Source organism: Streptomyces sp. NPDC085937 (genome assembly GCF_044540535.1).
In the GTDB taxonomy this organism is placed as follows: Bacteria; Actinomycetota; Actinomycetes; order Streptomycetales; family Streptomycetaceae; genus Streptomyces.
Map to the genome: position 1 here is coordinate 356,378 of NZ_JBITSH010000005.1, position 57,671 is coordinate 414,048.

A 57,671-nucleotide genomic window follows, 5' to 3' on the forward strand; every position below is an offset into this window, starting at 1 on the left:
GCTGAGCCCTCAGGGCTCACCGGCCCGCACTGAGCCCTGAGGCTCCCCGGCCCGGCGGGTCTGACCGAGCCCGAGGCTCCTCCCCCGGCGGGTCTGACCGAGCCCGAGGCTCCTCCCCCGGCGGGTCCGACCTGGCCCGACGCTCCCCCGGCCGGTCCCCGACCGAGCCGGGGGTTTGCTCAGCTGCCGGCCTTCAGCAGGGCCGCCACGATCGGGCCCGCGGTCGAGCCGCCGTGGCCGGCGGCCTGCACCACACCCGCCGCCGCCAGGTCACCGGCGTACGCGGTGAACCAGCCGTTGGGCTTCTTCTGGTTGTCGACCTCCGCCGACCCCGTCTTGGCGCCCCGGTCACCGCCGACCCCGGCCATCGCCTCCGCGGCGGTGCCGGCCGACGCGGTGTAGGACATCAGATCCCGCAGCTGCGCGAGCGTGTCCGCGGACAGCGTGCGCGGAGCCGTCGCCAGCTGCCGCCCGTCGACCTCCGGCGACACCAGGTACGGCTGGTGGAACACCCCCGCCTTGACCGTCGCCGACACCGACGCCATGTTCAGCGGGTTCATCCGCACCCCGCCCTGGCCGATCAGGGACGCGGCCATCGGGGCCTTGGACTGCACCGGCACCGAGCCGTCGAACGTCGGCACCCCGACCTGCCAGTCGTTCTTCCCCAGCCCGAACACGTCCTGCGCCTGCCGGGTCAGGTCGTCGTCCTCCAGCTCCGGGGCCTGGCTGATGAAGGCGGTGTTGCAGGAGCGGGCGAAGCTCGCCTTGAACGTGCCGTCCTTGATCTGGAACTTGTCGTCGTTCTGGAACTTCCAGCCGCCGTAGCTGAAGTACTTGGGGCACGGGTGCTTCTCGTCGGCGGACGCCAGCCCCTTCTCGATCAGCAGCGAGGAGGTGATCACCTTCATGGTGGAACCCGGGGCCAGCGACCCCTGGAAGGCGACGTTGAAGCCGCGCGAGGAGTTCGCCGCCGCGAGTATCTCGCCGGTCGAGGCGCGCAGCACCACCACCGACGCCTTCGGCTTCTTCGCCACCTGCGCCTCGGCGGCGGCCTGGAGGGACGGGTTCAGCGTGGTCCTCACCGTGCCCGGCGTGCCCTCGCTCAGCTCCAGCAGGGTCGTGTCGGACAGCTCCGCCTTCTTCGACTCCTCGCCGCGCACCACGCGCAGCTCGACGCCCGCCTTGCCGCCCGCCTTGTCGCCGTACTTCTCGCGCAGCCCGTCCAGCACGGAGCCGAGGGAGGGGTACTTCGCGGTGGTCAGCTCGCCGCCGTCGCGGTCCAGCGCCTTCACCGGCGGTGTGCCCGCCTCGCCGGTGACCAGCTTGTCGCCCGCCCTCAGCTCCGGGTGCAGCACCGACGGCCGCCAGTCGACGCGCGGCTCGCCGTCCCCGGCCCGGCGCACCACGGTCAGCGTGCTGTCGTACGCCAGCGGCTTCGTCAGCTGCTCGTACGACACCGTGCCCTTGACGGAGAAGGTGACCGTCCCCTCGGCGGGCGCCCCCGGGGTGAGGGTGAGGTCCCGGAGGCGGGCGTCCTTGGCGTACGAGGTGAGCAGCGCCGTGGCGGCCCGCGGGTCGTCGGTCGCGGCGGCGGCCTGGCCGACCTTGCCCGCCTGCCAGGCGGTGAGGAAGTTCCGGGCCGCGGTGGTGACCTCACCGGCCGACAGCGGCCCGGTCTTGACGGTCTCCGCCTGCGTGGACGCCTGCCCCTTGCCGTCCTCCCCGGCCCCGCCGACGAGTGCGTACGCGCCGAGACCGGCACCCCCCGCGACCACGACCATCGCTGCGCCGAGCACGGCCGGCTTCATCCTTCGCCGGTCCGCGGCGCGCCCTCTGTTCCCCACTGCTGTCCGTTCCTCCGTCGCCCGCCCCGGCCCCCCGCGGCCCGCGTGGCTCTCATTCGAGTCAAGGCCCCCTCGGCGCGGGTACGCCGAGGTCGGCCCCCACCTTAAAGTCCCGCCGGCCGGGCGCTGCGCTCAGCCGCCCGCCCGTAGCACGGCTGCGACAATCGGGCCGGCCGCGTCGCCGCCGTGGCCGCCCTGCTGCGCCATGGCGGCCGCCGCGACGTCGTTGCGGAAGCCGGTGAACCAACTGTCCGAGGTGGCCTTCCCGTCGACCTCCGCGGAACCGGTCTTCGCGCCGATGTCCCCGCCCAGACCGGACATCGCCTTCTGGCCGGTGCCCTGGGTGGCGGTGAGCCGCATCATCTCCTTGAGCTGCGCGGCGGTGTCCCCCGACAGGCCCTTGGCCTGCGCCAGCTCCCGGCCGTCGAGGTCGGGCGAGACCAGGTACGGCTGGCGGAAGGTGCCGGTGATGGCGGTGGCCGTCACGGACGCCATGTTCAGCGGGTTCATCTGCACCTGGCCCTGGCCGATGGCGTTCGCCGCGCGGTCCGGGCCACCGGAGGCCGGCACGCTGCCGTCGAAGGAGGCGATGCCGGTCTTCCAGTCGTCCCGGCCGAGACCGAACCGCTCCTGCGCCTCCTGGGTGAGCGAGGCGTCGCTGAGCGGCTTCTCGTCGATCAGCTTGATGAACGCCGTGTTGCAGGAGCGCAGGAAGCTGTTGGCGAGGCTGGCGCCCTCGTTCGGCTCCATACCGGTGAGGTTCTTGAAGGTCTGGCTCTGCCAGGTGGCGGTGTCCGTGCAGGGCGCGGGGCCGTTCATGGAGGTCACGCCGTTGTCGATGAGCATCGCGGCGGTGATGATCTTCATGGTGGAGCCGGGGGCGACCTGCCCCTGGAACGCCGCGTTGAAGCCGTCGTCACGGTGGTTGGCCACCGCCAGCACCTCGCCCGTACTGGGTTTCACGGCCACCACCGAGGACTCGGGGTACGCCTTCACCGCCTTCTCGGCCGCCGCCTGCACCCCGGCGCTGAGCGTGGTGCGCAGCTTGCCCGCCTTGCCCTCGGCGAGGGTGAGCAGCGGGGTGTCCGCCTCCTCGTTCGCGTGCCGGATCGACAGCTCGACGGCGGAGGTGCCGCCCGCCTTGTCGCCGTACTTCTGCCGCAGGATGTCCAGGACGGGGCCGAGGGAGGGGTACTTCTCCTTCGTCAGCACGGTGCCGTCGCGGTCCACCGCCTCGATGGGCGGCTGCGCGGACTCGCCGGTCACGAGCGTGTCGCCCTCCCGCAGGTCCGGGTGCACGACGGACGGCTCCCAGTCGACCAGCGCCCGCCCGGTGGTCTGTCCGCGGACGACCGTCACGCTGCTGGTGTAGCGCAGCGGCTTGGAGGCGCCGTCGAGGGAGACGGTCGCCTTCACGGTGAACGGCACGACGGTGCCGCGCGGGGTGCCGGGCGTGATGTCGACCCGGCCGATCCGCGCCTCCTCGCCGTACGCGGTCAGCAGCGCGCCGGACGCCTGCGCGTTGTTCGTGTACGAGGCGGCCTCGGTCGCCTGCCCCTTCTCCCAGGCGCCGAAGAACGCCTCGGTGGTCTCGCGGACCTCGTCCTTGTCCGGCGGCCCCGACTTCGGCGTGTCCGCCGCACTGGAGCCGCCCCCGCCGCCTCCTCCGCCGATCGCCGAGACGATGTTGTACGCCCCGTACCCGGCTCCGCCGACCATCACGGCGAATATGCCGCCGACGACGGCGACCTTGACCCCCTTGCCCATCGGGCGATCCCTCCCCCGGCCGGACCCCACGCCATCTGAACGTGTTCAAAAGCCCGGCGCGCCCTGAACTCTATGCGCTGGGGATACCCAAAGGGCAGGCTGTTTCCGTTTGTTGTCCGAACGGAGACCGTCCCCGACGGTCGATCCGACCCGCCGCATGTGCTGAACTCACTGCTGTCCGCGCACATTCGACGTCACAGAAAGGGCCGGCACATGACCGCGGTCCTCAGCACGGAATGGGACAGCGTACGGCAGCGAGCCAGGCTGAGCGCTCGGTCGGCCGGGCCCTCCGCCCCGGTGGAACGCCTGCCCGAACTCATGCGGGCCGAGACACTCGGCCGGCTGCGCTGGGAGATCATCCAGGGCGGTGCCCTGTTCCTGACCTATCCCCAACTGCTCGACGGTGCCGCCTTCGCCGCACTTCGGCCCGCAGCACTTCTCGACGAGCTGGCGATCCGGGCGATCGGCGGCGGCGCGGTCCTGCCCGTCCGGGTCAACGCCCGGGACGCGGACCTGGCCGGCCAGCTGATCGCGATGCTCTCGACCGGTTTCCTCTTCTCGTCTCTCCCGATACCCGACGAACAGTGCCTGCTGCTGCAACGGGAGCTGGCCGCCCACGCGGACGCCGAGGCCGCGGCCGCGGCACTCGCCACGGAGGGATGGGCCGGCGCGGCGGAGCGCCTGCTGGCGGCCACCGGTGTCCTCGACACACCGCTGCGGCGCCGCACCGTCGCGCGATGGGGCGAATGGCTGGAAGCCGCGGAACGCGGTCAGCTCGAGGTCAGCCCTCTGACACCGGCCGACTACGCGACGGCGTACGCCCTGTGCCCTCCGCCGGGTCCGCAGGACGTGACCAGCGACGAGGGGCGTGCGGTGCTCACCGCCTGGACGAGCGGGGAACTCGACGTGGACGGCATGCCCAGCCGCAGTCGCCTGCACGGCAGCCTCGCCGCTCTCCGACGCTCCGGGGATCCGTTGGCGCGAGCGGACGCGCGGACATTGCGTGAGGCCTTCGACGAGACGTACTACCGGGCGATCGCAGTGGGCGAGGGCTGTCTGCTCGGGTTGTCCTCACCGCGACGCGGGGTCAGGCGCCGCGACGCCGCACCGCTCGCCGAGCAGACGCCGGTCGTGATGTACCCGACCCGGTTCGAACTGAGACTGGGCTCGATGAGCAGCGGGGAATGGCAGCGCTACACGGACGACGCGGCCGATGCCCTCACCCGCTGGTGGCACCGGCGTGATCTCGAAGCGCTGCAGGAGGTGGGCGACCTGCTCGGAGAGCGAACCAAGGAGCCACCGTCCGGCGGCAGGGACGAGGTGCCGGTGACCCGTCTCCAGCGCTTCGCGCACAGCACCCGGGGGATCACCGTCCAGATGGCCGCCGGAGGCGGTATGAGCTGGGCGACCAGTCTGCTCGGCCAGGACACCGTCGGCGTGCTCGCCGGTGGCGCCGGGGGAGTGCTCGCCCCGGTGGTCGTCGCGGCCGTCACCGCCGGAGTGAACCGCCTGACCGACTTCCGGGGGCGGTATGACGTCGTGGAGATCCCCGGGGTGCTGGGAGGAGGACCCGATGGACGCTGAGGCACCGCGCACACACACCCGTACGGCGTACACCGATGCCGACGGCGGGCGGTGGTGCGAGGTCCATGTCGACACCTACCGCCTGCGCTCCGGCGCCGAGACGGTCCGGCACCGCATCCGCGTCGGCGGCGGCCGTACCGGTGTCGTGGTGGTGGCCCGATGCGGCGACGACGTCCTGCTGGTCCGCCAGTGGCGCCCGGCGATCGGCCGGTGGGCCTGGGAACTTCCACGAGGCTTCGGTGAAACCGACCCCGCCTCGGACGCACTGCGCGAACTGGCCGAGGAGACAGGCCTGACCGGCTCCACGGCGACCGTGCTGACGTACCTGGACGTCGACTCCGGCATGCTGGAGAGCGAGGTCGCCGTCGTCGAGGTCCTGGTGCGGAAGGACGCCCCCCTCCGCCCCGACTGGGCGGGCGACGGCGAGATCGCCCAGGCGCGCTGGTGGAGTCCGCACGACATCGCCACGGCGATCCGCGCGGGAGAGCTACGGGACGGCTTCACACTCGCGGCACTCGGGGCATCCCACGCGACGCGTCACTAGCCGGCGGTATCGGCGTCACGGCTGACGCCGATACCGATACCGATACCGGGACCGGGGCGCCGGCGGGTGTCCGCAGGCGCCCCGGCCCGTCGCTAGACCCACGTGTCCAGCCACATCCGCGACCGCCAGTCCTCGATCGGGATGGGCGTGCCCGTGTAGATCGGCCAGAAGTAGATGAAGTTCCAGATGATCAGGAGGGTCACCACGCCCGCCGCCGTCGCGCCCGCCACGCGGCGGGTGTCGGTCGAGCGGCGCGGGCCGACGACCGCGCCCAGCAGCATCGCCACCGCCAGGCAGAGGAACGGCAGGAAGACGATCGCGTAGAAGTAGAAGATCGTCCGTTCCTGGTACAGGAACCAGGGGGCGTACCCCGCGGCGATGCCGCAGGCGATCGCGCCCGCCCGCCAGTCGCGGCGGAAGAACCAGCGCCACAGCACGTACAGCAGGGCCAGGCAGCCCACCCACCACAGCAGCGGGGTGCCGATGGCCAGCACCTCCTGCGCGCACTTCTCACCCGCGTCCGTCGGGCAGCCGTCCACACCGGGCGCCGGGGACTCGTAGAAGTACGACACCGGCCGGCCGGTGACGATCCAGCTCCACGGGTTGGACTCGTACGTGTGCGGCGAGGACAGGCCGACGTGGAAGTCGTACACCTGGTTCTCGTAGTGCCACAGGCTGCGCCACCAGTCGGGGAACAGCCACGACCAGTCGCTGCGCCGGCCGTCGCGGGTCGCCCAGTCGCGGTAGTAGCCGCCGCTGCCGTCGGACGGCGAGAGGAACCAGCCGATCCAGGACGCGAAGTAGGTGGCCACCGCCACCGGCACCGTCGACAGGAACGCCCAGCCCAGGTCCCGCTTCAGCACCGCCAGCCGGGGCCGGGCGGCGCCCGCGACCCGGCGCGCGCCGACGTCCCACAGCACCGACATCACACAGAACGCGGCCATGATGTACAGGCCGTTCCACTTGGTGCCGATGGCCAGGCCCAGCATCAGGCCGGCCGCGAGACGCCAGGGACGGAAACCGATCCGCACGCTCTCGGCGATCCCCGCGTCGGGGCGCGCCCGCCCGTCCGGCCCCACCGGCAGCGCGGCCGCCAGTTTCGCGCGGGCCTTGTCCCGGTCGATCAGCAGGCAGCCGAACGCCGCCAGCACGAAGAACATCAGCACGCCGTCGAGCAGCGCGGTGCGGCTCATCACGAAGTGCAGCCCGTCCACCGCCATCAGCGCACCCGCGAGACAGCCGAGGAAGGTGGAACGGAACAGCCGCCGCCCGATCCGGCACAGCATCAGCACGGACAGCGTGCCGAGCAGCGCCGTCATGAACCGCCAGCCGAACGGGTCGAAGCCGAAGATCAGCTCGCCCAGTCCGATGACGTACTTGCCGACCGGCGGATGGACGACGTACGCCGCGTCCGTGGGGATCGGGACGTTGCCGCCCGAGTCCAGGACGAGCCGGTTGACCTCCTTGTCCCAGTTGACCTCGAAGCCGCGGTGGACGAGCGCCCACGCGTCCTTGGCGTAGTACGTCTCGTCGAATATCACCGCCTTGGGGTGGCCCAGGTTCCAGAACCGCAGCACGCCCGCCACCAGCGTCACCAGCAGCGGGCCGCCCCACCCCGACCAGCGGACGAGGCGGTCGGCGAGCACCGGCGGCACGCCGAGCGTCTTCCACAGCCGGCCCGACGGCTCGGTGTACGGCGGGACCAGGCGGTCGCGGACGTCGCCTCTGGGGCCGGACGTCCGGTAGCCGAAACGCCGCAGCCGCTGCTGCCACGTCTGCCGTTGCTCGTGCGGCGGCTGCTCCTGCCGGGTGTCCGTGGAGGACGCGGTACTGGTCACCGCGCCATCGTAGGGAACGGCGCTGTGTGAGTCCCGCGCATGGGCGGTATGCCCCGCGTCCGTCGGCTCCTGGGAGGATGGGCGGGTGACCGGAACCCTCGTACTCGCAGGCACCCCCATCGGCGACATCTCCGACGCGCCGCCCCGGCTCGCCGAGGAACTCGCCGGCGCCGACGTCGTCGCCGCCGAGGACACCCGGCGGCTGCGCCGGCTGACCCAGGCGCTCGGCGTCACGCCCAAGGGCCGCGTGGTGTCGTACTTCGAGGGCAACGAGTCCGCGCGGACGCCCGAGCTGGTCGAGGAGCTGGCGGGCGGCGCGCGCGTGCTGCTGGTCACGGACGCGGGCATGCCGTCCGTGTCCGACCCCGGCTACCGGCTGGTCGCCGCGGCCGTCGAACGGGACGTCAAGGTCACCGCGGTGCCGGGACCGTCCGCCGTGCTCACCGCGCTCGCCCTGTCCGGGCTGCCCGTGGACCGCTTCTGCTTCGAGGGGTTCCTGCCCCGCAAGGCCGGCGAGCGGCTGGGACGGCTGCGCGAGGTCGCGGACGAGCGCCGCACCCTCGTCTACTTCGAGGCCCCGCACCGCCTCGACGACACCCTCGCCGCGATGGCCGAGGTGTTCGGCGGCGAGCGCCGGGCCGCCGTCTGCCGTGAGCTGACCAAGACGTACGAGGAGATCAAGCGCGGCCCGCTCGCCGAGCTGGCGGCATGGGCGGCCGAGGGCGTGCGCGGGGAGATCACCGTGGTCGTCGAGGGCGCGCCCGAGAAGGGCCCCGAGGAGATCGACGACGCCGAGCTGGTGCGCCGGGTGCGGGTGCGCGAGGAGGCGGGGGAGCGGCGCAAGGAGGCCATCGCGGCGGTCGCGGCGGAGGCCGGGCTGCCCAAGCGGCAGGTGTTCGACGCGGTCGTCGCGGCCAAGAACGCCGACGGCCGGGGCGCCTCGGAGCGCTGACGCGGGCCGCCCGGGAGGGTGACGCGGAGCGCCCGGGAGGGTGACGCAGGGCGCCCGGGAGCGCTGACGCGGGGCGCGGGGGAGCGCTGGAGCCCGGCGCCTGTGCCGCGCGAACCCGGGCGTTGGCAAAGAGCTCGGGGCATTGTGGCAATCCACGGCCAAATCGGTGCCAATACTGCGTCCGCGCTCGTGTGTTCACGGTCCGCGAGGAGTCCACTGGTCGGTGGGGGCGGACGCGGGTCCGTCCCGTCAGCGGACCGACGGGAGCCGGCATGACCGAGATCTCCGGGCAGGGCGGACTGCGCGCGGGCGCCACCGCCGTGGTCACCGAGGCGTACGCGTTCGCCTGCATGCGCTGCGGGTACGGCTGGGAGCAGTCGTACGAGATAGAGCACCACACCGACGGCGACGGCCGGACCTTCGTGCTGTACGTGGCGGACGGCCGCATCGTGCCCTCCCCGCTGAACCGGCCCACCTGCCACAGCTGCGACGGGCACCTCGTACGGATCCTCCGCCCGGGCCGCGTCGACTCCGCCCGCGACGCCGCCCACCGCGACCGCCGGGTGCCCGCCGCCGGCCCCGTCGAGGCCCCCTGGACCCCGGACACCTCGGAGGGCACCGCGTCGCTTCCGTAGGATCGGAGGCATGCCTGCCAACGACCCCGGCAAGAACGCCGCGCCGCCGCTCCCGGAGCCCCTGCGGGTGCCGGTCGCGGACTCCCACACCCACCTCGACATGCAGTCCGGCACGGTCGAGGAGGCACTCGCCAAGGCCGCGTCGGTGGGGGTGACGACCGTGGTGCAGGTCGGCTGCGACCTCAAGGGGTCCCGGTGGGCGGCGGACACGGCGGCGGCGTACGACGCCGTCCACGCGACGGTCGCCCTGCACCCCAATGAGGCGCCCCGGATCGTGCTCGGCGACCCTGGGGGCACCTCCCAGCCCTCTGTGGCTGGGGGAGGCTGGTCGCGGCAGGGGGCCCGCGAGCCCGGCGGGGACGCGGCGCTGGACGAGGCGCTCGCCGAGATCGACCGGCTGGCCGCGCTGCCGCAGGTCAAGGGCGTCGGCGAGACCGGTCTCGACCACTTCCGCACCGGCGAGGAGGGCAAGGAGGCGCAGGAGCAATCCTTCCGCGCCCACATCGAGATCGCCAAGCGGCACGGCAAGACCCTGGTGATCCACGACCGCGACGCCCACGCCGACGTGCTGCGTGTGCTCAAGGAGGAGGGCGCCCCCGAGCGCACCGTCTTCCACTGCTACTCCGGCGACGCCGAGATGGCGGAGGTCTGCGCCCGCGCCGGCTACTACATGTCCTTCGCCGGCAACGTCACCTTCAAGAACGCGCAGAACCTGCGGGACGCCCTCGCCGTCGCCCCGCCGGAGCTGGTGCTGGTGGAGACCGACGCGCCGTTCCTCACCCCCGTGCCCTACCGCGGCCGGCCCAACGCCCCCTACCTGGTGCCGGTCACGGTGCGTGCCATGGCCGCCGTCCGGGGCGTCGACGAGGACACCCTGGCCACCGCGCTGGCCGCCAACACGGCCCGCGCCTTCGGCTACTGACGGCCCCGCACCTCGCACACGTTCCGTAGTCGTGTCGCTTGGGAGAGTCACCGGCGCTCGGCTAGGTTCTGGGAGCCCCATCGGGACCCCTGGCCAGCCCTGGAGCGTGTCGGCGTGAGCACCACCCTGCGGTTCGAGACGTACGAGAAGACGTGCCCGACGCATGCCGTGTGCGGCGGGATCCACGAGGCGGAGACCGTGCCCGCCCTGCCCCGCCGCGCGCCCGCCCCCGTGCCGCCCCGGCGGTCCGCGCACCGGCGCCCCGGCCGGTACGCCGAGCGGGCCGACGCCGCCCGCCGGCTGCTGCCCAGGGCACTGGTCGTCGCGTTCCTCGCGGGCGGCACCACCGCCTTCGTGGCCGAGGACAAGGCCGTCGAGCTGAACGTCGACGGCCGGCCCCGCACCCTGCACACCTTCGCCGACGACGTCACCGCGCTCCTCGCCGAGGAGGGCGTGCGCACCGGGCCGTACGACGAAATCGTCCCCGCCCCCGGCACCGCACTGGAGGACGGCGACGCGATCGAGGTGCGGCACGCCCGCCCCCTGCTGCTCACCCTCGACGGCACCCGCCAGGAGGTGTGGACGACCGCGGAGACGGTGCGCGAGGCGCTGGAGCGGATCGGCGTGCGGGTGTCCGGCGCCCACCTGTCGGTGCCGCCCGGCCGGCACATCGGACCGGCGGGGCTCGCCCTGGACGTCCGCACCGAACGCGCGGTGACCGTGCTGGCCGACGGGCGGGCCCGCACGGTCCGCACCAACGCCGCGACCGTGCGCGAGGCCGTGACGCAGGCCGGGGTCACCCTGCGCGGCCGGGACACCACCTCCGTCGCCCCCGGGAGCTTCCCGCGGGACGGGCAGACCGTCACCGTGCTGCGCATCACCGACGGCACGGAGGTCCGCGACGAGGCGATCCCGTTCACCGAGGTGCGCGTCGAGGACCCCGCGCTCACCCGGGGCGCCGAGGTCGTCGACCGCCCGGGACGGCCGGGCCTGCGCCGCCTCACCTACGCGCAGCGCACCGTCAACGGGGTCCGGCAGAAGCCGCGGCTGCTGGGCACCGAGGTGGTACGCGAACCGCTGCCGCGGCGGGTACGGGTCGGCACCCGGCCGGTGCCGCTGTCGGTGCGGGGCGCGGACGCGCTGGACTGGGACGCGCTGGCGCGGTGCGAGTCCGGCGGCCGGCCCGGCGCGACCGACCCCTCGGGCACCTACGGCGGGCTGTACCAGTTCGACACCCGGACCTGGCAGGACCTCGGCGGCACCGGCCGCCCCCAGGACGCGCCCGCCGCCGAGCAGACGTACCGCGCCAAGAAGCTGTACGTCCGCAGCGGCGCCGCGGCCTGGCCGCACTGCGGTACCCGGCTGGAGGGCTGACGGCGGCGCGGGGTGGCAGCCGGGTCCTCCCTCGCCGCGGGGTGACGGCCCGGCCCTCCTTCACCGCCGGGGGTGGCGGCCCGGCACCCCCGCACCGCCCGGGCGCCGGCCGGCACCCGGGGTGACCGGGGCGGACCCGTGAGCCCCGTACCCTTGTCCCGTGACCAGCCCCACCCCCGACGCCCTCCTGGGCCCCGCCGACGTCCGCGAACTGGCGGCCGCCCTCGGCGTACGGCCCACCAAGCAGCGCGGCCAGAACTTCGTCATCGACGCCAACACGGTCCGCCGTATCGTGCGCACCGCCGAGGTCCGCCCCGACGACGTGGTCGTCGAGGTCGGCCCCGGGCTCGGCTCGCTCACCCTGGCCCTGCTGGAGGCCGCCGACCGGGTCACCGCCGTCGAGATCGACGACGTGCTGGCCGCCGCGCTGCCCGCCACCGTCGCCGCCCGCATGCCGGAGCGCGCCGACCGGTTCGCGCTGGTCCACTCCGACGCCATGCACGTCGCCGAGCTGCCCGGCCCGGCGCCGACCGCGCTGGTCGCCAACCTGCCGTACAACGTCGCCGTCCCGGTGCTGTTGCACATGCTCGAGACCTTCCCGAGCATCGAGCGCACCCTGGTGATGGTCCAGTCCGAGGTCGCCGACCGGCTCGCCGCCGCCCCCGGCTCGAAGGTGTACGGCGTGCCCTCGGTCAAGGCCAACTGGTACGCCGAGGTGAAGCGGTCCGGGGCCATCGGCCGCACCGTCTTCTGGCCCGCGCCGAACGTCGACAGCGGCCTGGTGTCGCTGGTGCGGCGCGCGGAGCCGCTGAAGACCACCGCCACCCGGCGCGAGGTGTTCGCCGTCGTCGACGCGGCCTTCGCCCAGCGCCGCAAGACGCTGCGCGCCGCGCTCGCCGGATGGGCCGGCTCGGCCGCCGCCGCCGAGACGGCGCTGGTCGCGGCGGGTGTCTCGCCGCAGGCGCGGGGCGAGTCGCTGACCGTCGAGGAGTTCGCCCGCATCGCCGAACACAGGGACGCCGGACACAAGGGGCAGGGCCACCAGTGAGCGTCACCGTCCGCGTCCCCGCCAAGGTCAACGTCCAGCTCGCCGTCGGCGCGGCCCGCCCCGACGGCTTCCACGAGCTGGCCAACGTCTTCCTCGCGGTCGGCCTGTACGACGAGGTGACCGCCACCCGGTCGCCGGACGGGCTGCGGATCACCTGCGACGGACCCGACGCCGCCCAGGTGCCCCTGGACCGCACCAACCTCGCCGCGCGCGCCGCCCTGGCCCTCGCCGAGCGGTACGGCCGCACACCGGACGTCCACCTGCACATCGCCAAGGACATCCCCGTCGCCGGCGGCATGGCCGGTGGCAGCGCGGACGGCGCCGGCGCGCTGCTGGCCTGCGACGCGCTCTGGGGGACCGGCGCCGGACGTGAGGAGCTCCTCGACATCTGCGCCGAGCTGGGCAGCGACGTGCCGTTCAGCCTGGTCGGCGGGGCGGCGCTCGGCACCGGCCGGGGCGAGAAGCTGACGGAGCTGGAGGTCGGCGGCACCTTCCACTGGGTGTTCGCGACGGCCACCCGGGGGCTGTCCACGCCCGCGGTGTTCCGCGAGTTCGACCGGCTGGCCGAGGGGCGGGACATCCCCGGCCCGGTGGCGTCGCGGCCCCTGCTCGACGCCCTTGCCAAGGGTGACCCGGACGCCCTCGCCGCCACCGTCACCAACGACCTCCAGCCGGCGGCCCTCTCCCTCTTCCCGGAGCTGACGGACACCCTCGCGGCCGGCCGGGCGGCGGGAGCGCTCGCCGCCCTGGTCTCCGGCTCGGGCCCGACCACGGCCTTCCTGGCCCGCGACGAGAGGGCGGCCGAGAAGATCGCCGCGGAACTCCGCCCCCTGGCCGCCTGCCGCACCGCCCGCACGGCCCCGGGCCCGGTCCCGGGAGCGACCGTCCTCTGAGCCGCCAGCGGCACGGGCCGACGGCGGTCAGTGCGATTCCGATCAGGTCATCACAAGGGTGACCATCTCCTCGCGTCCCGGGCGCCGCCCGGCAGGGCCTACGCTTGAGAACTGATCGATCCACCGGGCAGGAGAGAAATGGCCGTCAATCTGGTCAATGTCGAGAACGTCAGCAAGGTGTACGGGACGCGTGCGCTGCTGGACGGGATTTCGCTCGGCGTCTCGGAAGGGGACCGGATCGGGGTCGTGGGGCGCAACGGCGACGGCAAGACCACGCTGATCCGCATGCTGGCCCGGCTGGAGGAGGCCGACACCGGACGGGTGACGCACTCCGGCGGGCTGCGGCTCGGCGTGCTCACCCAGCACGACTCGCTCGACCCGGACGCCACCGTGCGGCACGAGGTCATCGGCGACATGGCCGACCACGAGTGGGCCGGCAACGCCAAGGTGCGGGACGTGCTCACCGGGCTGTTCGGCGGGCTCGACCTGCCCGGCTTCCCCAAGGGCCTGGACACCGTCATCGGACCGCTGTCCGGCGGTGAGCGCCGCCGCATCGCCCTCGCCAAGCTGCTCATCGAGGAGCAGGACCTGATCGTCCTCGACGAGCCGACCAACCACCTCGACGTCGAGGGCATCGCCTGGCTCGCCGAGCACCTGCGCAACCGCCGGTCCGCGCTCGTCTGCGTCACCCACGACCGGTGGTTCCTCGACCAGGTCTGCACCCGCATGTGGGACGTGCAGCGCGGCGTCGTCCACGAGTACGAGGGCGGTTACTCCGACTACGTCTTCGCCCGCGCGGAACGCGAGCGCATCGCGGCCACCGAGGAGGCCAAGCGGCAGAACCTGGTCCGCAAGGAGCTGGCCTGGCTGCGGCGCGGCGCCCCCGCCCGCACCTCCAAGCCGCGCTTCCGCGTCGAGGCGGCCAACGAGCTGATCGCGGACGTGCCGCCGCCGCGCGACAGCAGCGAACTGATGAAGTTCGCCTCCTCGCGGCTCGGCAAGACGGTGTTCGACCTGGAGGACGTCACCGTCCAGGCCGGGCCGAAGGTGCTGCTGAAGCACGTGACCTGGCAGCTCGGCCCCGGCGACCGCATCGGCCTGGTCGGGGTGAACGGCGCCGGCAAGACGTCCCTGCTGCGGGCGCTCGCCGAGGCCGCCCGCAGCGAGGGCGAGGTGCAGCCCGCGGCGGGCAGCGTCCGCGTGGGCCGGACGGTCAAGCTGGCCTACCTCTCCCAGGAGGTCGCCGAACTCGACCCCGAGCTGCGGGTGCTGCAGGCCGTGCAGCAGGTGCGCGAGCGGGTCGACCTGGGCAAGGGCCGGGAGATGACCGCCGGTCAGCTCTGCGAGACCTTCGGCTTCAACAAGGAGAAGCAGTGGACGCCGGTCGGCGACCTGTCCGGCGGTGAGCGCCGCCGGCTGCAGCTGCTGCGGCTGCTGATGGACGAGCCCAATGTCCTCTTCCTCGACGAGCCCACCAACGACCTCGACATCGAGACCCTCACCCAGCTCGAGGACCTCCTCGACGGCTGGCCCGGCTCCATGATCGTCATCTCCCACGACCGGTTCTTCGTCGAGCGCACCACCGACCGGGTCTTCGCCCTGCTCGGCGACGGCGCCCTGCGGATGCTGCCGCGCGGCATCGAGGAGTACCTGGAGCGGCGCAGGCGCATGGAGGAGGCCGCCGCGGCCTCGGCGTCCTCCGCGGCCCCGGCCGCGGCGTCCCGGTCCGAGGCGCCCGAGAAGAGCGCCGCCGACCAGCGCGCCGCCAAGAAGGAACTGCAGCGGATCGAGCGCCAGCTGGACAAGGTCTCGGCCAGGGAGGCCACCCTGCACGCCGCCATCGCCGAGAACGCGACGGACTTCGCGAAGGTGGCCGAACTGGACGCCGAACTGCGGGACCTGGCAGGTCAGCGCGACGAACTGGAGCTGCGCTGGCTGGAACTCGCCGAGGACGCCTGACCGGCGCGAGGCCCGCGCCGCGCGCCTGCGTGCGGGGAGCGCACGGCGCGTGAAGAGGGCGTGAAGGCACGTAACGGGCGCATCACAGGCCGGTCCTCCCTTGGGAACAGGGGAGGACGCGGCCCGGTGGCGTGTCGGTACCGGGTGATAGAAAGAGCCGTCTGGTAAGTGACCGACGACGACTCTGGGTCATCACGTACCTCAGGGCGTGGCTAAAAATCAGTGAGCAAGGGGGAACGCGCTGATGACTCAGCCGCCCAACCAGCCGCCTCAGGGCGGCTTCGGACCACCGCAGGATCCGCCGCCGGGCGGTGGCTTCGGGCCGCCGCAGACCCCGCCGCAGGGCGCGCCGTCGACCCCGCCGCCCCCGCAGGGGCCGCCGTCCGGCGCTCCGCAGCCCGGGTACGGCTACCCCCAGCAGCCGCCCGCCGGTTACGGCTACCCGGGGCAGCAGCCCGGCCCGTACGGTCAGCCGCAGCAGCCCGGAGCCTACGGTCAGCCGCAGCAGCCCGGACCGTACGGCCGGCCCGGCTACGGCCACCCGCAGCAGCCGCAGTTCCCCGGCGCTCCCGGCACCCCGCCCGGCGGCGGTCCCCGCAACCCCTTCAAGGGCAAGCCCCTGCTGATCGCCGCCGCGGCGGTCGCGGTGGCGCTCGTCGTCGGCGGCACCGTGTGGGCCGTCTCCGGCGGCGACGACACGAAGGACAAGCCGGTCGCCCAGCCGACCGAGGACCCCAAGCCCGGCAAGTCGGACGCCGCCCCGGTCAACCCCGGCGACGGCAGCGGCGACGGCGGCGAGGACCCCGAGGACCTCAACGAGGGCCGCCAGGCCGGTGAGTCCAAGGTGCTCTGGTACAAGGAGGCGCCCGACGCGCCCGGTTCCGGCGCCGACGCCCCCGGCCTGTGGGTCACGGGGAAGACGGCGGTCAAGGCGGCCTACAAGGACGTCTACGCCTACAACGTGAGCGACGGCAAGCCCGCCTGGGACACCATCAGCTTCCCCCACAAGATCTGCGCGGTCACCCCGCAGAAGACGGCCGACGACAAGGTCGTCGTCGCCTACATGAGCAGCAGCAGCGACAGCGCCAAGTGCAACCGGCTCCAGCTTCTCGACCTCACCACCGGTGAGAAGGGCTGGACACAGGAGGTCGCCGACGGCGCCCTGTTCGACTCCGTGCTGTCCATCGAGATGTCCCTCACCGGCAACACGCTGATGGTCGGCCGCTCGCAGTCCGGCACGGCGTACGACGTGCGGAACGGAAGGAAGCTGTTCGACTCCAAGCGGTACGGCGACGCCCCCTGCTTCCCCGCCGCCTTCGCGGGCGGTGAGCGGCTGATCCAGGTCGCGTCCTGCGGCGCCGGCGGCACCAACGAGCACGACGAGGTCCGTGAACTCGACCCGGCGACCGGCAAGGTCAAGTGGACCTACGCGTACCAGAAGGGCTGGAGGGTCGAGCGGGCGTACTCCGTGAACCCGCTGGTCGTCTACGCCACCAAGGAGGAGGACGGCGACAAGAAGGCCTGGAACATCGCCTCCTTCACCGCGGCCGGCAAGCTGCGCTCGCAGGTCTCCGTCGACGAGAAGTTCGACCCCGGCTGCGGCTGGGCCATCCTCGCGCGCGACCTCCAGGGCTGCGACGGCGTCGTCGCCGACGGCGACACCCTCTACCTGCCGACCGCGGCGACCACCGGGGCCAACGAGATCGTCGCCGTCAGCCTCGCCACCGGCAAGGAACTGTGGCGGCAGTCCTCCCCCGTGGAGGAGTCGATGGTCCCGATGAAGGTCGAGAGCGGCAATCTCATCGCGTACGTCGAGCCGTCCTACGACGCGGGCGGCCGCGTGGTGGCCCTGCCGGTGTCCGGCGCGAACCACCAGCCGGTCGTGCTGATGCAGAACCCGCAGGCCGTCGCCGACATCGAGAACGGCTTCTTCAGCAAGGCGATCGACTGGGTCGACGGCCGCTTCTACCTGTCCACCACCCGGCTGACCGGCAATGAGGACGCTAAGGAGAAGTTGATGCTCGCCTACGGCAAGTGAGACCCGTGGGCACCGCTCACGTCACTTCCCCGCCGCCCGTCGTCCCCTTCCCCGAGGTACCCACGTCATGACCCAGCCGCCACCGCCGCCCAACCAGCCCCCGCAGCAGCCGGGGTTCGGACCGCCGCAGGACCCGTCGGATCCGCCGCAGCAGCCCGCTCAGCCCACGCCGCCCGCCCCGTCCGGGCAGCCGGCTCCGCCCGCGCAGCCTCCGGGGCAGCAGCCGCCCGCCGGGCCGGATCTCAGCAAGTCGCCCCAGCCGGGGTACGGCTACCCGCAGGCCCCGGGCCGGCAGCCGCCCGCCGCGCCGCCGACGCCCCCGCAGGGGGCCGGATACGGCTACCCGCAGCAGCCACAGCCTCCGCAGCCGCAGGCCGGTTACGGCCATCCCGGGCAGCAGCCCGGTCCGTACGGCCAGCCGCAGCAGCCCGGACCCTACGGCCAGCCGCAGCAGCCTGGTCCGTACGGGCAGCCGGGGTACGGGCAGCCCGGGTACGGGCAGCCGGGATACGGGCAGCAGGGGTACGGCTATCCGCAGGCGACCGTGCCGATGCAGGCGCAGGCCGGGCAGCCGGGCGGACGCAAGATCAACAGCACCGTGGCCATCATCGCCGCGGCCGTCGTGGCCATCGCCCTCATCGTGGGCGGCGGCGTCTGGTACGCGTCCTCGTCCGACGACGACAAGCAGACCACCGCCGGCGGCGGCGACGGCAAGGGCGAGGAGAAGGGCAAGGGCGACGGCTCCACCGGCGGCTCCGGCGAGGGCACCGGGGGCACGTCCGGCGAGGCCAAGGAGAAGGCGCCCTCCGACCCCAAGTCCAAGGTCCTGTTCCAGGTGCCCGCGCCGAAGGTGCCCAAGGGCTCCTCCAGCATCCCCATCGCGGGTTCCTGGCTGACCGACACGGTCTACGCCAAGAGCGGGCTCTCCGAGATCACCGGCTACGACCCCGCGACCGGCGGCAAGAAGTGGACGCTGGACCTGCCCGGTCCGGTGTGCGCGTCGACCGGCCGCCTCACCGAGGACAACAAGACGGCCATCGTCCACAAGCCGGCCATGCCCACCAAGACCAACCCCCAGTCCTGCACCCAGGTCGCCCTGATCGACCTGGAGGCAGGCAAGCAGGTGTGGTCCAAGACGGCCAAGTCCGGCACCATGCCGATCAACTTCAACAACGTGACGCTCAGCGGCGGCACCGTGGCGGCCGGCAGCACCAGCGGCGGCGCCGCCTGGAGCATCGCCGACGGCAAGGAACTGTGGGCGCCGAAGACGTCCGACTCCTGCTACGACGCCGGGTACGGCGGCGGTGCGAAGCTGGTCGCGGTCCGCAAGTGCGGTTCGTACGGTGAGGACCGTCAGCTGCACATCCAGACCGTCGACCCCAAGACCGGTGACGTCATCACCGAGTACAAGATGGACGGCGGCATCGAGTACGCGGCCGTCGTGTCCACCGACCCCCTGGTGGTGGCCGCCGACGTCGGTGACTCCGCCGGCGACGGCAGCGGCATCTCCGACTTCTTCTCCGTCGACAACAAGACGGGCAAGCTGCGCGCCCGCCTCTCCGCGCCGGGCGACGAGTTCGCGGCGCGCTGCGACACGATCTACAAGGTCGAGAGCTGCACGGGTGTCACGGTCGGCAACGACCGGCTGTACATCGCGACCGAGGAGCACGACACCGGCGGGGAGTCCCACGGCCAGACCAACGAGGTCGTGGCCTTCGACCTGGCGACCGGCAAGCAGACCGGTCAGCGGGCCGACGCCGGTGAAGACTACGAGATCTACCCGCTGCGGATGGACGGCGGCAACGTGATCGCGTACAAGCGTCCGCCGTACGACAAGGGCGGGCAGGTCGTCAGCATCGACGGTGGCTCCTTCAAGCAGACCGTGCTGATGGAGAACCCGTCGACGGAGGCCGTGCGGGACGTCGAGTCGCGGATGTCGCCGGACTACTCGGAGGTGCTCTACGGGCAGGGGGGTCTGTACATGTCCTCCGTGTTCGCGAGTGACTACGCCAGTCGTGACAAGGAGTACTCGGTGATCGCGTTCGGTACGAGCTGATCGGTTGCCGGTCGGCTTCGGTCGAGTGGTGCCGTTCTGCTTCGGTTGAGCGGTGCCGTCCCGCTTCGGTCGTACCCCTGGTGGGTGCAACGGCCCCGTCCCTGTTCAGGGGCGGGGCCGTTCGCGTACCGCTCATCACGCGCTCTTCGCCACCGAACACGAGAATTTCGGCGTTCCGGGGCGATTCTCGCCGGTAGGGGGAGCGCGACGTCGAACAAGCGTGTAGCTTCCGGGGGCATCCGGGGGCGTGTTGTCTGGGGGGATGATTGTCCGATGGGAGTGCGGCTGATGGTGGTCGACGACCACCGATTGCTCGCCGAGGCGCTGGCCTCGGCGCTGAAGCTGCGAGGGCACAGGGTGCTGGCCGCGGCGGCGCCCGCGGCGGGGGCGGCGGATCTGGTGATCAGCAGGGCGCCGGAGGTGTGTCTGCTGGGGACGGCCGCGCCGGCGGAGGCCGGGACGTTCGATCCCGTGGTGAAGATCAAGCGGGAGCGGCCGCAGGTGGCGGTGGTGGTGCTGGGGCCGGTGCCGTCGCCGCGGGGGATCGCGGCGGCGTTCGCGGCGGGGGCGTCGGGGTACGTCCGGCACGACGAGCGGATCGAGGGGGTCGAGCGGGCGATGCTGAAGGCGCGGGCAGGGGAGGCCGCTGTGGCGCCGGCGTTGTTGCAGGGGGCGTTCGGGGAGTTGCTGAATCCCGCGGCTCAGCCGGATGACGAGGGGGCGCGGTTGTTGCGGATGCTGACGCCTCGGGAGGTCGAGGTGCTGGTGCGGGTCGCGGACGGGGAGGACACGCGGCTGATCGCGGCGGGGATGGGGATCGCGCCGTCGACCGCTCGGACGCATGTGCAGCGGGTGCTGATGAAGTTGGGGGTGGGGTCGCGGTTGGAGGCGGCGGCTCTGGCGGCCCGCACGGGACTCCTGGACCGCGCGTCCCCCCGGGGGGCGGGCGGCTGACGCCTGCGGCGCGGTTCGGTGAGGGCTGGGGTGTGACGAGCACACGGGTGTGCAGGGCCTGCACCCGCGTCGGTGGTGCTTACGGGTACGGGGTGTGCAGCCCCCCCGTGTGAAGGGAGCCGCACACCCCGTGGTGGAAGGGGAACGTCAGCCGGTGGGGGTGTTCTCGTCGGTCGGGGGTGGCGGCGGGGCCGTCGGGCGGAGCCAGAGCCAGAGGAGGAACAGCAGGCCGAGGATCAGCATCCCCAACCCCGTCCACAGGTTGATGTTGACCCCCTGCGCCTTGTCGATGTCCGCATCCGACGCGGTGAACCCGGCGATCATCACGATCACCCCGTACAGCACGAACAACCCACCGATGATCCGCCGGATGTCGAACAACCGGGCGGCCGTCGCGGACTTGGTCTCCAGCTCGGTGATCTCCTTCTGGAGGTCACTCTCGGAGTTGTGCTCGGACATGCTCTCTCAATCCTCCCGCGGTCAGAACGAGAACGGGATGTAGCAGGCGGCAGCCAGAATCACCGCACCCCAGCCCAGCAGCGCCGGCTTGCGGTACCACGCGTCGTCGCCCTCCGCGGGCGGCTCCGCCATGCCGGGCGAGCGGGTGCCGTAGACCAGGCCCTGCAGCTCGGCGGCGGGTTTGGGCGCCGTGAACAGCGACACCGCGACCATGACGACCGCGCCCGCGACGAAGCCCGCGATCGCGGAGACGAAGTTGGCGCCCTGGTCGGAGGGGATGTCGATGATGCCCTGCTCGTAGATGACGAAGTAGTTGATCATCGCGGCGGTGGTGCCGGCGACCAGACCCCAGAAGCCGGACTTCATCGACGCGCGCTTCCAGAACATGCCGATGATGAAGACGACGAACATCGGCACGTTGAAGAAGGAGAACAGCGTCTGGAGGTAGGCCATGATGTTGGAGAAGGAGCTGGCCAGGAACGCCGTGCCGATGGACGCGACCACGCCGATCGCGGTGATCAGGCGGCCGAAGCGCACGTAGTAGGAGTCCTCGCGGTCCGTCACCACGTACTTCGCCCAGATGTCGGAGGTGAAGACGGTGTTGAACGAGGAGACGTTCGCGGCCATGCCCGCCATGAACGCGGCCAGCAGACCGGTCACGGCGATGCCGAGCACGCCGTTGGGCAGCAGCTGCTGCATCAGGAACGGGATGGCGTCGTTGTACTGCAGGTCCGAGCCGCTGGTGCCGATCTTCGGGACCAGCACGGCGGCGACCAGGCCGGGGATCATCACCAGGAAGACGATGAAGATCTTCGGGAACGCGGCGATCAGCGGCGTGCGCTGGGCCGCCGACAGGTTCTTCGCGGACAGCGCGCGCTGCACCTCGGCGAAGTTGGTCGTCCAGTAGCCGAAGGAGAGGACGAAGCCCAGGCCGAGGACGATGGTCAGCCAGTTGGCGCCGAGGGGGTTGTCGCTGCCGATGCCGGTGCCGCCCCAGGCGGTGACGAAGTCGTCGCCGTGCGCCTTGGTGAGGGAGTCGGTGAGGCCGTCCCAGCCGCCGACGCTCTTCAGACCGAGCACGGTGATCGGGATGAGCGCCGCCAGGATGACGAAGAACTGCAGGACCTCGTTGTAGATCGCCGAGGACAGACCGCCCAGGGTGATGTAGCCGAGGACGAAAGCCCCGGCGACGACGATGGCCACCCACTGAGGCCAGCCGAGGAGGGCCTCGACGACGATCGCGAGGGCGTAGAGGTTGACGCCGGCGATCAGGATGGCGGCGGCCGCGAAGAGGATCGAGCTCAGCAGGTGCGCCGCCTTGTCGAAGCGCATCAGCAGGAACTCGGGGACCGAGCGGACCTTGGAGCCGTAGTAGAACGGCATCATCACCAGGCCGAGGAACACCATCGCGGGGATGGCGCCGATCCAGTACCAGTGCGTCGTGTAGACGCCGTACTGCGCGCTGTTCGCGGCCATGCCGAGGATCTCGGTGGCACCGAGGTTGGCGGCGATGAAGGCCAGTCCGGTGACCCAGGCGGGCAGCGAGCGTCCGGAGAGGAAGAAGTCCAGGCTGGTCCTGACCGACCGGCGGGCGGCGAAGCCGATGCCCAGAACGACGACGAAGTAGATCCCGAGGATCGTGTAGTCCAGCCAGTTGGTGGGGAGTCGAAGCTCCGCGGCCAGGTATGTGGGGGTATGCATACGCACTCGCTTCGTTCGCGAACTGATCGATGCGGAATCTACGCTTCCGTGTTCAAGGACTGAACACGTTCCTACACGTTCTTTGTTTGATTGTGATCAGAGCCGATCACTGGTGGGTTGTGATGTGTTATGTTCGATTGTGTTGAGTGACGGGCGGGCGTGGAGGAGTACCCCAGTGAAGAAGACCTCGACCCGGCTGGCCGACGGCCGCGAGCTCATCTACTACGACCTCGGTGACGACACCGTCCGGGACGCGGTCGACCGCCGTCCGCTGGACGCCACCGTCACCACCTCGGAGATCCGGCACGACGCCCTGCTGGGCGACGCCGTCGCCATCGCCTCGCACCGGCAGGGGCGGACGTACCACCCGCCGGCCGACCAGTGCCCGCTGTGCCCGTCGCAGGGCGAGCGGCTGAGCGAGATCCCCGACTCCTCGTACGACGTGGTGGTCTTCGAGAACCGCTTCCCCTCGCTCGCCGGGGACTCCGGCCGCTGCGAGGTCGTCTGCTTCACCTCCGACCACAACGCCTCCTTCGCCGCTCTGAGCGAACGGCAGGCACGGCTGGTGCTGGACGCCTGGACGGACCGGACGTCCGAGCTGTCGCATCTGCCCTCCGTTGAACAGGTGTTCTGCTTCGAGAACCGCGGCGCCGAGATCGGCGTCACGCTCCAGCACCCTCACGGGCAGATCTACGCCTACCCCTTCACCACCCCCCGCACCGCCCTGATGCTCCGCCAGGTGGCCGCGCACAAGGAGGCGACCGGGGGCGAGAACCTGTTCGACGCCGTGGTCGAGCGCGAGCGGGTGGACGAGCGGGTCGTCCTGGAGGGTGAACACTGGGTGGCGTTCGTGCCGTACGCGGCGCACTGGCCGTACGAGGTCCACCTGTATCCCCAGCGCAGGGTGCCCGACCTGCTGGGACTGGACGAGGCGGCGCGCGCGGAGTTCCCCCGGGTGTACCTGGAACTGCTCAGGCGCTTCGACCGGATCTTCGGGGAGAACGAACCGCCGACGCCGTACATCGCCGCCTGGCACCAGGCGCCGTTCGGCCCGCTGGAGGACTTCGAGGGCGTGACGCGCGACGACTTCGCGCTGCACCTCGAGCTTTTCACCATCCGCCGTACGTCCGGCAAGCTGAAGTTCCTCGCGGGCTCCGAGTCCGGCATGAACGTGTTCATCAACGACGTGCCGCCGGAGCGCGCGGCCGAACGACTGCGGGAGGTAGCGAGTTCATGAGCGGGAAGTACCTGGTCACCGGCGGTGCGGGATATGTCGGCAGCGTCGTCGCCCAGCATCTGGTCGAGGCCGGTCACGAGGTCGTCGTGCTCGACAACCTCTCCACCGGCTTCCGTGAGGGCGTCCCCGAGGGCGCCGCGTTCGTCGAGGGCGACATCCGCGATGCCGCCAAATGGTTGGACTCCTCGTACGACGGCGTGCTGCACTTCGCGGCCTTCTCCCAGGTCGGCGAGTCGGTGCAGAAGCCGGAGAAGTACTGGGACAACAACGTCGGCGGCACCATGGCGCTGCTCGGCGCGATGCGCGAGGCGGGCGTGGGCCGCCTGGTGTTCTCCTCCACGGCCGCCACGTACGGCGAGCCGGAGCAGGTGCCGATCCTGGAGACCGCCCCGACCCGGCCCACCAGCCCCTACGGCGCCTCCAAGCTCGCCGTCGACCACATGATCAGCGGTGAGGCGAAGGCCCACGGCCTGGGCGCGGTCTCCCTGCGCTACTTCAACGTGGCCGGAGCCTACGGGCGTTACGGCGAGCGCCACGACCCCGAGTCGCACCTCATCCCCCTGGTGCTCCAGGTCGCCCAGGGCAGGCGCGAGGCGATCTCCGTCTACGGCGACGACTACCCGACACCCGACGGCACCTGTGTACGCGACTACATTCACGTCGCCGACCTGGCCGAGGCCCACCTGCTCGCGCTGAAGGCGGCCACGCCCGGCGAGCACCTGGTCTGCAACCTCGGCAACGGCAACGGCTTCTCGGTCCGCGAGGTGATCGAGACCGTCCGCAACGTCACCGGGCACCCGGTCCCCGAGGTCGTGGCGGAGCGCCGGGGCGGCGACCCCGCGGTCCTGGTGGCGTCCGCCGCCACCGCCCGCGAGAAGCTGGGCTGGAACCCGTCGCGCGCGGACCTCGTGGGGATCGTCGCGGACGCGTGGGAGTTCGCGCAGCAGCGCGCCAAGTAAGAGGCAACGAAGGGGCAGGGGTCACGGGCATGAGCGAGTCCAGCGCGGCCGTCGCGGGAGCCGTCGCCGAACGGTTCGAGGAGCTGTACGGGAGTGCGCCCGACGGGGTGTGGGCGGCACCCGGCCGGGTCAACCTCATCGGCGAGCACACCGACTACAACGACGGCTTCGTCATGCCGTTCGCCCTGCCGCACACCGCGGTGGCGGCGGTGTCCCGGCGCGACGACGGCGTCCTGCGGCTGCACTCCGCCGACATCGACGGGCCGGTCGTCGAACTCACGCCGGACGACCTCGTCCCCGAGTCCGACAAGCGCTGGACCGCCTACCCGGCGGGCGTGGTGTGGGCGCTGCGCGAGGCGGGGCACGCCGTCTCCGGCGCGGACGTCCACCTGGCGTCCACCGTCCCGGCGGGCGCCGGTCTGTCCTCGTCGGCGGCCCTGGAGGTCGTCGTCGCCCTCGCGCTGAACGACCTGTACGACCTGGGGCTGCGCGGCTGGCAGCTCGCCCGCCTCTCGCAGCGCGCGGAGAACGTCTACGTCGGCGCGCCGGTCGGCATCATGGACCAGACGGCGTCCGCCTGCTGCGAGGCCGGCCACGCCCTGTTCCTCGACACCCGGGACCTGTCCCAGCGTCAGATCCCGTTCGACCTGGCCGCCGAGGGCATGCGCCTGCTCGTCGTCGACACCCAGGTCAAGCACAGCCACAGCGAGGGCGAGTACGGCAAGCGCCGCGAGGGCTGCGAGAAGGGCGCCGCGCTGCTCGGCGTCGACGCCCTGCGGGACGTGGCGTACGAGGAGCTGCACGCGGCGCTGGAGCGGCTGGGCGACGAGGAGGAGGTGCGGCGCCTGGTCCGTCACGTGGTGACGGAGGACCACCGCGTCGAGCGGGTCGTCTCCCTCCTGGAGTCCGGCGACACCCGTGCCATCGGCCCCCTCCTGGTCGAGGGCCACGCCTCCCTGCGCGACGACTTCCGCGTCTCCTGCCCGGAACTCGACCTGGTCGTCGACACGGCGGTCTCGGCCGGCGCGCTGGGCGCCCGCATGACGGGCGGCGGCTTCGGCGGCTCGGCGATCGTGCTGGTGGAGGAGGCGGACGCCCCCACCGTCACGAAGGCGGTGGAGGAAGCCTTCGCGGCGGCGGGCCACAGGACCCCCCGCGTCTTCGAGGCGGTGCCGTCGCCGGGAGCCCGCCGGCTGCGGTGACCGCCGCGCTCGTTCGGGGATGCCCTGCCACGGCCGTCGCCGGGCGGGGCGTCCGCCCTCCTCGTCCGGCTAGCGATCCGAGCGCAGTCCCAGCGCGCTGTGCTGCACCAGCTCGGCGGGCGCTTCGGCGGAACCGGGCTCCTGGCGCGTCAACTCGACCAGACGGGCACGGAGATCGGCCGCCGGTTCGCCCAGCACGATGGCGCTGATCACCAGCTCCAGCATCACGCGGTCGTAGTCGTCGTCCGTGCGCCGGTAACGCTTGGGGTCGCCCTCCACCAGGGCGTGAACGATCCGGCGGCCTCCGTCGTCGACCGGTGCGAAGGTGGCCGCGTAGATACCTCTGCCCGTCCAGCTCCGGTGCAGGAAGACGACCTCGCCCTCCGTGAAGACGTTCCACTTCTCGTCCATGCCCCGCGCGGAGTAGCCGCGTCGGATCCGCTCCCAGTCCTCGTCCGACCACACCCGCCGGGGCACCCGCGGCATCGGCCGCGGCACGGACATCGGCCGGATGCGACCGGAGAACGTGGAGCGGGTCACGCGTTGGTCAGCGGGCATGCGGGGATCCTACGGGGCCGTCGTGCGGCAGGGTGAACGGATATGTCTCCAGTGGCTGCGCCGCTCAGGCGAGTTGCTTGGTCAGGGTGTACTCCGTGATGCCCGGTGGGTAGTCGGGGATGACGCAGACCACGTCGTAGCCGTGCTTCTTGTAGAAGTCCGGGGCCTGGAAGTCCCAGGTCTCCACGCGGGACGCGGTGCAGGCACGGTCGCCGGCGGCGAGGCGTTCCGCCTCGGTGAGGACGGCGGAGCCGAGGCCCCGGCCGCGGTGGGCGGCGTCGACCCACAGGTAGGTGACGTGGAGCCAGGTCGTCCAGGTGTGGCCGACCAGGCCGCCGGCGAGTTCGCCGTTCGCGTCCAGGGCCCACACGTGCAAAGGCGACTGACGCTCGGCGGGGGTCCCGCGCAGCGCGCGCAGGATCGGCGAGGCCGCCGTGTTGGTGTCCCGGAGCCGCTTGTGGAGCAGATCGCGTCGGGCCTTGTCGACTTCTGTCTCAAGACGAAACATGCGGCACACCTTAAACGCGCAAGGCCGCAAGTTCTGCAAATCCGCTTCCGCTCCGGTCCCCCGCCCGTACCCTGATGCTCAGCGCCGGTGGGGGCCGGTGTGCGTTCAGGGGGCGAGACAGCCGGGCACGGCGGCCGAGCGCGGGCGCCGGCCGGTCCCGCGTCCGGCGAGGGAAAGCCACGGGGGCCTCGGTGCCGTGTCCGCGCCGGTGTCGTCCACCGGCGACGGGGTAGTCCCCTGCTCTGGGAAGAGCACGGGGAAGGGGGTTACGTGGTTCGCATTCGAGTCCTGGTCGTCGACGACCATCGCATCTTCGCCGAGTCACTGGCCGCGGCGCTGGCCGCGGAGCCCGACGTCGACGTGTCCGCGGCGGGCAGCGGCCCGGCGGCGCTGCGGTGTCTGGAGCGGGCGGCCGCCGAGGGGCGGCGGTTCGACGTGCTGCTCGTCGACGCCGATCTGGGCGTGCCGGCGGCACCGGCCGGCCGTCCGGCCGTGCCCGTGCAGGCCGTCGACGAGGACGGGCTGGTCGACGGCATCTCGCTGGTGACCGGGGTGCGTTCGGCGCAGCCCCAGGTCAGGGTGGTGGTCCTCGCCGAGAAGGACGACCCGGCCCGTGCGGCCCTCGCCCTGCAGGCGGGCGCCTCCGGCTGGGTGGCCAAGGACTGCTCGCTGAGCCGGCTGCTCACCGTCATCCGCGGGGTGCTGCGCGACGAGACGCATCTGCCGCCCGCCCTGCTGACGGGCGTCCTGCGGGAGCTGACCGCCGCCCGCCGCCACCGCACGGAGAGCGAACGGCTGGTGGAGTCGCTCACCCCGCGGGAGCGGGAGGTGCTGCGGTGCATGGTCGCGGGCCTGGGGCGCAAGGCCGTCGCCGAGCGCCTGTACCTGTCGCCGCACACCGTGCGCACCCACATGCAGAACGTCCTCGGGAAGCTGGGCGTGCACTCCACCCTGGCCGCGGTGGCCCTCGCCCGCCGGGCGGGCGTCGGACCGGTGGACCTAACCGGGAATGTTGTCGAACGGGGCGGTCAACTGGCGTAGCAGGGACGCCAGTTCCACACGCTGGGTGCGGGTGAGGCCTTCGAGGATCGCCCGCTCCTGGGCAAGCAGTCCGGCCAGCGCCTGATCGGCGCGGTCCCGGCCCTCCTCGGTCAGCCGCACCAGCACACCGCGCCGGTCACTGGGGTCCGGCAGCCGCTCCACCAGACCCTTCTTGGCGAGGCGGTCGATGCGGTTGGTCATCGTGCCCGAGGTGACGAGCGTCTGCGTGAGCAGCTGCCCCGGGGAGAGCTGGTACGGGGTGCCCGCGCGGCGCAGCGCGGTCAGGACGTCGAACTCCCAGGACTCCAGGCCGTGCTCGGTGAAGGCGAGGCGGCGCGCGCGGTCCAGGTGCCGGGCCAGCCTGCTCACCCGGCTCAGCACCTCGAGCGGTTCCACGTCGAGGTCCGGGCGCTCCCGGCGCCATGCTGCGACCAGCCGATCGACCTCGTCCTCCATAAGGATCAGTGTAGTGGTTGTGTCGATGTGAAGTCTCTTGATGTCGAGTATCTTGACGTCGAGAGGAATGGTGGGTGACGCTGGAGGTGACGCCGATCCGCGATCCGGGAGGTCCCGTGTCCGCAGCCGCCGCCCGTCCCGTCTGGGACCCCGCCCAGTACCTGCGCCACGCCGGGCACCGCACCCGGCCCTTCACCGACCTGCTCGCCCGCGTCCCCCGCCTGCCCGGCACCCCGCCCCGCATCGCCGACCTCGGCTGCGGCGTGGGCAACGTCACCGCCCTGCTCACCGGCCGCTGGCCCACCGCCCGCGTCACCGGCTACGACAACGCCCCCGAGATGCTCGACAAGGCCCGCGTCGACCACGAGGGCCCCACCGACGGGGGCGGCCGGCTCGACTTCGCCCACGCCGACGTCCGCACCTGGACCCCGCGGGAGCCGTACGACCTGATCGTCAGCAACGCCACCCTGCAGTGGATCCCCGGGCACGTGCGGCGGTTCGGCGCGTGGATCGACGGGCTCGTGCCCGGCGGCACCCTCGCCTTCCAGGTGCCCGGCAACTTCGACGCCCCCAGTCACGTCCTGATGCGCGACCTGGCCGCCTCCCCGCGCTGGCGGGACCGCCTGACCGGCGTGCTGCGCCACGAGGACGCCGTCTCCCGCCCCGAGGAATACCTGGCGCACCTGGCCGGCCTCGGCTGCGCGGTCGACGCCTGGGAGACCACGTACGTCCATCTGCTGACAGGGGACGACCCGGTGCTCGACTGGGTCAAGGGCACTGGCCTGCGGCCCGTCCTCACCGCCCTCGCCGACGACCCCGGGGCGCGGGACGCCTTCCTCGACGAGTACCGCGCCGCGCTGCGCGACGCGTACCCGGCCACCGCGCACGGCACCCCGTTCCCGTTCCGCCGCGTCTTCGCCGTCGCCGTCAAGGAGGCCTGACCGTGCTGACCGCCCTGGACCATGTGCAGCTCGCCGCACCGCCCGGCTCCGAGGACCTTCTGCGCGCCTTCTACGCCGGCGCCCTCGGCCTCACCGAGGTGCCGAAACCGCCCGCCCTCGCCGCGCGCGGCGGCTGCTGGTTCGAGACCGGGGACCTACGGCTCCACCTGGGCGTCGAGCGGGACTTCCGCCCCGCCCGCAAGGCCCACCCCGGCCTGCGGGTCACCGGCATCGAGGCGCTCGCCGCCCGGCTGGCCGCCCACGGCGCCCCGGTCACCTGGGACGAGGAGCTCCCCGGCCACCGCCGCTTCTTCAGCGAGGACCCGGTCGGCAACCGCCTGGAGTTCCTGGAGAGCACGCCCGCGGACCAGGGCCCGCGGCAGCGGAGCCTGCCCGCCGGCTAGGCCTTGCGGTGGCCTATCAGGCGGGGCTTCGGCTCCAGGCCGTCCAGACCGTGCCAGGCGAGGTTGACCAGATGGGCCGCCACCTCCGCCTTCTTCGGCTTGCGGACGTCCAGCCACCACTGGCCCGTCAGGGCGACCATCCCCACCAGCGCCTGCGCGTACAGCGGCGCCAGCTTCGGGTCGAAGCCGCGGCTCTTGAACTCGCGGCCCAGGATGTCCTCCACCTGGGTGGCGATGTCCGAGATCAGCGAGGCGAACGACCCCGTCGACTGGGGGATGGGGGAGTCACGGACCAGGATGCGGAACCCGTCCGTGTACTCCTCGATGTAGTCCAGCAGGGCGAACGCGGCCTGCTCGCACAGCTCACGCGGGTGACCGGCCGTCAGCGAGCCGGTCACCATGTCCAGCAGACGCCGCATCTCGCGGTCCACGACCACCGCGTAGAGCCCTTCCTTGCCGCCGAAATGCTCGTAGACCACCGGTTTGGAGACCCCGGCCTTCGCCGCGATCTCCTCCACCGACGTGCCTTCGAACCCCTTCGCCGCGAAGAGGGTGCGGCCGATCTCCAGCAACTGCTGGCGGCGCTCCGCACCGGTCATCCGGGTGCGGCGCGCACGCCGCGGCTTGTCATTGCTGGGGGTGCTGGAGTCGGTCGCCACGGCGACCATCATGCCGCCTCGGCGGGTTCCTTCCCGCGCCGGGCGGCGCCATCCGAGGCGACACGCCGCGAATCGATACGCGAGCGTGACGGCCACCGCACGTCCGACGCCCATCCCAGCTGCTCGAACCAACGGATCAGCCGGGCCGAGGAGTCCACCTGCCAGCGCTCCACCCCGTGCCGCGCGGACGTCGGGTCGGCGTGGTGCAGGTTGTGCCAGGACTCACCGCACGACAGCACCGCGAGCCACCACACGTTGCCCGAACGGTCCCGCGACTTGAAGGGACGCTTGCCGACCGCGTGGCAGATCGAGTTGATCGACCACGTCACGTGGTGCAGCAGGGCCACCCGGACGAGGGAACCCCAGAAGAAGCCGGTGAAGGCGCCCCACCACGACATGGTCGCCAGGCCGCCGATCAGCGCGGGCAGCCCCAGCGACACCAGCGTCCACAGCACGAACTGCCGGGAGATCGCCCGCAGCGTGCGGTCCTTGATCAGATCCGGAGCGTACTTCTCCTGCGGTGTCTGCTCCTCGTCGAACATCCACCCGATGTGCGCCCACCACAGGCCCTTGACCAGCGCCGGGATCGTCTCCCCGTACCGCCACGGCGAATGCGGGTCGCCCTCGGCGTCGGAGAACTTGTGGTGCTTGCGGTGATCGGCCACCCAGCGCACCAGCGGCCCCTCGACCGCCATCGAACCGGCGATCGCCAGCGCGATCTTCAGCGGCCGCTTCGCCTTGAACGAGCCGTGGGTGAAGTGACGGTGGAAGCCGATGGTGATGCCGTGGCATCCCAGGAAGTAGAAGAAGACCAGCAGGCCGAGGTCCAGCCAGCTCACTCCCCATCCCCAGGCCAGCGGCACGGCGGCCACCAGCGCGAGGAAGGGGACGACGATGAAGAGCAGCAGGGTCAGCTGCTCGATGGAGCGTTTCCGCTCCCCGCCCAGCGTGGCGGAGGGCACGTCGTCGTCGGACCGGGACTGCTTCGGGGCTTCGTCGAGCACATCGGAGCGTGAGGTCATGCGTTCCCCTGTGGGGTATGTGGACTGAGGGAAGGTGCCGAACTGCCGGAACCGCCTCTCTTTCCTACGGTCCCGTAACCTACGGCATCGTAAGTATGGCAGTGCGTTGCCCGGCGGCAAGAGCCCGTGGGCCAGCGCGTCCGGCATGACACCTATCCTGGAAGTCGGTCGGACAGCGCGGTCCGCTCTGATTTCTTCCCGGACGTCCGGCCCGCAAGCGGCGCACGCCGCGCGAGACGCTCGTTCGGGTTCCCTCCCAGACGAGCTTCAACACTGCAAGGAGCCGCACCTGTGAGCAGTGCCGACGACCAGACCACCACGACGAGCACCGAGCTGCGTGCCGACATCCGCCGACTGGGCGACCTCCTCGGGGAGACCCTGGTACGGCAGGAGGGCCCGGAGCTCCTCGACCTCGTCGAGAAGGTCCGCCGCCTCACCCGCGAGGACGGCGAGGCCGCCGCCGAGCTGCTGCGCGGCACCGAACTGGAGACGGCGGCCAAGCTGGTCCGCGCCTTCTCCACGTACTTCCACCTGGCCAACGTCACCGAACAGGTCCACCGCGGACGCGAACTGGCGGCCCGTCGCGCCGCCGAGGGCGGTCTGCTCTCCCGCACCGCCGACCGCCTCAAGGACGCCGACCCCGAGCACCTGCGCGAGACCGTCCGCAACCTCAACGTGCGGCCCGTCTTCACCGCCCACCCCACCGAGGCCGCCCGCCGTTCCGTCCTCAACAAGCTCCGCCGGATCGCCGCCCTCCTGGAGACCCCGGTCCTCGCCTCCGACCGGCGCCGCCTGGACACCCGCCTCGCGGAGAACATCGACCTCGTCTGGCAGACCGACGAACTGCGCGTGGTGCGCCCCGAGCCCGCCGACGAGGCCCGCAACGCCATCTACTACCTCGACGAACTCCACGCCGGCGCCGTCGGCGACGTCCTGGAGGACCTCACCGCCGAACTGGAGCGCGTCGGCGTCCATCTCCCGGACGACACCCGCCCGCTGACCTTCGGCACCTGGATCGGCGGCGACCGCGACGGCAACCCCAACGTCACCCCCCAGGTCACCTGGGACGTCCTCATCCTCCAGCACGAACACGGCATCAACGACGCCCTGGAGATGATCGACGAGCTGCGCGGCTTCCTGTCCAACTCCATCCGCTACACCGGCGCGACGGACGAGCTGCTGACCTCCCTGCAGGCCGACCTCGACGCCCTGCCCGAGATCAGCCCCCGCTACAAGCGGCTCAACGCCGAGGAGCCCTACCGGCTCAAGGCCACCTGCATCCGGCAGAAGCTGGAGAACACCAAGCTCCGCCTCGCCAAGGGCACCCCCCACGAGCCCGGCCGCGACTACCTCGGCACCGGTGAACTCCTCACCGACCTGCGGATCATCCAGGCCTCCCTGCGCGAGCACCGCGGCGGCCTCTTCGCCGACGGGCGCCTCGCCCGCACCATCCGCACCCTCGCCGCCTTCGGCCTCCAGCTCGCCACCATGGACGTCCGCGAACACGCCGACGCCCACCACCACGCCCTCGGCCAGCTGTTCGACCGACTGGGCGAGGAGTCCTGGCGCTACGCCGACATGCCCCGCGACTACCGCTCCAGGCTCCTCGCCAAGGAGCTGCGCAGCCGGCGCCCGCTCGCCCCCACCCCGGCGCCCGTCGACGCGGCCGGCGAGAAGACCCTCGGCGTCTTCCGGACCGTCAAGCGCGCCCTGGAGGTCTTCGGACCCGAGGTCGTCGAGTCGTACATCATCTCCATGTGCCAGGGCGCCGACGACGTCTTCGCCGCCGCGGTCCTCGCCCGCGAGGCCGGCCTGATCGACCTGCACGCCGGCTGGGCCAGGATCGGCATCGTGCCGCTGCTGGAGACCACCGACGAGCTCAAGGCCGCCGACACCATCCTCGAGGACATGCTCTCCGACCCGTCCTACCGGCGCCTCGTCGCGCTCAGGGGCGACGTCCAGGAAGTCATGCTCGGCTACTCCGACTCCTCCAAGTTCGGCGGCATCACCACCAGCCAGTGGGAGATCCACCGAGCCCAGCGCCGGCTGCGCGACGTCGCCCACCGCTACGGCGTCCGCCTGCGCCTCTTCCACGGCCGCGGCGGCACCGTCGGCCGCGGCGGCGGCCCCTCGCACGACGCGATCCTCGCCCAGCCCTGGGGCACCCTGGAAGGCGAGATCAAGGTCACCGAGCAGGGCGAGGTCATCTCCGACAAGTACCTCATCCCGTCCCTGGCCCGGGAGAACCTGGAACTCACGGTCGCCGCCACCCTGCAGGCGTCCGCGCTGCACACCTCGCCCCGCCAGTCCGTCGAGGCCCTCGCCCGCTGGGACGCCGCCATGGACGTCGTCTCCGACGCCGCCCACTCCGCGTACCGGGCCTTCGTCGAGGACCCCGACCTGCCGACGTACTTCCTCGCCTCCACCCCGGTCGACCAGCTCGCCGAACTGCACCTCGGCTCGCGGCCCTCCCGCCGCCCCGGCTCCGGCGTCTCGCTCGACGGCCTGCGCGCCATCCCGTGGGTGTTCGGCTGGACCCAGTCCCGGCAGATCGTCCCCGGCTGGTTCGGCGTCGGCTCCGGCCTCAAGGCCCTGCGCGAGGCCGGCCTGACCGCGACGCTGGGAGGAGAGGGCGTGCTCGACGAGATGTACGAGCAGTGGCACTTCTTCCGCAACTTCATCTCCAACGTGGAGATGACCCTCGCCAAGACCGACCTGCGGATCGCCCAGCACTACGTCGACACCCTCGTCCCCGACGAGCTCAAGCACGTCTTCGACACCATCAAGGCCGAGCACGAGCTGACCGTCGCCGAGGTGCTGCGCGTCACCGGCGAGCGGGAACTGCTGGACGCCGACCCCGTCCTCAAGCAGACCTTCACCATCCGCGACGCCTACCTGGACCCGATCTCCTACCTCCAGGTGGCCCTGCTCAAGCGCCAGCGCGACGCGGCCGCCGCGGAGCAGCAGCCCGACCCGCTGCTCTCCCGCGCCCTGCTGCTCACCGTCAACGGCGTCGCCGCCGGCCTGCGCAACACCGGCTGACGGGCCGGCCGCACGAAAGGGCGGTGCCCCTGACCTCGCAGGAGGCCAGGGGCACCGCCCGTTCCACACACCAGCGGCGCCTACAGCGCCACGAACGCCGCCGTCAGCAGCCCCGCGCCCGCCAGCGCCATCAGCCACGCGAGCCGCGTCCGCAGCAGACCGCCCGCCACCACCACCGACGCCAGCAGCAGCGCGCCCCCGAGCGGCACCCACGCGTACAGGACCCCCGCCGGGCCGGACCGTACCGCCTCCCGGCCGCCCGGTTTCAGCACGACCGTGTAGGTGCGGCCCGTCTCCACCGCCACCGAGTCGTCCAGCACCACCTTCGCGCGCGGCTGCGACCCGGGAGACAGCGGCGCGTACGGACCCGAGCAGCCGTCGTCGGCGCACCGCGTCACCTCCACCGTGCCGCGCTCACGCCCCTTGGTCAGCATCACGTGCTGCGCCGTGCCCCACGACGCCCACACACCGGCGATCAGGATCAGCACGGCGACCGTGCCCATCGCCACGAACCGGCCGAAACGCAGCGCGGAGTCACCGCGCGAGGAACGGACAGCGGAAGGCATGGCCGCGATCTTTGGCCATGACCTCGCGGCTGGTCAACCCGCGGGGGCGGCACCGGGCGACATGTCCCGCGAAGTCCCCTCGGCGCATCACGAGTTGTACGCGCTCTGCGCCCGCTCCAGCCCCTCGGTCACCAGACACTCCACCGCGTCCGCCGCCCGGTCCACGAAGTAGTCCAGCTCCTTGCGCTCCGCCGACGAGAAGTCCTTCAGCACGAAGTCCGCCACCGGCATCCGCCCCGGCGGCCGGCCGATCCCGAACCGCACCCGGTGGTACTCCCGCCCGAACGCCCCCGTCAGCGACTTCAGGCCGTTGTGCCCGTTGTCCCCGCCGCCCAGCTTCAGCCGCAGCGTCCCGTAGTCGATGTCGAGCTCGTCATGGACCGCCACCACCCGGTCCACGGGCACCTTGTAGAAGTCACGCAGCGCGTTCACCGGCCCGCCCGACAGGTTCATGTACGACATCGGCTTCACCAGCACCACCCGCCGGCTCCCCGGCCCCGGCGGCCCCACCCGGCCCTCCACGACCTGGGCCTGCGCCTTCGCCGCCCGCTTGAACCGGCCGCCCATCCGCTCCGCCAGCAGGTCCGCCACCATGAACCCCACGTTGTGCCGGTTCATCGCATACCCGGGCCCCGGATTGCCCAGCCCCGCGATCAGCCAGGGACCCGCCGCACCCGCATCCGCCGTCACACCCACGCCCTCCTCCACCCATACGCGTCGGCCGCCGCCCCCGCACGGGAGCAGCGGCCGACGAACGACGACTCTCTACGAGGCTCAGGCCTCGGCGGCGGCCTCGTCGCCCTCGGCACCCTCCGGGGCCTCCTCGGCCTGCGCGGCCAGGACCTGCAGCACCACGGTGTCGTCCTCCACGGACAGGGTCACACCGCTCGGCAGGGTGATGTCCTTGGCGAGGACGGAGGCGCCGGCCGCCAGACCCTCGACCGACACGGTCACGCTCTCCGGGATGTGGGTGGCCTCGGCCTCGACCGGCAGCGCGGACAGGACGTGCTCCAGCAGGTTGCCGCCGGGGGCCAGCTCGCCCTCGGTGTGCACCGGGATCTCGACCTGGACCTTCTCGCCGCGCTGCACCAGCTGCAGGTCGACGTGGACCAGGAAGCCCTTCAGCGGGTCACGCTGCACGGACTTCGGGATCGCCAGCTCGTTGCTCTTGCCGTCGATGTCCAGCGCGATCAGGACGTTCGGCGTACGCAGCGCCAGCAGCAGCTCGTGACCGGGAAGGGTCAGGTGCAGCGGGTCGGAACCGCGGCCGTACAGGACACCCGGAACCTTGTCTTCACGGCGGATACGGCGCGCGGCACCCTTGCCGAACTCGTCGCGCGTCGCGGCGGAGATCTTCACCTCGGACATGCTCACTCCTCGAAGTCAGAAACGGACGTGGTCACCCGGCCACGAACGGCCTGCTACGAAGAGCGCGTCGATAACGGACCGCCGTACGAGCCTCAGAAGAAGCGGTACGGCCTCCCTCGCCGAGCAACTCGAGAAGTCTACTCGGACCAGGAGGCCGTACCCAAAACGATCACCGGCAGCCGAACGGACGCGCGACTGCAGAACCCTTACTGCTCGTCGAACAGGCTGGTCACGGACCCGTCCTGGAACACCTCACGCGCCGCCCGCGCGATCGTCGGAGCGATCGACAGCACCGTGATCTTGTCCAGGCTCTCGCTCAGCTCGCTCGGCGTCGGCAGCGTGTTCGTGAACACGAACTCGCTCACCCGGGAGTTCTTCAGCCGGTCCGCCGCCGGACCCGACAGCACACCGTGCGTCGCCGTCACGATCACGTCCTCCGCGCCGTGCGCGAACAGGGCGTCCGCCGCCGCACAGATCGTGCCACCCGTGTCGATCATGTCGTCCACCAGGACGCAGACGCGGCCCTTCACCTTGCCGACGACCTCGTGCACCGTGACCTGGTTCGCCACGTCCTTGTCCCGGCGCTTGTGCACGATCGCCAGCGGCGCGCCCAGACGGTCGCACCAGCGGTCCGCCACCCGCACCCGGCCGGCGTCCGGGGACACCACCGTCAGCTTCGAGCGGTCCACCTTCGCACCCACGTAGTCCGCGAGCAGAGGCAGCGCGAACAGGTGGTCCACCGGGCCGTCGAAGAAGCCCTGGATCTGGTCCGTGTGCAGATCCACCGTCAGCAGCCGGTCCGCACCCGCGGTCTTCATCAGATCCGCGATCAGCCGCGCCGAGATCGGCTCACGGCCACGGTGCTTCTTGTCCTGGCGGGCGTAGCCGTAGAACGGCACGATCACCGTGATGGAACGGGCCGACGCACGCTTCAACGCGTCGATCATGATCAACTGCTCCATGATCCACTTGTTGATCGGCGCCGTGTGGCTCTGGATCAGGAAACAGTCGGCACCACGGGCCGACTCCTGATACCGCACATAGATCTCGCCGTTCGCGAAGTCGAAGGCCTTCGTCGGGACAACCCCGACACCCAACTGCTGGGCGACCTCCTCGGCAAGCTCGGGGTGGGCGCGGCCGGAGAAGAACATCATCTTCTTCTCGCCGGTCGTCTTGATCCCGGTCACAGCACTGTCTCCTCAGAGGTTTCTCAGCTGGTGGGGGTGCGCATCTGCACCTATCACGGTACGCCGTCCCGGACGGAACGCTCTCCGGTCAGTCCTCGCCGGCCTGCTCCCGCGACGCCGCCTCCGCGGCCTTCGCGGCAGCACTCCCGGGACGCTTGCGCGCCACCCAGCCCTCGATGTTCCGCTGCTGGCCGCGGGCCACCGCCAGCGAACCGGGCGGCACATCCTTCGTGATGACCGAGCCCGCGGCCGTGTAGGCGCCGTCGCCGACCGTGACAGGAGCCACAAACATGTTGTCCGACCCGGTCCGGCAGTGCGACCCGACCGTCGTGTGATGTTTGTCCTGTCCGTCGTAATTGACGAACACACTCGCCGCACCGATGTTCGAGAACTCGCCGATCGTGGCATCGCCCACATACGACAGGTGCGGGATCTTCGTCCCCTCACCGATCGACGCGTTCTTCGTCTCCACGTACGTACCGATCTTGCCCTTGCGCGCCAGCCGCGTCCCCGGACGCAGATACGCGAACGGACCCACCGACGCCTCCGGACCCACCTCGGCACCCATCGACACCGTGTTGTCCACCCGCGCCCCGGCACCCACCCGGGTGTCCGTCAGCCGCGTGTTCGGACCCACCTCGCAGCCCTCCGCCAGATGCGTCGCACCATGCAGCTGCGTCCCCGGATGCACCACGACGTCCTGCTCGAACGTCACCGTCACGTCCACCCACGTCGACGCCGGATCCACCACCGTCACGCCCGACATCATCGCCGCCGTCAGCAGCCGCTCGTTCAGGATCCGCCGCGCCTCCGCCAGCTGCACACGGTTGTTGATCCCCGCGATCTCCCGGTGATCACCCGCCACCGACGCACCCACCCGGTGCCCCGCCTCACGCAGGATCCCCAGCACGTCCGTCAGATACTCCTCGCCCTGGCTGTTGTCCGTCCGCACCTTCTTCAGCGCGTCCGCCAACAGGGCGCCGTCGAACGCGAACACACCCGAGTTGATCTCCCGGATCGCCCGCACCTCGTCGGACGCGTCCTTGTGCTCCACGATCGCGGTCACCGCGCCCGAGCCGTCCCGCACGATGCGCCCGTAGCCCGTCGCGTCCGGCATCTCCGCCGTCAGCACCGTCACCGCGTTGCCGTCCGCCACATGCGTCTCCGACAGCCGGCGCAGCGTCTCACCGGTCAGCAGCGGGGTGTCACCGCACACCACCACCACGGTCCCGTCCACGGAACCGCCCAGCTCCTCCAGACCCATCCGCACGGCGTGCCCCGTGCCGTTCTGCTCCGCCTGCACGGCGGTACGCACCTCGGGGGCGACCTCGGCGAGATGGGCGGTCACCTTCTCGCGGGCGTGACCCACGACCACGACGAGGCTCGCCGGGTCCAGTTCACCGGCGGCGGCGAGTACGTGGCCCACCAGGGAACGGCCACAGATGTCGTGCAGGACCTTCGGTGTGGCCGACTTCATACGGGTGCCCTCACCCGCTGCGAGAACGACTACGGCTGCCGGGCGATTGGCGCTCACGGGATGCCCTTCGGCTGTGTTGGAGGTGGGGGGATGGACATCCGCAGGATACCGGGGTGTTTCCGGGGGGACATGAGAGCGGGTCCTGACCAGTGACCGGTCAGGACCCGAACCATGCAGCTCCGCCAGCTGGATTCGAACCAGCACTACAGAGCTTCAAAGGCTCGCGGGCTACCAGTTACCCCATGGCGGATGGCTGCGTCAGACCTTACCCGAGGCGGGTGGTGTGGTGATCCCGGAGACCATTCCTGTCCACCAGCCTTCGATGCGCCGGTACAGGTCGGCCCCTTGTGACACCCGGACGACCAGACAGCCGCGATAGGTGTCGCCGACGTTCTTCCGGACGGTCGCCGGGTTGTGCTTCTTGATGGTCGTCTTCTGGAACACGGAGACGTCCACGCCGACCAGATCCGCCCAGTACCGTTTCGCGCCCTCCACGTCGGCGGTCACGTGGATCATCAAGCGGTACCGCAGGCGGTCCGGCTCGACGCCGAGCAGGTCGAGCCAAGCCAGGTAAAGCTTGATCACGCCGGGGTCGCTGTTCACGAAGAGGACGTTCTCCCGCCGGTCGTAGGGCTTGTCCTTCGCGCCCTCGGCCCAATACAGGGCCACGCCTGCGAGGAAGAGGTCACGGTCGGACAGCGGGCCGATCTCCTGCGCTGCGGCCTCCTTGGTCTGCCGGCGCTGTTCGTCCCGCACCGCTAGTTCGTGCTCCCAGCGCATGCGACCCGCCAGCCGCGCCTGCTCCGAGGGTGGGCGCCGCTCCGGCTTCGGCAGGTCCCGCACCCACAGGGAGATCGAGCTCTTGGAGCAGCCCAGCTCGACCTGGATCCGGTCGTAGGTCCAGCCCTTCAGGCGTAGCTCGCGGGCCTTGGCCCGCAGGTCGTCCTTGGCGTTGGGGCGTTTGGTCCAGTCCGGGACCGGTTCGCCTTGGAGGAGGCGGTTGAGGATGTCGTTGTTGTCGACGTGGAGGCGGTCGCGGATCTGGCGTCGGCTGAGGCCCGCGCGCCGAAGGGCGACGGCCTGCTCGCGCAGGCCTTCGAAGTCGGCGTATGTGCTGGTCGGATGTGCCATGGGCATACCGTCCGGGCGGAATGGTGGGTTCCCGCCTCGAACGGTGAGCGATTCAGTAGTTCGGGGGATTGTGGGGCGTATCGCGGCCGACCGGTCACTCGGTGTGGTCCGTCGCCGAGGTGAAAACTCCCCGGAAATGGGGCTGGGCGCGCCTTTAGGCTGGGGGCATGACCACGACGGGGGAAGACCATGTGACGGCCCGGGGAGGGCCCTGGTGGTGGGAGCGGCGGCGCAGTGCCGTGCTCGATGTGGGGCTCGCGGTGGTGTCCGCGCTGGAGTGCGGGTTCGAGGGGGTGCCGTTCGCCTGGGAGGCGGGCATCCCGGTCGCGGTGGGGGTGCTGTTCGGGCTGGCGGCCGGTTCGGTGCTGCTGGTGCGGCGCCGGTGGCCGATCGCGGTGGTGCTGGTGGCGATCGCGGTGACGCCGGCGGCGATGGGGTTCCTGCTGGGGATCGTGGGGCTGTACTCGCTGGCCGCGTCGGATCTGCCGCGCCGGATCATCGGGTCGCTGGCGGGGATGCAGTCGGTGGGTGTGCTGATCGTGATGTTCGTGCGGATGCGGCAGGACATCGCGCGGGGGGACGTGGACGTCGGTGACTGGCTGGTGCCGTTCGCGTCGGTGACGATGGCGCTGGGTGTGACGGCTCCGCCGGTGCTGCTGGGGCTGTATGTCGGGGCGCGGCGGCGGCTGATGGAGAGTCTGCGGGAGCGGGCGGACAGTCTGGAGCGGGAGCTTCAGTTGCTCGCGGAGCGGGCGGAGGAGCGCGCGGAGTGGGCGCGGGGTGAGGAGCGGACCCGGATCGCGCGGGAGATGCACGACGTGGTGGCGCACCGGGTGAGTCTGATGGTGGTGCACGCGGCGGCGTTGCAGGCGGTGGCCCGTAAGGATCCGGAGAAGGCGGTGAAGAACGCCGCGCTGGTGGGGGACATGGGCCGGCAGGCGTTGACGGAGCTGCGGGAGATGCTCGGGGTGCTGCGGGCGGGCGGGGATGCCGTGCGGTCGCGGGCGCGGGGGGCGTCGGTGCCGCTGGCGGCGGTGGGTGTGGCGGCGGCGGCCGCGGCGTCGCGGGTGGTGGAGCAGGAGGCGGTCGAGGGGCCGTCGTTGTCGGAGATCGACGAGTTGGTGGGGCAGTCGGCCGCGGCGGGGATGGTGGTCGATCTGTCGGTGGAGGGGGAGTACCGGTCGTACGCGCCGGAGGTGGAGGCGACGGCGTACCGGGTGGTGCAGGAGGCGTTGACGAACGTCCACAAGCATGCGGCGGGTGCGAAGACGTATGTGCGTCTGGCGCACCGGGTGTCGGAGATCGCGATGCAGGTGGAGAACGAGCCGCCGTCGGGGGTGGGGTCGTCGGCGGGGCTGCCGTCGGGTGGCAACGGTCTGGTGGGGATGCGGGAGCGGGTGTCCGCGCTGGGCGGGGTGTTCGTGTCGGGGCCGACGGACGCGGGGGGTTTCCGGGTGTCGGCGGTGATTCCGGCGTCGTAGGGCGCCGTGGTGCGGCGGGGGCGGCCCGGGGTGGGGGGCTCGCGGTGGGGGTCAGCCCGCGGTGAGGCGTTGGGGCTGGATGCCGGAGACCAGGGTGGCGAGGGCGTGGTCGATGTCGGGGCCGAGGTACCAGTCGCCGGTGTGGTCGAGGGCGTAGACGCGGCCCTGTGCGTCGATGGCGAGGAGTGCCTGGCTGTCGGTCTCGGCGCCGAGGGGGCAGACCTCGGTGTCCAGGGCGCGGCCGAGGTCGCCGAGGGTGCGGGCGAGGTGGAGGCCGTGCAGCGGGTCGAGGTGGAGTGCGGTGGGGGCGACCTGGCGGCCGGGTCCGGTGGGCCGGATGTGGAGTCCGCCGAATTCGGCCCAGGCCTCGACGGCGGCGGGGAAGACGGTGTGCCGGTGTCCGGCGGGCGAGGTGTGGTCGCGGAGGGTGTCGGCCCAGACCTCGGCCTGTTTGATGTCCCAGCGTCCGGGATGCCATCCGGCGGCGCGCAGTGCGGCGTCGACGGGGACGGCGAACCTGGTGGTCGAGGTGCGGTCGGTGTGCATCGGCCCTTCGTTCGTCGAGGTCGTGTGGTGGTGCGGGGGGTGGTTCAGCCGTCGGTGACGGCGGGGTCGACCGTGCGGACGCCGAAGTGGGCGGTGAGGGCGGTGCAGGCGCGGCAGGGGGCGGCGTAGCTGCCGTGGAGGGGGTCGCCGTCCTCGCGGATGCGGCGGGTGGTGAGTTTGGCGTGCTTGAGGGCCTTGCGGGCCTCGCCGTTGGTCATGGGTTTGCGGGCGGCGCGTTTGCTGCGGGCGGCGTCGGCGGTGGCGATGTGCCGGGAGATGAGGATCGTTTCGGCGCAGCGCCCGGTGAAGCGGTCGCGCTGGTCGCTGGTGAGGGTGTCGAGGAAGTCCTGCACGAGGGGGTGGAGCGCGGGGGGTGTGTCGCCGCGGGCGGCGGTGCCGGTGAGGGTGGCGCCGCGGACGGAGAGGGCGGCGGCGATGGTGGGGAGGATGCCGTCGCGGCGGTGGAGGAGGGCGGGCGCCGGGGTGGTGTCGGTGGCGCTCCAGCCGACGCGGGGGTCGCCGGAGTGGGGGCCGCCGGTTGGTCCGGTGTGCGTCCCCGTCTGCGTCGCGTTCATGATCGTCATCCCCTCCCGAGCATCCCCCCGGTGGTCACAGAGTGCCAAATCGGGTGGCGGCTGGGGAAGCTGGGGCGGGGCGACACGCCAGGGCGGGGGCGGGCTGTCACGGCAGGGTGACGACGGGTCACGGAAGCGGAGGGGCGGGTGACCGGTGCCGGTGACCGGCGGAGGCGTACCGCATAGGCTGTCGGCACCGCGATCCGGCGGCGTTCCCGTGTGCGGGCGCCGGGGGTCGCGGAGGCAGAAGCAGTGCAGACGGACGTGACAGTCGCATACGTTCCGTGACGGTCCGACGGTGGGCCGGGGCGGGGCGTACAGAGTGCCGCAGGGGGCAACCGCCATGACGACAGGTCGGCTCGGGCAGACCGCCGCGCCGCCGAACGCGGCCTACGCCGGGCAGGTCGTGCACTTCCCGGATCCGGTGCGGGCGGCCCGTCACCCGAGAGGGGTGCGGGTGGACGAGCGCGGCTACCCCGTTTTCTCGCCCTACGCGCGCGCGGCCGTGGAGATCGCGGATCCGCCGGAGGGTTTCGGTGTCGACGAGCTGCGGCTGACGGACTACGTGTCGGCGAACGCGGCGCTGGCGGCGACGGGTCACGAGTTGTGGGACACGGTGCCGGCGGTGGCGACGCCGCACGGCTGGACGTGGCATCACGTGGCGGGGACGCGCCGTCTGGAGCTGGTGCCGGTCGAGGTGAAGGCGCTGCTGCGGCATCACGGCGGTGTGGCGACGGCGGCGGTGGACCACGGCAAGCGGGGCACGCGGCCGTTGCAGGAGACGCGTCCGGCGCACTTCGGTCTGCCGAAGTCGGGTGTGGCGGTGACGGAGTCGCAGGTGCTGGGGGTCGAGGAGGACCTCGGGTACCGGCTGCCGGGCGCGTACCGGTCGTTCCTGAAGGCGGCGGGCGGCTGCGCGCCGGTGGGTACGGCGCTGGACGCGGAGCTGGGTCTGCTGGTGGACCAGCCGTTCTTCACGGTGCGGGACGAGGCCGCGGTGAACGACCTGGTGTACGTGAACAAGTGTCTGCGGGACCATCTGACGAAGGACTACCTGTGCGTGGCGTTCGTGCAGGGCGGTCTGTTGGCCGTGAAGGTGCGGGGCGAGCGGCAGGGTTCGGTGTGGTTCTGCGCGTACGACGACGTGCGGGACGTGGATGCGTCGTGGCCGCCGGCGGAGCGGGTGGAGCGGCTGCTGCTGCCCTGCGGTGAGGATTTCGACGTGTTCCTGTCGCGGCTCGCGGGGTCTCCTCCGGAGTTGGAGACGGTGGCGAATCTGATGGTGGACGGCGGGTTCGCGCGTGCCGTCCCGGTTTCTTCCGCGGGGGAGTGAGTCGTAGCGATGGTGACGTTCGCGCAGGCGCAGGAGCGCGCGGAGGAGTGGGTCAACGGGGACGTGCCGGCGTACCAGCACCGTGAGGTGCGGGTGCGGGAGTTCGGCCTCGGGTTCGTGGTGTGGGCGGAGGACCGTGCGGACGGGCCCCGTTCGGACGGTGGTGCGCAGCGGCTGGTGATCGCCCGGGACAGCGGTGAGGCGACGCTGTGGCCGTCGCTGCCGGTGGGTGAGGTGATCCGCCGGTACGAGGAGGAGTACGGGCGTGACGAGTCGGCGGCCGAGGAGCCGCCGCCGGCGCCGGCGGCGCGGGTGGACCTGAACCAGACGTCGTTCCTGCTGAGTCCGCCGGAGTGGCTGCAGGAGGCCGCGGACCGGCTGGGCATCCCGGACCGGCGTTCGGAGACGTCGGGCGGTGGGACGGCCGGCGGGTCCGGCGGCGGGTCGGCGGGGGCCGGGTCCGCGGGGGCGGCGGTGCCGGCGCCTTCGGCGGCTCCGGACGCCGGTTGGGCGTCGTCGTCGGCGGCGGGTGCGGGGCGGGCCGCGGGGCCCGCCGGCTCCGGGCACGCCGCGGATTCCGCGCACGACTCCGCCGCGCCGGCGGGTTCCGGTACGGCGGGTTCCGCGCCGGGCGGTTCCCCGTCCGGTGACGGCAGCGGTGCCGCGTGGCCGGCGGCCGGCGGGAGCGGCCCGGACGTGGGCACGCCGTGGGCCGGTACGGACACCACGGCGGACGCGGGCGAGGACCGTTCCGTGCCGCTGCCGGAGACGGTGTTCGCGCCGCAGCTGAGCGAGCCGGCCGGGGACGGTCCGGCGACGCCCGAGGCGCGGACGACGCTGATGTCGGGCGGCAGCGGGCTCCCGGCGACGGCGGTCGCCCCGGCGCTCCCGGACGGCGGTGCGGGGCAGGCCACGCCGCCGCCCCCCACCCAGGCGGGTACTCCCGCGCCCGGCACCCCGGCTCCCGGTACTCCCGCGCCCGGCACCCCGGCTCCCGGTACTCCCGCGCCCGGCACCCCGGCTCCCGGTACTCCCGCGCCGGGCACCCCGGCTCCCGGTACCCCCGCGCCGGGCGCTCCCGTGCCGCCGCCGGCGGTTCCGGGTGTGCCGCAGCGGCCGCCCGCGCCGGACGCCGGTGACATCGCCGACGCCGCGACCAGCAAGGCGGCCCCGCCGAGGCGCGGTCAGGGCCCGACGACCCCGCCGCCCCCGGGCGCTCCGGGGACGCCGGGCACCCGCCCGGGTGGCACCCCCGCGCCGGGTCCTGCGGGCGGTTACGTGCCGACGCAGATGGTGTCGTCGCTGGGTCCGGAGGGACCCGGGACGCCCACGCCGCCTCCGCCGGGCGCGCCCGCCCCGGGCGCCCCGACGCCGCCTCCGCCCGGTGCGCCGAACGCGCCCGGCGGTACACCGCCCGGCGGGATGCACCACGCCGCGACGATGCTCGCCGACCCCAACGCCCCGGGTGCCGGTGCGCCCACGCCTCCGGGACCGCCCCCGGCAGCCCCCGGCGTGCCCGGCACTCCGGGTGCTCCGGGTGCTCCGGGTGTCCCTCAGCCTCCCGGTCCGCCCGGGCAGCCTGGCGCTCCTCAGCCTCCCGGTCCGCCCGGCACCCCGCCGGTGCACCACGCGGAGACGGTGCTGGCCGCGCCCCCGGTCGGCGGTCCCGGCGTGCCCCCGCCCCCGGCGCCCCCCGGTGCGCCCGGTGTTCCCGGCGGCGCGCCGCCGATGGTTCCCGGTGCCGTGCCTCCCGGGACGCCCCCGCCCGGCGTTCCCGCACCGGGGCAGCCGCAGGCGTACGGCTATCCGCAGCAGCCCACCGGTCAGCCGACCGTGGGCCCCGGCTACCAGGCCGTGCTGCGCTACCGCGCGCAGGACGGCTCGGAGCAGCAGCTGATCCGGCGGTCCGCGCCGGGCACGCCGCACCCGGAGTGGCAGATCTTCCACGAGCTGCGCGCCATGAACGTGCCGCCCGGCCAGGTGCTGGAGCTGCACACGGAGCTGGAGTCGTGCGAGCTGCCGGGCGCGTACTGCGCGCGGATGATCCGCGAGCAGTGGCCGCAGGCGCGGATCACGTCCATCGCGCCCTACGGCACCGACCACGCGAGCCGGCAGCAGGGCATGCGGCAGCTCCTCGCCCACCAGGGCGAGCTGCACCAGGTGGCGGACGGGCCCGCGCGTCCGGCGCCGGTGCGGGCGCCGATCCCGCCGGTGCAGCCGGCCCCGCCGATCCCGCCGGAGGCGATCGCGCAGGAGCTGGCCGCCGCGTTCGGGCCGGGGGTGTTCCGGTTCGAGCAGGCGGCGGTGTCCCGGCAGGGTGTGCCGCCGGTCGTGGCGCAGACGCTGGTGACGGCGGGTCTGCCGATGGACCTGGGGCCGTTCTTCTGGGCGCAGGCCCAGCCGGGCCGTCCGGTGCCGACGCTGGCCGAGCTGGCGGCTGAGCGGGCGGTGCAGCCGGCGCCGGACGCGGGTTCGTACCTGGTGATGGGCAGCGACTTCGGCAAGGCGCTCTGCGTGCAGTACGGCACGGCGAACATCGTCGCGGTGCCTGTGGAGGCCGGTCCGGGCGGTACGGCCGTGCCGCCGCAGTTCGTGAACACCGGTCTGCCGGAGTTCGCGCGGTGCCTGGCGCTGCTGGGCCGGATGTGGCGGCTGCGGTTCGGACTGAACCAGGAGCAGGCGGGCCGCTGGACCGTCGACTTCCAGGCGCAGCTGGCCGCGCTGGACCCGGCGGCGCTGGGGTCGCCGGAGAGCTGGTGGTCGGTGCTGCTGGAGGAGATGTGGGACGGGCTGCTGTGAGCCGCCGCCGCTGAGGGAGCACACCCGTGGCCGGGCCCGGTCGTCGTCCGACGACCGGGCCCGGCTTTCGTCTGCCCGCCCGCGGGTGAGCCCCCGAGGCCCTCTCCGGTCCCGCGTCTCGGGGCCGTCAAGCGGAGTGTCGCGTTATGAACACTTCCGTGTCATCCATCAAGATGTGCGCGATTCATCCCATTTCGGGCTCGGTCGTCGTACTGGGCTTCATGTCCGTCGGTGGAAGGGGTTCCAGGGTGAGCAGCGCATCGGTGTCGTCACGGGGATTCGAGATCGTACGGGGGCGCGGGTACCGCCCGTTGCAGGTGATCGCGTACGTCGAGGCGCTGTCGGACGACCGGGACGCCGCCTGGGAACGGGCGGCGCGCCTCACCGTGCTGGCCCGCGAGATGGAGGAGGAGCTGGAGCGGCTGCGGGTGCTGGTGGCGGGCCTGTCGGAGCAGACGTACGAGTCGCTCGGGAACGGCGCCAGGCGGCTGTTCCTGCTGGCGCTGGAGGAGGCGACGGCCGTACGGGAGTCCGCGCGGCAGCACGCGCGGGACCTGACGGACCTGGCGCGCGACGACGCCGCCGGGGTGGAGGAAGCGGCGCGGGCCTACGCCGCCGCGCTGCGTGCCGTCGCCGACGAGTTCGCCCGGGAGCGGCTGGCCGCGGCCCGCGAGGAGGCCGACGAGATCCGCATCGAGGCCCGGCTGGAGGTCAAGGAGCGGCGCTCCCGGGCGCTGGCGGAGGTGCGCCGGATGCGTGAGCGCACCTCGGAGATGCTCGCCGAGGAGGCGGGTGCGCAGGCGGAACGGCTGGACGAGGTGGCGCGCGAGGAGGCCGCGCGGGTGGCCGAGATGGAGGCCCGGCACTCGGAGGCGGAGGCGCGCGCCGAGCGGGTGCTGGCCGAGGCGCGGCAGGTGTTCGCCGACGCGGAGGAGGCGGCCGTGCGGTGCGCGGAGGAGGCGCGGGAGCGGGCGGCGGAGGTGCTGGCCGAGGCGCGCACCCGCGTGGAGGGCGTGGAGCGGGAGACCGAGCGGGTGCTGCGCGAGCACGCCGGCCGGCGGGAGGACGTGCAGGCGCAGATGGATCACGTGTGCGCCAGCCTCAGCGCGCTGACGGGCCGTGCGGTGGAGTGACGGCCGGGGCCGGCGGGGTGTCAGGGCCTTCTGCGGACGGCCCCGGCGAGGATCCAGCCCTCCACCGCCTCGTACTGGCGGCGCTGTTCCTCCGCGCGGGCGCGGCCGGAGGCCACGGTGCCGAGCCAGCCGCAGAGGAAGCCCACGGGGATGGAGAGCAGGCCGGTGGTGGTGAAGGGGAACCAGTTGAAGTCGGCGTCGGGGAAGGCGGCGACGGGCGAGCCGGAGACCAGGTTGGTGCCCGGCATCAGCACCAGGACGCAGAGGGTCCCGCCGATGAGGGTCGCGAGCAGGCCCGTCCGGGTGTAGCGGCGCCAGAAGAGGCTGTAGACGAGGGCCGGCGCGATGGCGGAGGCGCCCAGGCAGAAGGACAGCGTGATCAGCGGGTGCAGGCTGTGGTGCTGCACCAGGGTGGCCAGCAGGATCGCGGGGACGCCGACGGCCACGGCGGACAGCCGCGCCAGCAGCATCTCGCGGCGCGGTGTCATCGCGCGGACGCGGGCCGCGAAGACGTCGTGGGCCAGGGAGTTGGCGCAGGCCAGGATCATCCCGGCGACGGAGGCGAGGACGGTCAGGAAGATCGCCGTGGTGACCGTGGTGAACAGGACGGTCTCCGCGGTGGACACCTCCGCGCCGAACACGGCGCGTGAGCCGAGCAGGTAGGCGGTGTTCCCGCGCGGGTCCGCCCGGGCGACCGCGGCCCGCCCGAGCAGGGCGGTCGCGCCGAAGCCGACGACGGTGATGACCAGCACGAACAGCGCCACCCCCGACACCGCCCAGGACATCGAGCGGCGCACCTGGCGGGCGCTGGAGGCGGTGTACATGCGCATGGTGATGTGGGGCAGGCAGGCACCGCCGAGGACCACCGTGAGGTGGGAGCTGATCATGTCGATGCCGGGGCTCACGCCGCCGGCGAACTGCAGTCCGGAGGTGAGGAAGGCGTCGCCGGTACCGCTGTTCGCGGCGGCCGCGTCGAAGAGGGCGCCCGGGTCCCAGCCGTAGCGGCGCAGGATCAGCGCGGCGACCACGAGACCGGAGCCGAGCAGCAGCACGATCTTCAGGATCTGGATGAGGGCGGTGCCCTTCATGCCGCCGATCGCCGCGTAGCTGATCATCAGCGCGCCTACGCCGACGATGCAGCCGGTCTGCAGGGACTCGCCGGAGAAGCCCAGGATGAACCCCATGAGCTGCCCGGTGCCGGCGAGCTGCACCAGCATCAGCGGCAGCAGCGCGGCGAGGGTGACGACGCTGGCGGTGACACGGACCGCGCGGCCGCCCGGCATGCGGCGGGCCAGCGCGTCGCCCATGGTGAACCGGCCCGCGTTGCGCAGGGGTTCGGCCAGCAGGAACATCAGCAGCATCAGGGACAGGGCGGTGCTCAGGGCGAGCACGATCCCGTCGTGGCCGAACAGCGCGATGACACCGCCGGTGCCCAGGACGGTCGCCGCGGAGATGTAGTCCCCGGCGATGGCCAGGCCGTTGCGCAGGGGGGAGAGGGAGCCGTAGCCGGTGTAGAACTCGTCGAGGTCGTCCCGGTCGGGGCCGGTCATCACGCACAGCAGCAGGGTGATCGTGGCGACGGCGGAGAAGCCCACCAGGGACATGGTCTGCGCGGACTCGCCGAACCGCGGGCTCATCGCGTCGCCTCCCGCCGTGCGTCGACGGCCGCCTGGCGGCGGATCAGGTCGGCGAGCGGGTCGACGCGGCGCCGCGCGGTCCCCTCGTACAGGGCGACGGCCAGCCAGGTGACGGGGACCTGGATCAGGGCGAGCAGCAGACCGGTGGGGAGGCCGTCGGTGACGGTGCCGGTCATGAAGGACGGCGCGAACGCCGACAGCACGAGAAAGAGGACGAAGTAGCCGAGCGCGGTGAGGGTGGCGGTGCGGCGCTGCCACCGGTAGGCGCCGCGCAGCCGGCGCAGGTCGCTGTGGTGTCCCAGCGGGGCGTGCCGGGGTGCCCGGTGCGGCCTGGGCGGGGGCGGGGCCGGCGGCTGCCAGGGGTAGGTGCGGTGGATGGGGGAGACGTGGGGAGGGCCGGCGTACGGGGAGCCGGGGTGGGGGTGCGGGTCGTACGGGCGTCGGGGGTGGCGGGGGTTCGGCCAGGGGTCGGCGGGCATCCCGTGCTCCTTGCGCGGTTCGGGTCCGGGTAGGGACCGCAGGGAGGGGGGTGGGGAGCGGAGCCCGCACGTTACTCGCGCGTAGTGGCCTGCGCGACGGTTTGGCCGAACTGGCCGGCCGGTATGCGCTTACGTCGGCGGCACAGGCCCTGAGCTGGGGTGTTACCCGGATTAACTCCGACTTTTGCGCCGTTCCCGGGTTTCCCGGCCCGCCCCTGGGTGGGGGTGCGCTTGACCCTGACGCGGCGGCAGGGGGAAGTCTGGGCGTGCCGGCGGTGGGCGCCCGGACGGGGCGGCGAGGAGGAGTCCGGGCGCACCGGAGGGAGGAGGCGACCCCGAGACGTACTCAGCCCCAGGGGGGAGAGCCCCTAGGGGCACCTCCGTACTACGGCTCGGGGAGGGGTCGTACCGCCGGAGGACGCAAGGGGGCCGGCTCCGTCCTTAACCTGGCTTTACGCCGCCGGGGGGTGGCGGAGCACAGCACCGGGGGTGGGGTTTTCCTCAGGGAAAGACTGCGCTGAACACCAGCGCGCCGAACCCCCTCCCGCCGCGAGACTGAAGCACGCACCGAGCACCACGCACCGAGCACGACGCGCAGGCGGCCGCCGAGGACCAGGGCGGTCCGCCGGGGCACCGCTCTGCCTTGACGACTGACATAGGAGACATACCGTGACAACGGCTGTGACCATTCCCAGGCACGGGGGTACTGGAGGGACTACGGCCGTTGCCGCGCGGGCGCGGCAGGTCGTGAAGGCGTACGGGTCGGGGGAGACCCGCGTCGTCGCCCTGGACCACGTCGACGTGGACATCGCCCGCGGACAGTTCACCGCGATCATGGGCCCCTCGGGGTCCGGCAAGTCCACGCTGATGCACTGCCTCGCCGGGCTCGACACCGTGACGAGCGGTCAGATCTACCTGGACGACACCGAGATCACCGGGCTCAAGGACAAGAAGCTCACCCGGCTGCGCCGCGACCGGATCGGCTTCATCTTCCAGGCGTTCAACCTGCTCCCGACGCTCAACGCGCTCGAGAACATCACGCTCCCCATGGACATCGCCGGCCGCAAGCCCGACCAGAAGTGGCTGGACCGGGTGGTGGAGACCGTCGGCCTCGCCGGGCGGCTCAAGCACCGGCCGACGCAGCTCTCCGGCGGCCAGCAGCAACGGGTCGCCGTGGCGCGGGCGCTGGCCGCCCGGCCGGAGATCATCTTCGGTGACGAGCCGACCGGCAACCTCGACTCCCGCGCCGGCGCCGAGGTGCTGGGCTTCCTGCGCCGCTCGGTCGACGAGCTGGGCCAGACCATCGTGATGGTCACCCACGACCCCGTCGCCGCCTCCTACGCGGACCGGGTGCTGTACCTCGCCGACGGCCGCATCGTCGACGAGATGCTCCAGCCCACCGCCGAGCAGGTCCTGGACCGCATGAAGGACTTCGACGCCCGGGGGCGCACGTCATGACCGTGCTCAAGACCTCGATGCGCAACTTCCTCGCGCACAAGGGACGCATGGCGCTGTCCGCGGTGGCGGTGCTGCTGTCGGTCGCGTTCGTCTGCGGGACGCTGGTGTTCACGGACACCATGGGCACCACCTTCGACAAGCTGTTCGCGGCGACCTCCTCGGACGTCACCGTCAGCTCCAAGGACGCCGACGACGGCGGCGAGACGACCGCCGGCAACGGCAGGCCGCCGGTGATCCCGGCGGCCGTGGTCGACCAGGTGCGCGGCGCGCAGGGCGTGAAGTCGGCCGAGGGCGCGGTGTTCTCCACCTCCGTGACCGTCGTCGACGGCGACAAGGACAGCCTCTCGCCCACCAGCGGCGGCCCGACCATCGTCGGCAGCTGGAACGCCAACGACGCCCGCACCATGGAGATCACCGACGGTGCGGCCCCCAGGGGCGCGGACCAGATCATGGTCGACGCCGACACCGCCGACAAGCACCACCTGGCGCTCGGCGACGAGATCGGCGTGATCAGCGCCCTCGGCACCCACACCGCGAAGATCTCCGGCATCGCCGACTTCACCGTCACCAACCCCGGTGCCGCGATCTTCTTCCTGGACACGGCGACCGCCCAGCGGGCCCTGGTCGGCGAGAGCGGCGTCTACACCAACGTCAACGTCACCGCCGCGGCCGGCGTCAGCGACGACCAGCTGAAGCGCAACGTCCTGACCGCGCTCGGCACCGACTACAAGGTGCAGACCGCCAAGGAGAGCGCGGACGCCAACAAGGAGAGCGTCGGCGACTTCATGGGCGTCCTGAAGTACGCGATGCTCGGCTTCGCCGGGATCGCCTTCCTCGTCGGCATCTTCCTGATCATCAACACCTTCTCCATGCTGGTCGCCCAGCGCACCCGGGAGATCGGTCTGATGCGGGCCATCGGCTCCTCCCGCAAGCAGGTCAACCGGTCCGTGCTGATCGAGGCGCTGCTGCTCGGCGTCGTCGGATCGGTCCTCGGCGTCGGCGCGGGTATCGGCCTCGCGGTCGGCCTGATGAAGCTGATGGGTCTCATGGGCATGGAGCTGTCCACCGGCGACCTCACGATCGCCTGGACCACCCCCGCGCTCGGCCTGCTCCTCGGCGTGGTCGTCACCGTCCTCGCCGCCTACCTGCCCGCCCGGCGGGCCGGGAAGATCTCCCCGATGGCCGCGCTGCGCGACGCCGGCACCCCGGCCGACGCCAAGGCCGGCCGCATCCGGGGCCTGACCGGCCTGGTCCTCACCGGCGCCGGCGGCTACACCCTCTACCTGGCGGGCAGCGCGGACAAGGCCACCGAGGGCTCGCTCTGGCTGGGCCTGGGCGTGGTGCTGTCCCTCATCGGCTTCGTCGTCGTCGGCCCGGTGCTCGCGAGCGGCGTGGTCCGGGTCCTCGGCGCGGTCCTGCTGCGTGCCTTCGGCCCCGTGGGCCGCATGGCCGAACGCAACGCCCTGCGCAACCCGCGCCGCACCGGCGCCACCGGCGCCGCGCTGATGATCGGGCTCGCGCTGGTGGCGTGCCTGTCCGTGGTCGGCTCCTCCATGGTCGCCTCGGCCGGCGAGGAACTCGACAAGGCGGTCGGCACGGACTTCATCATCCAGAACGACCAGGGGCAGCTGGTCACCCCGGAGGCCGTCGAGGCCGTGCGGTCGACACCGGGCGTGGCCCGGGTCACCGAGTACAAGTGGACCCAGGCCGACTTCACCACGCCCGACGGGAAGACCAGCGACGACACCGCGATCACCGCCGCCGACCCGACGTACGCCACCGACCTGCGGGTCGAGACCGTCGCCGGCAAGCTCGAGGACGCCTACCTGCCCGGATCGATGTCCGTGCACGAGAACTTCGCGAAGGACCACGACGTCACCCTCGGCTCGAAGATCGAGGTCGCCTTCGAGGACGGCACGACCGGCTCCCTGACGGTCCGCGCGATCACCAGCAGCGAGGGCGTGGTCGACGCGGGCGCGATGTACACGTCCATCGACACCCTCGCCCGGCACGTCCCGGCCGCGAAGATGCCGCTGGACCAGCTGGTCTTCGTCTCGGCCGAGGACGGACAGAAGGACGCCGCCTACGCGGCGCTCAAGGAGTCGCTGGACGGCTTCCCGCAGTACCAGGTGCGCGACCAGACCGACTACAAGGAGGCCCTGCAGGACCAGATCGGCCAGCTGCTGAACATGGTCTACGGCCTGCTGGCCCTGGCGATCGTCGTCGCGGTCCTCGGCGTGGTGAACACCCTGGCCCTGTCGGTGGTGGAGCGCACCAGGGAGATCGGCCTGATGCGGGCCATCGGCCTCTCGCGCCGCCAGCTGCGCCGCATGATCCGCATGGAGTCGGTCGTGATCGCCCTCTTCGGTGCCCTGCTGGGTCTCGGACTGGGCCTCGGCTGGGGCGCCACCGCGCAGCAGCTGCTCGCCCTGGAGGGCCTGAAGGTCCTCGACATCCCCTGGCCCACGATCGCCGGCGTGTTCGTCGGGTCGGCCTTCGTCGGCCTGTTCGCCGCGCTGGTCCCGGCCTTCCGGGCCGGCCGGATGAACGTCCTGAACGCCATCGCCACCGACTAGGGGCGCGGACCCCCGCACATGGGGGTCCCCGCCTGGCCCCCGCACGGGGGGCCGCCCGGTCACCGCACACGGGGGTTGCGGGGAGACCGGCGCCGGGAAGTCCGCATCAGGACTTCCCGGCGCCGGTGCGTGCGCCCCGACCCGGGTACTCGTGGTTGTCCACAGCCCCGGCGGCCGTGGGCGGGGCGACGTACCCTGGACACCCCCGGCCCGCGGCGCGCGTCGGGCCCGTCGTGTTGCACACCCCGGAAGGGATCTCCGCCCCGCATGAGCCTGCACGGTCTGCTCGACGCCGTCGTCAAGGACACCGCCCTCGCGGAAGCGGTCACGGCCGCCACCGACGGCAACCGCATGCACGTCGACCTGGTCGGTCCGCCCGCGGCCCGTCCCTTCGCGGTCGCCGCCCTGGCCCGGGACACCGGCCGCCCCGTGCTGGCCGTGACGGCGACCGGGCGCGAGGCGGAGGACCTGGCGGCCGCCCTGCGCTCGTTGCTGCCGTCCGAGGGCATCGTGGAGTACCCGTCGTGGGAGACGCTCCCGCACGAGCGGCTCAGCCCCCGCAGCGACACCGTCGGCCGCCGCCTCGCCGTCCTGCGGCGCCTGGCCCACCCGCGCCCCGACGACCCCGAGACCGGCCCGGTCTCCGTCGTCGTCGCACCCGTGCGTTCCGTGCTCCAGCCGCAGGTCAAGGGCCTGGGCGACCTGGAGCCCGTCGCGCTGCGCAGCGGACAGAGCGCCGATCTGAACGAGATCGTCGAAGCCCTCGCCGCCGCCGCGTACGCGCGCGTGGAGCTGGTCGAGAAGCGCGGCGAGTTCGCCGTGCGCGGCGGCATCCTCGACGTGTTCCCGCCCACCGAGGAACACCCCCTTCGGGTGGAGTTCTGGGGCGACGACGTCGAGGAGATCCGCTACTTCAAGGTCGCCGACCAGCGCTCCCTGGAGGTCGCCGAACACGGCCTGTGGGCCCCGCCCTGCCGTGAGCTGCTGCTGACGCCCCAGGTCCGGGAGCGGGCCGCCGCCCTCGCCGAGGAACACCCCGAACTGGGCGAACTGCTCGGCAAGATCGCCGAGGGCATCGCGGTGGAGGGCATGGAGTCCCTCGCCCCGGTCCTCGTCGACGACATGGAACTGCTGCTGGACGTGCTGCCCAAGGGCGCCATGGCCGTGGTGTGCGACCCGGAGCGGGTGCGCACGCGCGCGTCCGACCTGGTCGCCACCTCGCAGGAGTTCCTCCAGGCCTCCTGGGCGGCCACCGCCGGCGGCGGCGAGGCGCCCATCGACGTCGGCGCGGCCTCCCTGTGGGCCCTCGCCGACGTCCGGGACCGGGCCCGCGAGCTGGACATGATGTGGTGGACGGTGTCCCCGTTCGCCGCCGACGAGGAGCTCGACGGCGACACCCTCAAGCTCGGCATGCACGCCCCGGAGACCTACCGGGGCGACACCGCGCGGGCGCTCGCCGACACCAAGGGCTGGCTCGCCGACGGCTGGCGCGCGGTCTACGTCACCGAGGGGCAGGGGCCGGCGTCCCGCACCGTCGAGGTGCTCGGCGGCGAGGGCATCGCCGCCCGCCTGGACGGCGACCTGGGCGAGCTCACCCCGTCCGTCGTGCACGTCTCCTGCGGCTGCATCGACCACGGCTTCATCGACCCGGTGCTCAAGCTCGCCGTGCTCACCGAGACCGACCTCACCGGCCAGAAGGCGTCCGGCCGCGAGGGCGCCCGGATGCCCGCCCGGCGCCGCAAGACCATCGACCCGCTCACCCTCGAGGCGGGCGACCACATCGTCCACGAGCAGCACGGCGTGGGCCGCTACATCGAGATGGTGCAGCGCACCGTGCAGGGCGCCACCCGCGAGTACCTGGTCGTGGAGTACGCCCCCGCCAAGCGCGGCCAGCCCGGCGACCGGCTGTACATCCCCACCGACCAGCTGGAGCAGATCACCAAGTACGTCGGCGGCGAGGCGCCCACCCTGCACCGGCTCGGCGGCGCCGACTGGACCAAGACCAAGGCGCGCGCCAAGAAGGCCGTCAAGGAGATCGCCGCCGACCTGATCAAGCTGTACAGCGCCCGCATGGCCGCCCCGGGGCACGCCTTCGGCGGCGACACGCCCTGGCAGCGCGAGCTGGAGGACGCCTTCCCCTACGCGGAGACGCCCGACCAGCTCACCACGATCGCCGAAGTCAAGGAGGACATGGAGAAGTCGGTCCCGATGGACCGCCTGATCTGCGGCGACGTCGGCTACGGCAAGACGGAGATCGCGGTGCGGGCCGCGTTCAAGGCCGTCCAGGACGGCAAGCAGGTCGCCGTCCTCGTCCCCACCACGCTGCTGGTGCAGCAGCACTTCGGGACGTTCAGCGAGCGGTACGCGCAGTTCCCGGTGACCGTGAAGGCGCTGTCCCGCTTCCAGACGGACACCGAGGCCAAGGCGGTCCTGGAGGGCCTGCGGGAGGGCTCGGTGGACGTCGTCATCGGCACGCACCGGCTGTTCTCCTCCGAGACCAAGTTCAAGGACCTGGGCCTGGTCATCGTCGACGAGGAGCAGCGGTTCGGCGTCGAGCACAAGGAGCAGCTGAAGAAGCTGCGCGCCAACGTCGACGTGCTGACCATGTCCGCCACCCCCATCCCGCGCACCCTGGAGATGGCGGTCACCGGCATCCGCGAGATGTCGACGATCACGACCCCGCCGGAGGAGCGCCACCCGGTGCTCACCTTCGTCGGCCCCTACGAGCAGAAGCAGATCGGCGCCGCCATCCGCCGTGAGCTGCTGCGCGAGGGCCAGGTCTTCTACATCCACAACCGGGTCGAGTCCATCGACCGGGCGGCGGCGAGGCTGCGTGAGATCGTGCCCGAGGCGCGCATCGCGACCGCGCACGGCCAGATGTCGGAGCAGGCGCTCGAACAGGTCGTCGTCGACTTCTGGGAGAAGAAGTTCGACGTGCTGGTGTCGACGACGATCGTCGAGTCCGGCATCGACATCTCCAACGCCAACACCCTGATCGTGGAGCGCGGCGACAACTTCGGCCTCAGCCAGCTGCACCAGCTGCGCGGCCGGGTCGGCCGCGGCCGGGAGCGCGGGTACGCGTACTTCCTGTACCCGCCGGAGAAGCCGCTGACGGAGACCGCGCACGAGCGGCTGGCGACCATCGCCCAGCACACCGAGATGGGCGCCGGCATGTACGTGGCGATGAAGGACCTGGAGATCCGCGGCGCGGGCAACCTGCTCGGCGGCGAGCAGTCCGGCCACATCGCGGGCGTCGGCTTCGACCTGTACGTGCGGATGGTCGGCGAGGCGGTCGCCGACTACCGGCGCCAGCTGGAGACCGGCGAGA

Annotated in this window: 46 protein-coding genes and 1 tRNA gene (1 of these 47 cut by a window edge); 26 read left to right on the top strand and 21 right to left on the bottom strand. The window is 72.3% G+C overall.

Translation table 11 applies throughout. From position 1 onward, the window contains the following. Window positions 1–179: 179 nt before the first annotated feature. Window positions 180–1,808, bottom strand: coding sequence for a penicillin-binding transpeptidase domain-containing protein (locus tag ACIF8S_RS14325; RefSeq protein WP_399999396.1), 1,629 nt, complete (start codon window positions 1,806–1,808; stop codon window positions 180–182). Between the two features lie 168 nt (window positions 1,809–1,976). Then, on the bottom strand, window positions 1,977–3,611 hold the full coding sequence (locus ACIF8S_RS14330) for a penicillin-binding transpeptidase domain-containing protein (RefSeq protein WP_399999397.1): 1,635 nt from the start codon (window positions 3,609–3,611) through the stop codon (window positions 1,977–1,979). A 213-nt stretch (window positions 3,612–3,824) separates the two neighbouring features. Between ACIF8S_RS14330 and ACIF8S_RS14335 the strand changes: the two genes are divergently transcribed. Together ACIF8S_RS14335 and ACIF8S_RS14340 are read left to right on the top strand one after the other, a co-directional pair. After that, the gene (locus tag ACIF8S_RS14335) at window positions 3,825–5,195 is read left to right on the top strand and encodes a hypothetical protein (RefSeq protein WP_399999398.1); all 1,371 of its coding nucleotides are present in this window, start codon (window positions 3,825–3,827) and stop codon (window positions 5,193–5,195) included. Continuing rightward, window positions 5,185–5,739: an NUDIX hydrolase gene (locus tag ACIF8S_RS14340; protein WP_399999400.1), complete on the top strand. Its 555-nt coding sequence runs from the start codon at window positions 5,185–5,187 to the stop codon at window positions 5,737–5,739. The genes ACIF8S_RS14335 and ACIF8S_RS14340 overlap by 11 nt, the downstream gene beginning before the upstream one ends. Before the next feature lie 92 nt (window positions 5,740–5,831). Here ACIF8S_RS14340 and ACIF8S_RS14345 read toward each other — a convergent pair whose 3' ends face one another. Further along, window positions 5,832–7,577: a dolichyl-phosphate-mannose--protein mannosyltransferase gene (locus ACIF8S_RS14345; protein ID WP_399999402.1), complete on the bottom strand. Its 1,746-nt coding sequence runs from the start codon at window positions 7,575–7,577 to the stop codon at window positions 5,832–5,834. 85 nt (window positions 7,578–7,662) lie between these two features. On the opposite strand from ACIF8S_RS14345, the gene rsmI reads away from it, so the two are divergent. The 10 genes from rsmI to ACIF8S_RS14395 all read left to right on the top strand — a co-directional run bounded on the left by rsmI (window position 7,663) and on the right by ACIF8S_RS14395 (window position 20,408). Beyond that, on the top strand, window positions 7,663–8,529 hold the full coding sequence (rsmI, locus tag ACIF8S_RS14350; RefSeq protein ID WP_399999403.1) for a 16S rRNA (cytidine(1402)-2'-O)-methyltransferase: 867 nt from the start codon (window positions 7,663–7,665) through the stop codon (window positions 8,527–8,529). Between the two features lie 272 nt (window positions 8,530–8,801). Continuing rightward, window positions 8,802–9,164, top strand: a complete 363-nt coding sequence (locus ACIF8S_RS14355; RefSeq protein ID WP_399999404.1) for a hypothetical protein — start codon at window positions 8,802–8,804, stop codon at window positions 9,162–9,164. A 10-nt stretch (window positions 9,165–9,174) separates the two neighbouring features. Next, the gene (locus tag ACIF8S_RS14360) at window positions 9,175–10,086 is read left to right on the top strand and encodes a TatD family hydrolase (RefSeq protein WP_399999405.1); all 912 of its coding nucleotides are present in this window, start codon (window positions 9,175–9,177) and stop codon (window positions 10,084–10,086) included. A gap of 114 nt (window positions 10,087–10,200) precedes the next feature. Further along, entirely contained in the window at window positions 10,201–11,460 is a 1,260-nt protein-coding gene (locus ACIF8S_RS14365) for a ubiquitin-like domain-containing protein (protein ID WP_399999407.1), read from the top strand. Window positions 11,461–11,620: 160 nt separating this feature from the next. Then, a complete protein-coding gene (gene rsmA, locus ACIF8S_RS14370; protein WP_399999408.1) occupies window positions 11,621–12,508 on the top strand; it encodes a 16S rRNA (adenine(1518)-N(6)/adenine(1519)-N(6))-dimethyltransferase RsmA in 888 nt (295 codons plus the stop codon). Continuing rightward, on the top strand, window positions 12,505–13,401 hold the full coding sequence (locus ACIF8S_RS14375; protein ID WP_399999410.1) for a 4-(cytidine 5'-diphospho)-2-C-methyl-D-erythritol kinase: 897 nt from the start codon (window positions 12,505–12,507) through the stop codon (window positions 13,399–13,401). Before rsmA ends, ACIF8S_RS14375 begins: the two co-directional genes overlap by 4 nt. A 138-nt stretch (window positions 13,402–13,539) precedes the next feature. Further along, on the top strand, window positions 13,540–15,360 hold the full coding sequence (locus tag ACIF8S_RS14380; RefSeq protein WP_399999412.1) for an ABC-F family ATP-binding cassette domain-containing protein: 1,821 nt from the start codon (window positions 13,540–13,542) through the stop codon (window positions 15,358–15,360). 244 nt (window positions 15,361–15,604) lie between these two features. Then, entirely contained in the window at window positions 15,605–17,398 is a 1,794-nt protein-coding gene (locus ACIF8S_RS14385) for a PQQ-binding-like beta-propeller repeat protein (protein WP_399999414.1), read from the top strand. A gap of 67 nt (window positions 17,399–17,465) precedes the next feature. Next, window positions 17,466–19,454 carry a PQQ-binding-like beta-propeller repeat protein gene (locus tag ACIF8S_RS14390; protein ID WP_399999416.1) on the top strand — a complete coding sequence of 663 codons (1,989 nt, stop codon included), beginning with the start codon at window positions 17,466–17,468 and terminating at the stop codon, window positions 19,452–19,454. 273 nt (window positions 19,455–19,727) lie between these two features. Beyond that, window positions 19,728–20,408: a LuxR C-terminal-related transcriptional regulator gene (locus ACIF8S_RS14395; RefSeq protein ID WP_349798491.1), complete on the top strand. Its 681-nt coding sequence runs from the start codon at window positions 19,728–19,730 to the stop codon at window positions 20,406–20,408. 147 nt (window positions 20,409–20,555) lie between these two features. On the opposite strand, the gene ACIF8S_RS14400 is transcribed toward ACIF8S_RS14395, so the two are convergent. Both ACIF8S_RS14400 and ACIF8S_RS14405 read right to left on the bottom strand, forming a co-directional pair. Continuing rightward, on the bottom strand, window positions 20,556–20,867 hold the full coding sequence (locus ACIF8S_RS14400; protein WP_349791628.1) for a hypothetical protein: 312 nt from the start codon (window positions 20,865–20,867) through the stop codon (window positions 20,556–20,558). Between the two features lie 21 nt (window positions 20,868–20,888). After that, complete coding sequence (locus ACIF8S_RS14405; RefSeq protein WP_399999418.1) at window positions 20,889–22,568, bottom strand: sodium:solute symporter family protein; 1,680 nt, start codon at window positions 22,566–22,568, stop codon at window positions 20,889–20,891. Window positions 22,569–22,743: 175 nt separating this feature from the next. Between ACIF8S_RS14405 and galT the strand changes: the two genes are divergently transcribed. Genes galT through galK form a run of 3 tightly spaced genes read left to right on the top strand, consistent with a single transcriptional unit; the run spans window position 22,744 to window position 25,966 of the window. After that, window positions 22,744–23,805 carry a galactose-1-phosphate uridylyltransferase gene (gene galT, locus ACIF8S_RS14410; RefSeq protein WP_399999419.1) on the top strand — a complete coding sequence of 354 codons (1,062 nt, stop codon included), beginning with the start codon at window positions 22,744–22,746 and terminating at the stop codon, window positions 23,803–23,805. Then, window positions 23,802–24,764, top strand: a complete 963-nt coding sequence (galE, locus tag ACIF8S_RS14415; RefSeq protein WP_349791632.1) for a UDP-glucose 4-epimerase GalE — start codon at window positions 23,802–23,804, stop codon at window positions 24,762–24,764. Before galT ends, galE begins: the two co-directional genes overlap by 4 nt. A 29-nt stretch (window positions 24,765–24,793) precedes the next feature. Beyond that, a complete protein-coding gene (gene galK / locus ACIF8S_RS14420; protein ID WP_399999421.1) occupies window positions 24,794–25,966 on the top strand; it encodes a galactokinase in 1,173 nt (390 codons plus the stop codon). Window positions 25,967–26,035: 69 nt separating this feature from the next. Here galK and ACIF8S_RS14425 read toward each other — a convergent pair whose 3' ends face one another. After that, the gene (locus ACIF8S_RS14425; RefSeq protein WP_399999466.1) at window positions 26,036–26,452 is read right to left on the bottom strand and encodes a hypothetical protein; all 417 of its coding nucleotides are present in this window, start codon (window positions 26,450–26,452) and stop codon (window positions 26,036–26,038) included. A 136-nt stretch (window positions 26,453–26,588) separates the two neighbouring features. Continuing rightward, window positions 26,589–27,032: a GNAT family N-acetyltransferase gene (locus ACIF8S_RS14430; protein WP_399999422.1), complete on the bottom strand. Its 444-nt coding sequence runs from the start codon at window positions 27,030–27,032 to the stop codon at window positions 26,589–26,591. A gap of 270 nt (window positions 27,033–27,302) precedes the next feature. On the opposite strand from ACIF8S_RS14430, the gene ACIF8S_RS14435 reads away from it, so the two are divergent. Then, complete coding sequence (locus ACIF8S_RS14435; protein ID WP_399999423.1) at window positions 27,303–28,073, top strand: LuxR C-terminal-related transcriptional regulator; 771 nt, start codon at window positions 27,303–27,305, stop codon at window positions 28,071–28,073. Here the strand turns inward: ACIF8S_RS14435 and ACIF8S_RS14440 are convergent. Further along, on the bottom strand, window positions 28,032–28,529 hold the full coding sequence (locus ACIF8S_RS14440) for a MarR family winged helix-turn-helix transcriptional regulator (protein ID WP_145826916.1): 498 nt from the start codon (window positions 28,527–28,529) through the stop codon (window positions 28,032–28,034). The two genes, ACIF8S_RS14435 and ACIF8S_RS14440, sit on opposite strands and share 42 nt — an antisense overlap. A 116-nt stretch (window positions 28,530–28,645) precedes the next feature. Between ACIF8S_RS14440 and ACIF8S_RS14445 the strand changes: the two genes are divergently transcribed. After that, entirely contained in the window at window positions 28,646–29,470 is an 825-nt protein-coding gene (locus tag ACIF8S_RS14445) for a trans-aconitate 2-methyltransferase (RefSeq protein ID WP_399999424.1), read from the top strand. 2 nt (window positions 29,471–29,472) lie between these two features. After that, window positions 29,473–29,874, top strand: coding sequence for a VOC family protein (locus tag ACIF8S_RS14450; protein WP_399999425.1), 402 nt, complete (start codon window positions 29,473–29,475; stop codon window positions 29,872–29,874). Here ACIF8S_RS14450 and ACIF8S_RS14455 read toward each other — a convergent pair. After that, complete coding sequence (locus ACIF8S_RS14455) at window positions 29,871–30,545, bottom strand: TetR/AcrR family transcriptional regulator (protein ID WP_349791645.1); 675 nt, start codon at window positions 30,543–30,545, stop codon at window positions 29,871–29,873. The genes ACIF8S_RS14450 and ACIF8S_RS14455 overlap by 4 nt on opposite strands. After that, window positions 30,542–31,555, bottom strand: a complete 1,014-nt coding sequence (locus ACIF8S_RS14460) for a fatty acid desaturase (RefSeq protein WP_349791647.1) — start codon at window positions 31,553–31,555, stop codon at window positions 30,542–30,544. Before ACIF8S_RS14460 ends, ACIF8S_RS14455 begins: the two co-directional genes overlap by 4 nt. A 291-nt stretch (window positions 31,556–31,846) precedes the next feature. Between ACIF8S_RS14460 and ppc the strand changes: the two genes are divergently transcribed. After that, on the top strand, window positions 31,847–34,597 hold the full coding sequence (gene ppc / locus ACIF8S_RS14465; RefSeq protein ID WP_399999426.1) for a phosphoenolpyruvate carboxylase: 2,751 nt from the start codon (window positions 31,847–31,849) through the stop codon (window positions 34,595–34,597). 80 nt (window positions 34,598–34,677) lie between these two features. On the opposite strand, the gene ACIF8S_RS14470 is transcribed toward ppc, so the two are convergent. The 7 genes from ACIF8S_RS14470 to ACIF8S_RS14500 all read right to left on the bottom strand — a co-directional run bounded on the left by ACIF8S_RS14470 (window position 34,678) and on the right by ACIF8S_RS14500 (window position 40,326). Then, complete coding sequence (locus tag ACIF8S_RS14470) at window positions 34,678–35,163, bottom strand: hypothetical protein (protein ID WP_399999427.1); 486 nt, start codon at window positions 35,161–35,163, stop codon at window positions 34,678–34,680. 87 nt (window positions 35,164–35,250) lie between these two features. Beyond that, entirely contained in the window at window positions 35,251–35,859 is a 609-nt protein-coding gene (gene pth / locus ACIF8S_RS14475) for an aminoacyl-tRNA hydrolase (protein WP_399999429.1), read from the bottom strand. Between the two features lie 78 nt (window positions 35,860–35,937). Next, window positions 35,938–36,531 carry a 50S ribosomal protein L25/general stress protein Ctc gene (locus tag ACIF8S_RS14480; protein ID WP_399999430.1) on the bottom strand — a complete coding sequence of 198 codons (594 nt, stop codon included), beginning with the start codon at window positions 36,529–36,531 and terminating at the stop codon, window positions 35,938–35,940. Window positions 36,532–36,737: 206 nt separating this feature from the next. After that, entirely contained in the window at window positions 36,738–37,718 is a 981-nt protein-coding gene (locus ACIF8S_RS14485) for a ribose-phosphate diphosphokinase (RefSeq protein ID WP_024886538.1), read from the bottom strand. Window positions 37,719–37,806: 88 nt separating this feature from the next. After that, on the bottom strand, window positions 37,807–39,252 hold the full coding sequence (gene glmU / locus ACIF8S_RS14490; protein ID WP_399999432.1) for a bifunctional UDP-N-acetylglucosamine diphosphorylase/glucosamine-1-phosphate N-acetyltransferase GlmU: 1,446 nt from the start codon (window positions 39,250–39,252) through the stop codon (window positions 37,807–37,809). Window positions 39,253–39,372: 120 nt separating this feature from the next. Next, window positions 39,373–39,445, bottom strand: a tRNA-Gln gene (locus tag ACIF8S_RS14495). An 8-nt stretch (window positions 39,446–39,453) separates the two neighbouring features. After that, window positions 39,454–40,326, bottom strand: a complete 873-nt coding sequence (locus ACIF8S_RS14500) for a hypothetical protein (protein WP_399999433.1) — start codon at window positions 40,324–40,326, stop codon at window positions 39,454–39,456. Window positions 40,327–40,493: 167 nt separating this feature from the next. Here ACIF8S_RS14500 and ACIF8S_RS14505 point away from each other — a divergent pair, with 167 nt between their 5' ends. Continuing rightward, window positions 40,494–41,807, top strand: a complete 1,314-nt coding sequence (locus tag ACIF8S_RS14505; RefSeq protein ID WP_399999434.1) for a sensor histidine kinase — start codon at window positions 40,494–40,496, stop codon at window positions 41,805–41,807. A 51-nt stretch (window positions 41,808–41,858) separates the two neighbouring features. On the opposite strand, the gene ACIF8S_RS14510 is transcribed toward ACIF8S_RS14505, so the two are convergent. Both ACIF8S_RS14510 and ACIF8S_RS14515 read right to left on the bottom strand, forming a co-directional pair. Continuing rightward, entirely contained in the window at window positions 41,859–42,353 is a 495-nt protein-coding gene (locus ACIF8S_RS14510) for an SUKH-3 domain-containing protein (protein WP_399999435.1), read from the bottom strand. A gap of 44 nt (window positions 42,354–42,397) precedes the next feature. After that, on the bottom strand, window positions 42,398–42,928 hold the full coding sequence (locus ACIF8S_RS14515; protein WP_399999437.1) for a YwqJ-related putative deaminase: 531 nt from the start codon (window positions 42,926–42,928) through the stop codon (window positions 42,398–42,400). 343 nt (window positions 42,929–43,271) lie between these two features. On the opposite strand from ACIF8S_RS14515, the gene ACIF8S_RS14520 reads away from it, so the two are divergent. From ACIF8S_RS14520 to ACIF8S_RS14530, 3 genes are all read left to right on the top strand, one after another. Further along, window positions 43,272–44,261: an SMI1/KNR4 family protein gene (locus ACIF8S_RS14520; protein ID WP_399999438.1), complete on the top strand. Its 990-nt coding sequence runs from the start codon at window positions 43,272–43,274 to the stop codon at window positions 44,259–44,261. A gap of 9 nt (window positions 44,262–44,270) precedes the next feature. Then, complete coding sequence (locus ACIF8S_RS14525; RefSeq protein ID WP_399999440.1) at window positions 44,271–47,060, top strand: SUKH-4 family immunity protein; 2,790 nt, start codon at window positions 44,271–44,273, stop codon at window positions 47,058–47,060. A gap of 248 nt (window positions 47,061–47,308) precedes the next feature. After that, on the top strand, window positions 47,309–48,193 hold the full coding sequence (locus ACIF8S_RS14530) for a cellulose-binding protein (RefSeq protein ID WP_399999442.1): 885 nt from the start codon (window positions 47,309–47,311) through the stop codon (window positions 48,191–48,193). 20 nt (window positions 48,194–48,213) lie between these two features. Here the strand turns inward: ACIF8S_RS14530 and ACIF8S_RS14535 are convergent, their stop codons facing one another. Both ACIF8S_RS14535 and ACIF8S_RS14540 read right to left on the bottom strand, forming a co-directional pair. Next, window positions 48,214–49,830, bottom strand: coding sequence for a cation acetate symporter (locus ACIF8S_RS14535; RefSeq protein ID WP_399999443.1), 1,617 nt, complete (start codon window positions 49,828–49,830; stop codon window positions 48,214–48,216). After that, a complete protein-coding gene (locus tag ACIF8S_RS14540; protein ID WP_399999444.1) occupies window positions 49,827–50,309 on the bottom strand; it encodes a DUF485 domain-containing protein in 483 nt (160 codons plus the stop codon). Before ACIF8S_RS14540 ends, ACIF8S_RS14535 begins: the two co-directional genes overlap by 4 nt. 669 nt (window positions 50,310–50,978) lie before the next feature. Between ACIF8S_RS14540 and ACIF8S_RS14545 the strand changes: the two genes are divergently transcribed. The 3 genes from ACIF8S_RS14545 to mfd all read left to right on the top strand — a co-directional run. Further along, on the top strand, window positions 50,979–51,767 hold the full coding sequence (locus ACIF8S_RS14545) for an ABC transporter ATP-binding protein (RefSeq protein ID WP_399999445.1): 789 nt from the start codon (window positions 50,979–50,981) through the stop codon (window positions 51,765–51,767). Continuing rightward, entirely contained in the window at window positions 51,764–54,343 is a 2,580-nt protein-coding gene (locus ACIF8S_RS14550; RefSeq protein ID WP_399999447.1) for an ABC transporter permease, read from the top strand. The genes ACIF8S_RS14545 and ACIF8S_RS14550 overlap by 4 nt, the downstream gene beginning before the upstream one ends. A gap of 267 nt (window positions 54,344–54,610) precedes the next feature. Then, window positions 54,611–57,671, top strand: partial view of a transcription-repair coupling factor gene (mfd, locus tag ACIF8S_RS14555; protein ID WP_399999449.1) — the 5' portion only. 473 nt of this gene lie beyond the right edge of the window; the window shows 3,061 of its 3,534 coding nt (coding positions 1–3,061); the start codon lies at window positions 54,611–54,613; its stop codon lies off the right edge, out of view.

Excerpts from the sequence above, each read along its gene's own strand:
- galE (WP_349791632.1), top strand. The coding sequence starts at position 23,802 with ATGAGCGGGAAGTACCTGGTCACCGGCGGTGCGGGATATGTCGGCAGC.
- ACIF8S_RS14330 (WP_399999397.1), bottom strand. The coding sequence starts at position 3,611 with ATGGGCAAGGGGGTCAAGGTCGCCGTCGTCGGCGGCATATTCGCCGTG.
- ACIF8S_RS14460 (WP_349791647.1), bottom strand. The coding sequence starts at position 31,555 with ATGACCTCACGCTCCGATGTGCTCGACGAAGCCCCGAAGCAGTCCCGG.
- ACIF8S_RS14430 (WP_399999422.1), bottom strand. The coding sequence starts at position 27,032 with ATGTTTCGTCTTGAGACAGAAGTCGACAAGGCCCGACGCGATCTGCTC.
- ACIF8S_RS14455 (WP_349791645.1), bottom strand. The coding sequence starts at position 30,545 with ATGATGGTCGCCGTGGCGACCGACTCCAGCACCCCCAGCAATGACAAG.
- ACIF8S_RS14335 (WP_399999398.1), top strand. The coding sequence starts at position 3,825 with ATGACCGCGGTCCTCAGCACGGAATGGGACAGCGTACGGCAGCGAGCC.
- ACIF8S_RS14380 (WP_399999412.1), top strand. The coding sequence starts at position 13,540 with ATGGCCGTCAATCTGGTCAATGTCGAGAACGTCAGCAAGGTGTACGGG.
- ACIF8S_RS14395 (WP_349798491.1), top strand. The coding sequence starts at position 19,728 with ATGGGAGTGCGGCTGATGGTGGTCGACGACCACCGATTGCTCGCCGAG.
- ACIF8S_RS14425 (WP_399999466.1), bottom strand. The coding sequence starts at position 26,452 with ATGCCGCGGGTGCCCCGGCGGGTGTGGTCGGACGAGGACTGGGAGCGG.
- ACIF8S_RS14535 (WP_399999443.1), bottom strand. The coding sequence starts at position 49,830 with ATGAGCCCGCGGTTCGGCGAGTCCGCGCAGACCATGTCCCTGGTGGGC.
- ACIF8S_RS14340 (WP_399999400.1), top strand. The coding sequence starts at position 5,185 with ATGGACGCTGAGGCACCGCGCACACACACCCGTACGGCGTACACCGAT.
- ACIF8S_RS14440 (WP_145826916.1), bottom strand. The coding sequence starts at position 28,529 with ATGGAGGACGAGGTCGATCGGCTGGTCGCAGCATGGCGCCGGGAGCGC.
- ACIF8S_RS14385 (WP_399999414.1), top strand. The coding sequence starts at position 15,605 with ATGACTCAGCCGCCCAACCAGCCGCCTCAGGGCGGCTTCGGACCACCG.
- ACIF8S_RS14480 (WP_399999430.1), bottom strand. The coding sequence starts at position 36,531 with ATGTCCGAGGTGAAGATCTCCGCCGCGACGCGCGACGAGTTCGGCAAG.
- ACIF8S_RS14355 (WP_399999404.1), top strand. The coding sequence starts at position 8,802 with ATGACCGAGATCTCCGGGCAGGGCGGACTGCGCGCGGGCGCCACCGCC.
- galK (WP_399999421.1), top strand. The coding sequence starts at position 24,794 with ATGAGCGAGTCCAGCGCGGCCGTCGCGGGAGCCGTCGCCGAACGGTTC.
- ACIF8S_RS14515 (WP_399999437.1), bottom strand. The coding sequence starts at position 42,928 with ATGAACGCGACGCAGACGGGGACGCACACCGGACCAACCGGCGGCCCC.
- ACIF8S_RS14500 (WP_399999433.1), bottom strand. The coding sequence starts at position 40,326 with ATGGCACATCCGACCAGCACATACGCCGACTTCGAAGGCCTGCGCGAG.
- ACIF8S_RS14360 (WP_399999405.1), top strand. The coding sequence starts at position 9,175 with ATGCCTGCCAACGACCCCGGCAAGAACGCCGCGCCGCCGCTCCCGGAG.
- ACIF8S_RS14400 (WP_349791628.1), bottom strand. The coding sequence starts at position 20,867 with ATGTCCGAGCACAACTCCGAGAGTGACCTCCAGAAGGAGATCACCGAG.
- ACIF8S_RS14540 (WP_399999444.1), bottom strand. The coding sequence starts at position 50,309 with ATGCCCGCCGACCCCTGGCCGAACCCCCGCCACCCCCGACGCCCGTAC.
- ACIF8S_RS14505 (WP_399999434.1), top strand. The coding sequence starts at position 40,494 with ATGACCACGACGGGGGAAGACCATGTGACGGCCCGGGGAGGGCCCTGG.
- ACIF8S_RS14390 (WP_399999416.1), top strand. The coding sequence starts at position 17,466 with ATGACCCAGCCGCCACCGCCGCCCAACCAGCCCCCGCAGCAGCCGGGG.
- ACIF8S_RS14550 (WP_399999447.1), top strand. The coding sequence starts at position 51,764 with ATGACCGTGCTCAAGACCTCGATGCGCAACTTCCTCGCGCACAAGGGA.
- ACIF8S_RS14510 (WP_399999435.1), bottom strand. The coding sequence starts at position 42,353 with ATGCACACCGACCGCACCTCGACCACCAGGTTCGCCGTCCCCGTCGAC.
- ACIF8S_RS14470 (WP_399999427.1), bottom strand. The coding sequence starts at position 35,163 with ATGCCTTCCGCTGTCCGTTCCTCGCGCGGTGACTCCGCGCTGCGTTTC.
- ACIF8S_RS14525 (WP_399999440.1), top strand. The coding sequence starts at position 44,271 with ATGGTGACGTTCGCGCAGGCGCAGGAGCGCGCGGAGGAGTGGGTCAAC.
- ACIF8S_RS14520 (WP_399999438.1), top strand. The coding sequence starts at position 43,272 with ATGACGACAGGTCGGCTCGGGCAGACCGCCGCGCCGCCGAACGCGGCC.
- ACIF8S_RS14325 (WP_399999396.1), bottom strand. The coding sequence starts at position 1,808 with ATGAAGCCGGCCGTGCTCGGCGCAGCGATGGTCGTGGTCGCGGGGGGT.
- ACIF8S_RS14405 (WP_399999418.1), bottom strand. The coding sequence starts at position 22,568 with ATGCATACCCCCACATACCTGGCCGCGGAGCTTCGACTCCCCACCAAC.